This is a genomic window from Bacillus sp. FSL K6-2865 (assembly GCF_040311405.1).
GTDB classification, from domain to species: Bacteria; Bacillota; Bacilli; order Bacillales; family Bacillaceae; genus Bacillus; species Bacillus velezensis.
On sequence record NZ_CP152036.1, the window covers coordinates 737,491 to 795,161 of the forward strand.

Annotated in this window: 44 protein-coding genes and 2 pseudogenes (2 of these 46 only partly in view); 31 read left to right on the top strand and 15 right to left on the bottom strand. The window is 48.4% G+C overall.

What is annotated here, in order from left to right:
* The 5 genes in view from NYE42_RS03670 to NYE42_RS03690 are tightly spaced (at most 28 nt apart) and all read left to right on the top strand, a layout consistent with a single transcriptional unit that may run on beyond the window.
* Positions 1-32 carry the final stretch of a glucose-1-phosphate cytidylyltransferase gene (locus tag NYE42_RS03670; protein WP_015417001.1) on the top strand. 733 nt of this gene lie to the left of the window's left edge, so the window shows 32 of its 765 coding nt (coding positions 734-765); its start codon lies off the left edge, out of view; its stop codon occupies positions 30-32.
* A gap of 6 nt (positions 33-38) precedes the next feature.
* A complete protein-coding gene (locus NYE42_RS03675) occupies positions 39-1,007 on the top strand; it encodes a GDP-mannose 4,6-dehydratase (protein ID WP_144464609.1) in 969 nt (322 codons plus the stop codon).
* 24 nt (positions 1,008-1,031) lie between these two features.
* Positions 1,032-1,943, top strand: coding sequence for a putative nucleotide-diphospho-sugar transferase (locus tag NYE42_RS03680; RefSeq protein WP_007408949.1), 912 nt, complete (start codon positions 1,032-1,034; stop codon positions 1,941-1,943).
* Positions 1,944-1,971: 28 nt separating this feature from the next.
* Positions 1,972-3,132, top strand: coding sequence for a glycosyltransferase (locus NYE42_RS03685; RefSeq protein WP_020955479.1), 1,161 nt, complete (start codon positions 1,972-1,974; stop codon positions 3,130-3,132).
* Between the two features lie 15 nt (positions 3,133-3,147).
* Positions 3,148-4,086, top strand: a complete 939-nt coding sequence (locus NYE42_RS03690; RefSeq protein WP_032871781.1) for a putative nucleotide-diphospho-sugar transferase — start codon at positions 3,148-3,150, stop codon at positions 4,084-4,086.
* Between the two features lie 29 nt (positions 4,087-4,115).
* Here the strand turns inward: NYE42_RS03690 and NYE42_RS03695 are convergent, their stop codons facing one another.
* Positions 4,116-5,345, bottom strand: a complete 1,230-nt coding sequence (locus NYE42_RS03695) for an MFS transporter (RefSeq protein WP_094032616.1) — start codon at positions 5,343-5,345, stop codon at positions 4,116-4,118.
* A gap of 117 nt (positions 5,346-5,462) precedes the next feature.
* Complete coding sequence (locus NYE42_RS03700) at positions 5,463-6,848, bottom strand: amino acid permease (RefSeq protein WP_042634952.1); 1,386 nt, start codon at positions 6,846-6,848, stop codon at positions 5,463-5,465.
* 245 nt (positions 6,849-7,093) lie between these two features.
* On the opposite strand from NYE42_RS03700, the gene NYE42_RS03705 reads away from it, so the two are divergent.
* From NYE42_RS03705 to NYE42_RS03715, 3 genes are all read left to right on the top strand, one after another.
* Complete coding sequence (locus NYE42_RS03705) at positions 7,094-8,551, top strand: aldehyde dehydrogenase family protein (protein WP_007408954.1); 1,458 nt, start codon at positions 7,094-7,096, stop codon at positions 8,549-8,551.
* A gap of 15 nt (positions 8,552-8,566) precedes the next feature.
* The gene (locus tag NYE42_RS03710; RefSeq protein ID WP_003155664.1) at positions 8,567-9,421 is read left to right on the top strand and encodes a methyl-accepting chemotaxis protein; all 855 of its coding nucleotides are present in this window, start codon (positions 8,567-8,569) and stop codon (positions 9,419-9,421) included.
* Between the two features lie 128 nt (positions 9,422-9,549).
* Complete coding sequence (locus NYE42_RS03715) at positions 9,550-10,449, top strand: SDR family oxidoreductase (protein WP_007609985.1); 900 nt, start codon at positions 9,550-9,552, stop codon at positions 10,447-10,449.
* 46 nt (positions 10,450-10,495) lie between these two features.
* Here the strand turns inward: NYE42_RS03715 and NYE42_RS03720 are convergent, their stop codons facing one another.
* Complete coding sequence (locus NYE42_RS03720) at positions 10,496-11,563, bottom strand: glycosyltransferase family 2 protein (protein ID WP_007609987.1); 1,068 nt, start codon at positions 11,561-11,563, stop codon at positions 10,496-10,498.
* A gap of 158 nt (positions 11,564-11,721) precedes the next feature.
* Between NYE42_RS03720 and NYE42_RS03725 the strand changes: the two genes are divergently transcribed.
* From NYE42_RS03725 to NYE42_RS03735, 3 genes are all read left to right on the top strand, one after another.
* Positions 11,722-13,611 (top strand): ABC-F family ATP-binding cassette domain-containing protein, encoded by a 1,890-nt coding sequence (locus tag NYE42_RS03725; protein WP_335404220.1) that lies wholly within the window; start codon positions 11,722-11,724, stop codon positions 13,609-13,611.
* 191 nt (positions 13,612-13,802) lie between these two features.
* Positions 13,803-14,225, top strand: a complete 423-nt coding sequence (locus tag NYE42_RS03730) for a MerR family transcriptional regulator (RefSeq protein WP_039252362.1) — start codon at positions 13,803-13,805, stop codon at positions 14,223-14,225.
* A 63-nt stretch (positions 14,226-14,288) separates the two neighbouring features.
* Positions 14,289-15,473 (top strand): MFS transporter, encoded by a 1,185-nt coding sequence (locus tag NYE42_RS03735; RefSeq protein ID WP_144464601.1) that lies wholly within the window; start codon positions 14,289-14,291, stop codon positions 15,471-15,473.
* Positions 15,474-15,516: 43 nt separating this feature from the next.
* Here NYE42_RS03735 and NYE42_RS03740 read toward each other — a convergent pair whose 3' ends face one another.
* Positions 15,517-17,073 (bottom strand): ABC-F family ATP-binding cassette domain-containing protein, encoded by a 1,557-nt coding sequence (locus NYE42_RS03740; RefSeq protein ID WP_012117051.1) that lies wholly within the window; start codon positions 17,071-17,073, stop codon positions 15,517-15,519.
* 171 nt (positions 17,074-17,244) lie between these two features.
* On the opposite strand from NYE42_RS03740, the gene NYE42_RS03745 reads away from it, so the two are divergent.
* On the top strand, positions 17,245-18,375 hold the full coding sequence (locus NYE42_RS03745) for a DEAD/DEAH box helicase (protein ID WP_352426765.1): 1,131 nt from the start codon (positions 17,245-17,247) through the stop codon (positions 18,373-18,375).
* 73 nt (positions 18,376-18,448) lie between these two features.
* A complete protein-coding gene (locus NYE42_RS03750) occupies positions 18,449-18,895 on the top strand; it encodes a GNAT family N-acetyltransferase (protein ID WP_152187260.1) in 447 nt (148 codons plus the stop codon).
* A 52-nt stretch (positions 18,896-18,947) separates the two neighbouring features.
* Here NYE42_RS03750 and NYE42_RS03755 read toward each other — a convergent pair whose 3' ends face one another.
* Both NYE42_RS03755 and NYE42_RS03760 read right to left on the bottom strand, forming a co-directional pair.
* The gene (locus tag NYE42_RS03755) at positions 18,948-19,967 is read right to left on the bottom strand and encodes an NADP-dependent oxidoreductase (protein WP_094032622.1); all 1,020 of its coding nucleotides are present in this window, start codon (positions 19,965-19,967) and stop codon (positions 18,948-18,950) included.
* A gap of 127 nt (positions 19,968-20,094) precedes the next feature.
* Positions 20,095-20,445: a DUF3212 family protein gene (locus NYE42_RS03760; RefSeq protein WP_094032623.1), complete on the bottom strand. Its 351-nt coding sequence runs from the start codon at positions 20,443-20,445 to the stop codon at positions 20,095-20,097.
* Positions 20,446-20,635: 190 nt separating this feature from the next.
* On the opposite strand from NYE42_RS03760, the gene NYE42_RS03765 reads away from it, so the two are divergent.
* The 5 genes and pseudogenes from NYE42_RS03765 to NYE42_RS03785 form a co-directional block, all read left to right on the top strand.
* Positions 20,636-20,983 (top strand): general stress protein, encoded by a 348-nt coding sequence (locus tag NYE42_RS03765; protein WP_003155650.1) that lies wholly within the window; start codon positions 20,636-20,638, stop codon positions 20,981-20,983.
* A 164-nt stretch (positions 20,984-21,147) separates the two neighbouring features.
* Positions 21,148-22,413, top strand: coding sequence for a pectate lyase (locus NYE42_RS03770; protein ID WP_352426766.1), 1,266 nt, complete (start codon positions 21,148-21,150; stop codon positions 22,411-22,413).
* 124 nt (positions 22,414-22,537) lie between these two features.
* Positions 22,538-23,974: an anion permease gene (locus tag NYE42_RS03775; RefSeq protein ID WP_144664921.1), complete on the top strand. Its 1,437-nt coding sequence runs from the start codon at positions 22,538-22,540 to the stop codon at positions 23,972-23,974.
* A 108-nt stretch (positions 23,975-24,082) separates the two neighbouring features.
* Entirely contained in the window at positions 24,083-24,781 is a 699-nt protein-coding gene (locus NYE42_RS03780) for a hypothetical protein (protein WP_352426767.1), read from the top strand.
* Between the two features lie 114 nt (positions 24,782-24,895).
* Positions 24,896-25,276: pseudogene (locus tag NYE42_RS03785) on the top strand (NTTRR-F1 domain); the annotation flags it as partial.
* On the opposite strand, the gene NYE42_RS03790 reads toward NYE42_RS03785, so the two are convergent.
* The gene (locus NYE42_RS03790) at positions 25,234-30,762 is read right to left on the bottom strand and encodes a DUF4573 domain-containing protein (protein ID WP_352427005.1); all 5,529 of its coding nucleotides are present in this window, start codon (positions 30,760-30,762) and stop codon (positions 25,234-25,236) included. The pseudogene NYE42_RS03785 and the gene NYE42_RS03790 overlap by 43 nt on opposite strands.
* 543 nt (positions 30,763-31,305) lie before the next feature.
* Between NYE42_RS03790 and NYE42_RS03795 the strand changes: the two genes are divergently transcribed.
* On the top strand, positions 31,306-33,099 hold the full coding sequence (locus NYE42_RS03795) for an exosporium glycoprotein BclB-related protein (protein WP_352426768.1): 1,794 nt from the start codon (positions 31,306-31,308) through the stop codon (positions 33,097-33,099).
* A gap of 154 nt (positions 33,100-33,253) precedes the next feature.
* On the opposite strand, the gene NYE42_RS03800 is transcribed toward NYE42_RS03795, so the two are convergent.
* Complete coding sequence (locus tag NYE42_RS03800) at positions 33,254-34,333, bottom strand: response regulator (RefSeq protein ID WP_257645095.1); 1,080 nt, start codon at positions 34,331-34,333, stop codon at positions 33,254-33,256.
* Positions 34,334-34,405: 72 nt separating this feature from the next.
* Positions 34,406-36,289: pseudogene (locus tag NYE42_RS03805) on the bottom strand (sensor histidine kinase); the annotation flags it as partial.
* Between the two features lie 234 nt (positions 36,290-36,523).
* Between NYE42_RS03805 and NYE42_RS03810 the strand changes: the two are divergent.
* From NYE42_RS03810 to nosA, 9 genes are all read left to right on the top strand, one after another.
* Positions 36,524-37,600 carry a response regulator gene (locus tag NYE42_RS03810; protein ID WP_047935440.1) on the top strand — a complete coding sequence of 359 codons (1,077 nt, stop codon included), beginning with the start codon at positions 36,524-36,526 and terminating at the stop codon, positions 37,598-37,600.
* Between the two features lie 180 nt (positions 37,601-37,780).
* Positions 37,781-43,690: a SpaA isopeptide-forming pilin-related protein gene (locus NYE42_RS03815; protein ID WP_352426769.1), complete on the top strand. Its 5,910-nt coding sequence runs from the start codon at positions 37,781-37,783 to the stop codon at positions 43,688-43,690.
* Between the two features lie 107 nt (positions 43,691-43,797).
* Complete coding sequence (locus NYE42_RS03820; RefSeq protein ID WP_122503781.1) at positions 43,798-44,451, top strand: class A sortase; 654 nt, start codon at positions 43,798-43,800, stop codon at positions 44,449-44,451.
* A 240-nt stretch (positions 44,452-44,691) separates the two neighbouring features.
* Positions 44,692-46,296, top strand: a complete 1,605-nt coding sequence (locus NYE42_RS03825) for a sensor histidine kinase (protein ID WP_352426770.1) — start codon at positions 44,692-44,694, stop codon at positions 46,294-46,296.
* A complete protein-coding gene (locus tag NYE42_RS03830; protein ID WP_020955493.1) occupies positions 46,293-46,973 on the top strand; it encodes a response regulator in 681 nt (226 codons plus the stop codon). Before NYE42_RS03825 ends, NYE42_RS03830 begins: the two co-directional genes overlap by 4 nt.
* A 12-nt stretch (positions 46,974-46,985) precedes the next feature.
* Positions 46,986-47,948, top strand: coding sequence for a tripartite tricarboxylate transporter substrate-binding protein (locus NYE42_RS03835; protein WP_352426771.1), 963 nt, complete (start codon positions 46,986-46,988; stop codon positions 47,946-47,948).
* Positions 47,949-48,140: 192 nt separating this feature from the next.
* Positions 48,141-49,439, top strand: a complete 1,299-nt coding sequence (locus NYE42_RS03840) for a citrate:proton symporter (protein WP_352426772.1) — start codon at positions 48,141-48,143, stop codon at positions 49,437-49,439.
* Between the two features lie 51 nt (positions 49,440-49,490).
* On the top strand, positions 49,491-50,285 hold the full coding sequence (locus NYE42_RS03845; RefSeq protein WP_007408486.1) for an MBL fold metallo-hydrolase: 795 nt from the start codon (positions 49,491-49,493) through the stop codon (positions 50,283-50,285).
* Between the two features lie 123 nt (positions 50,286-50,408).
* Positions 50,409-51,500: a nitric oxide synthase gene (nosA, locus tag NYE42_RS03850; protein WP_060562226.1), complete on the top strand. Its 1,092-nt coding sequence runs from the start codon at positions 50,409-50,411 to the stop codon at positions 51,498-51,500.
* Here the strand turns inward: nosA and NYE42_RS03855 are convergent.
* Positions 51,494-51,766 carry an acylphosphatase gene (locus tag NYE42_RS03855; RefSeq protein WP_015239384.1) on the bottom strand — a complete coding sequence of 91 codons (273 nt, stop codon included), beginning with the start codon at positions 51,764-51,766 and terminating at the stop codon, positions 51,494-51,496. The two genes, nosA and NYE42_RS03855, sit on opposite strands and share 7 nt — an antisense overlap.
* Before the next feature lie 67 nt (positions 51,767-51,833).
* On the opposite strand from NYE42_RS03855, the gene NYE42_RS03860 reads away from it, so the two are divergent.
* Positions 51,834-52,493: an MOSC domain-containing protein gene (locus NYE42_RS03860; RefSeq protein ID WP_015239385.1), complete on the top strand. Its 660-nt coding sequence runs from the start codon at positions 51,834-51,836 to the stop codon at positions 52,491-52,493.
* A 40-nt stretch (positions 52,494-52,533) separates the two neighbouring features.
* Here the strand turns inward: NYE42_RS03860 and NYE42_RS03865 are convergent, their stop codons facing one another.
* From NYE42_RS03865 to map, 4 genes are all read right to left on the bottom strand, one after another.
* Entirely contained in the window at positions 52,534-52,668 is a 135-nt protein-coding gene (locus tag NYE42_RS03865) for a YflJ family protein (protein ID WP_003155609.1), read from the bottom strand.
* A 178-nt stretch (positions 52,669-52,846) separates the two neighbouring features.
* A complete protein-coding gene (locus NYE42_RS03870) occupies positions 52,847-53,002 on the bottom strand; it encodes a hypothetical protein (RefSeq protein WP_003155608.1) in 156 nt (51 codons plus the stop codon).
* An 82-nt stretch (positions 53,003-53,084) separates the two neighbouring features.
* A complete protein-coding gene (locus NYE42_RS03875; protein ID WP_003155607.1) occupies positions 53,085-53,396 on the bottom strand; it encodes a DUF3243 domain-containing protein in 312 nt (103 codons plus the stop codon).
* 56 nt (positions 53,397-53,452) lie between these two features.
* Entirely contained in the window at positions 53,453-54,202 is a 750-nt protein-coding gene (gene map / locus NYE42_RS03880) for a type I methionyl aminopeptidase (protein WP_007408490.1), read from the bottom strand.
* Between the two features lie 164 nt (positions 54,203-54,366).
* Here map and nagE point away from each other — a divergent pair, with 164 nt between their 5' ends.
* Together nagE and NYE42_RS03890 are read left to right on the top strand one after the other, a co-directional pair.
* Entirely contained in the window at positions 54,367-55,749 is a 1,383-nt protein-coding gene (gene nagE, locus NYE42_RS03885; RefSeq protein WP_352426773.1) for an N-acetylglucosamine-specific PTS transporter subunit IIBC, read from the top strand.
* 126 nt (positions 55,750-55,875) lie between these two features.
* On the top strand, positions 55,876-56,319 hold the full coding sequence (locus tag NYE42_RS03890; RefSeq protein ID WP_152187266.1) for a YfmQ family protein: 444 nt from the start codon (positions 55,876-55,878) through the stop codon (positions 56,317-56,319).
* 39 nt (positions 56,320-56,358) lie between these two features.
* On the opposite strand, the gene NYE42_RS03895 is transcribed toward NYE42_RS03890, so the two are convergent.
* Positions 56,359-57,671 carry the 3' portion of an LTA synthase family protein gene (locus NYE42_RS03895; protein ID WP_062623279.1) on the bottom strand. It continues 625 nt past the right edge of the window, so 1,313 of the gene's 1,938 nt are visible here — the last part of the coding sequence; its start codon lies off the right edge, out of view; the stop codon is at positions 56,359-56,361.

Consider the following 57,671-nt stretch of genomic DNA (forward strand, 5'->3'; position numbering starts at 1 on the left):
ACCGGGGACAACATGTATGGAAGGTATGGTGATCAAGTTTGAGTTTCTGGAAAAATAAAAATGTGTTTGTGACGGGATGTACAGGTCTTTTAGGAAGCTGCTTGGTGAAGGAACTGATCGATCAGGGGGCCAATGTGACGGGACTTGTCCGTGACACTGTGCCCAAGTCGAACCTGTATCAGGGAGAACAAGTGAAGCAAATGAATATCGTGCAGGGTGCGCTTGAAGATCTGGATGTGATTGAGCGGGCGCTGGGCGAATATGAAATTGACACGGTCTTTCATTTAGCCGCTCAGGCGATCGTCGGCGTCGCAAACCGCAATCCGATTTCCACATTTGAAGCCAATATTCTCGGCACATGGAACATCCTTGAAGCGTGCCGCAGGCATCCGCTCATCAAGCGGGTGATCGTCGCGTCCAGTGATAAAGCGTACGGCGACCAGCCGACACTGCCGTACGATGAAAACATGCCTCTTCAGGGCAAACATCCGTATGACGTATCAAAAAGCTGTGCCGATTTGTTAAGCCACACATATTTTAATACGTACGGACTTCCGGTCTGTATTACGCGCTGCGGCAACTTGTACGGCGGCGGAGATTTGAACTTTAACCGGATTATTCCGCAGACGATTCAGCTCGTGCTGAACGGTGAAGCGCCGGAAATCCGCAGCGACGGCACATTTATCCGTGATTATTTTTACATCGAGGATGCGGTCGAGGCATACCTTTTGCTGGCGGAAAAGATGGAGGAGCTCAATCTTGCGGGAGAAGCGTTCAACTTCAGCAATGAGATTCAGCTGACGGTGCTGGAGCTTGTAGAAAAAATTCTTAAGGCCATGGACAGTGACCTCAAGCCGAAAGTGCTCAACCAGGGAAGCCATGAAATCAAGCACCAATATTTATCGGCGGAAAAGGCGAGGATGCTTCTGAATTGGACACCCGCACATACCATTGATGAAGGATTGGAAAAAACGATCGAATGGTATAAAGCCTTTTTTCAAAAGTAACAGAAACAGAGGTGAGAGAAAGACGTGACAAGCGCATATTGCACAGTTTTATCAAAAGGAAGGCTGTATCAGGCTATCGCTTTGTTCGGCTCATTGAAAGCGGTTCAGGCGGACGCCCCCATTTTTACTTTGTGTATGGACCAAGACACCTATGACGTGCTTCAGGCAATGCGGCAGGATAATGTCACCTTGATTCAGGTGTCCGCACTGGAAAATGAGGAGCTCCTTGAACTGAAGCGGACGAGGGATCAGAGCGAATACTGCTGGACGGTGAAGCCGGTATTTCTCGAATTCGTGCTGGACGGACATCCGGAATTAGAGCGTGTCACGTACATTGATGCCGATTTGTTTTTCTTCGCTGATCCGCGCGCGATTTTTGACAATCAGCCGGATTGTTCGGTGCTTCTGTCACGGGGCGATATCGTCATTCCCTCATTTGGAAAACAGGAAATCGACATGCTGCAGCGTCTTTTAGGCCGGTATAATTCCGGTTTTCTCAGCTTCAAAACCGACAGTGCCGGTACAGATTGTCTCAGATGGTGGAAAGAACGCTGCCTGGAAGAATGCAAAAATGCGCCGGGCGAAGGAAAATTCGGAGATCAAGGCTACTTGGATTACATGTCCGGCCTGTTCCCGAATGTGTGTGACATCACCACGCCCGGCGTGAATATCGGCCATTGGAATTACGGCCGCCACACGTTTTCATGGAAGGACGGGCGTCTTGTGCTCGAAGACGGAAGTCCGCTGATTTTCTATCATTTCAGCGGATACCGGATCGTTACAGCCGGCGACATTCGGCAGATTCATGAGACGGACCGGACCGACCTGCCGTTTGTCCATCAGCTTTATCAGGACATTCTGAAGCGGGTGATCGGGACGGTCAGCGCCGTCTGCCCGGAGTTCAGCGGCTTTGCATCTGAGGATGATAACAAATAAATGATCATATACAGGAAGTGAACGAAAAGTGAAGGCAAGCGTCATTGTTCCCGCATATAATTCCAAGGAGCGGCTTTATAACAGCCTGCTGTCCCTGAATGAACAGGAATGCACAGAGCCGTTCGAAGTGATTGTGGCTGACAACGGTTCGGAAGACGGAACCTTATCCATGCTTGAATCATTCAGCGCGAATTTTCCGCTGATTTTTGTGAGAATTAAAGAAAACAGAGGGATCGCTTACGGACGGAATCAGGCGGTCCGCAATGCCAGAGGCGATATTTTGATCTTCCATGACAGCGACATGCTTGCCGAAAAGGATTTGGTGGCGAAGCATATCAAGGCTCATGAGAACCGGGACGATTTAGTCGTATGCGGTATGTTCTGGAAGCGGATTTACAGCTTTTATTATGACCGTTTTGAAAAAGAGCATAAAGAGAAACTCGCCGAACTGTATGAAGAGCTGCCGGGCGATAAAGAGCCGCTCCTTGATGAAAGTGACATCAGAGACGGAAGTTTTCTTGACCAATGCTTTGATTTAGATACCGACTTTATCCGTGTGCTGAAAAGCATTTTGGAAAAATACGGAGATGATTTGAAAGGCTACCGTCTGCCGTGGCGTTTTTTCATTACGAACAATTCGTCAGTCAAGAGACAGCACGTGGCAGATCTCGGGCTGTTTGATGAAGGCATTGTCAGATACGGCTTTGAAGATTATGATCTCGGCATCAGGCTTCATCAGTCGGGAATGAGATTTCAGCTGCGGCGCGATATCATGAGCGTCCATCAGGAGCATCCGAGCAACTGCGCTTCCGTTGATGATATCAGGGCGAATATCGCGTACATGTGCGACAAGTACAATGACATTCGTTCGCTTGACGTGCACCTCGCGTTTAACGGCCCGTTTGACGCGGAGTTAACCAACAGCATGATGGCAGACATCGAAGTGCTGCTTGATTATGAGAAATATGAAAGCCTGCTGCACATTTTTCTCGAGCTGCTGCACGCGGTTAAAGACCGCAACCTCGACCCGGACTGGAAGACGAAAAGCCCGCGGATCACGGCGAACAGCTTCAATCTGCCGGAGGTCGGAAAGCTTTTGGCAAAAGCGGAAAAAAAGCTGGGCGTCACGCACTTTGCAAGGGCGTTCAAAGCGCTGGCTGCTGATTTACTGCATGTGGATCTTAAATAAATTGGATGTGATATGGTGAGTAAATATCATTTTTCAACCATTGTTTCCAGAACGCATATCTTTAAACTGATGCCGATGATTCATTCTCTCCATGAGCATTGCCGGGATTTTCATCTGTATGTGCTGTGTGTCGACCAGAAAGCGTACGAACTGCTTCAGCAGGTGCCGTGGGAACATGTCACGGCGGTTCAGCTCCATGAAATGGAGGACCCGGAGCTGCTTGAAGCAAAGGGCGGACGGACGTTTCATGAATATTGCTGGACGCTGAAACCGGCATTTCTGTTCCATGTGATGACGGAGTATGATGGAGCCGAATATTTTGCCCACTTGGACACCGATCTCTTTTTCTTCTCAGATGCGGGCGAGTTGTTTGCGGAAAAGCCGGATGCTTCCCTTTTTCTGACGGATCACCGCAATTCAGAACGGTTTGCGTCTTATTACAAGCTGACGGGGCAGTACAACACCGGGTTTGTCGGCGCGCGGAATACCGGGGAAGCGTATCGGGCGGTCTGGCAGTGGAGACAGGATTGCATCTCCTATTGTACGGTGGAGATGAATGAAGAAAAAAAGACATACGGTGACCAAAGGTATGTTGAAAAGTGGCCCGCGCAGTTTGAAGACGTTCATGTCACGGAGTCGATCGGCGCGAATGCGGCGCTGTGGAATATTGAGCAATATGACGTCAGCCTGCGCGGCGGGGCTGTATATGTCAATGACACCCCGCTGATTTTTTATCATTTTTCAGGCTTTACGCTCGTCACGGAGAACGAATTCAATCTGTGCTGGTACTATCACATTGATGACGAGGCGACAGTCAATATGATTTACGTGCCGTACATCAAAAACGTAAAAAAATGGATTGATGAAATTCAAAAAGCGTTTCCTGATTTCAGAGACGGGTTTATTCCGAAGTATGCGGTTCCTGACACTCATTTTTATACGGTTGAAACATAAAATCCCTGCCTTTTCGGCAGGGATTGTTTTTATGAATGCCATTCTTTTAATGTTTTGTCGCTCGGCAGGACAAAGGCGAGCAGACCTAAAACGGGCAGAAAGGCGACGGCTGTCATGGTCGGCGTCAATCCCGCTGAATCAATAAGAGCTCCGAGCGCAACGGCTCCGATCGCGCCCATTCCGAAGGCGAGCCCGACCGTAAGCCCTGACATCGTTCCGATTTTGCCTGGAACAAGCTCCTGCGCGTAGACAACAGTCACGGAGAAGCTGGACATCAGAACAACACCGATCAGCGCCAGTACGCCATAGGCGATGACAGGCCCCGCAAACGGAAGGAAAATCGTCAAGGGAGCCGATGCTATCATCGAAACGAAGATGACGTTCCGCTTTCCGAAACGGTCTGCAAGCGGCCCGCCGAGAAACGTTCCGACAGCTCCGAAAAATAAAAAGACGAAGATGTAGCTCTGTGCCTGCTGAATGCTGACATGATAGGCATTCATCGCATAGAACGTATAAAAGTTGCCGATCGCGCTCACATACCAGGAGCGCGCGAAAATTAAGAAGATAATCATGATAAGGGCGAGAATAATCGGTTTTGTAATCACGGTCTGCACAGCGGAGGCCGGTGATTTTTTACTTACGGCGCGCAAATGAATAAGGCGGCCTTTATACCATTTGGCGATATAGATGAGAAACAGCACAGCGATTGCGGCGACAAGTGTAAACCAGACAGAGCCGAATTGACCGAGCGGAACGAGAATCAGCGCGGTAATCAAGGGCGCCATCGCCTGGCCGGTATTCCCTCCGACTTGGTAAATCGATTGCGCCAAGCCGCGCTTTTCGCCGGCGGCCATGTAGGCGACACGCGATCCTTCAGGATGAAAGACGGCGGAGCCAAGGCCGATAAAAAAGACACAGCATAAAATCGTCAGAAAAGACGGGGCGAACGCGAGACCTAAAATGCCGAGCATGCTTGCGGTGAGTCCGAGCGGCAAGGCATACGGCATCGGGCGTTTATCCGTATACCAGCCGATGACGGGCTGCATCACGGAAGACACCATATTCAGCGTAAAGGCGATAATTCCGAGCTGCGTAAATGTAAGATTCATGGAACGTTCCAATATCGGAAACATCGCCGGAATCACCGCTTGCAGTGAATCGTTCAGCAGATGACAGATCCCGATAATGAACAAAATAGAATACATGGTTGTTTCGGGACGATGGACAGGTTTTTCTTTAAGCGGGGCGGCAATTGCCAAAGTGATTCTCCTCCTTTTTATGTAAACGAAGCATACACCATATTATTCATAAGGTGAATGAATTATCAAGTGCAAAAAAGGCTCTTCTTTCTCAAACAGAAAAAAGAGCCTCCCTTTTTATTTATTTAACAAACTGTGTTTTCTCGAATACATCATATAAACGACGATCCCGGCGGCGATCCAGATGACAAAGGCGAGCCATGTCACGCCCGGCAGGCTGCTTGCGAGATACAGGCATAAGCATGCGCTGATGATCGGCACAAAAGGCACGAAAGGAACACGGAAGGAAGATTTGATCTCCGGATGTTTCTTTCTTAAAACGATGACGGCGATCGCAATGACCGTAAAGGCCGCCAAGGTTCCCATGTTGACGAGATGAGCCAGGGTTCCCAGATCAATAAAACCCGCGATCCCGGCGGCAACGATCCCCGTCACCCATGTGTTTTGAAACGGTGTTTTAAAACGCGGGTGAACCTTGGAAAACATGCGGGGCAAAAGGCCGTCTCTGCTCATCGCAAATGTCAGGCGCACCTGAGCGTAAAGCAGAGCGAGCATGACCGTTGTAATCCCGATAATCGCGCCGACGGAAATAATGCCTGCTATCTTGTTCTGGCCGACAAATTGGAGCGCGAAAGATACCGGATCCCCGACATTCAGCTTGGTGTACGAAAGCATTCCCGTCAGGACGAGCGATACCGTAATGTAAAGGACGGTGCAGATGGCAAGCGCGCCGATGATTCCGAACGGCATTGATTTCTGCGGGTTTTTCACTTCTTCCGACGCGTTTGACACGGCATCAAATCCGAGATACGCGAAGAAAACGGTCGCGGCGCTCGTGATGACGCCTTTCATTCCGAACGGCATAAACGGCGACCAGTTTTCCGGTTTCACGTAGCCGAAACCGACGATGATAAACAGCAGAATGATCGCAATTTTCATCAATACAATGACATTGTTAAAGCGGGTGCTTTCTTTCACGCCTCTTGAAACAATCGCGGTAATGACCAAAATAATGATAACGGCCGGCAGGTTGAACACGGCACCCGTTTTGCTGCCGGGTGCGGCGGTCAGCGCCTCCGGAAGATGCAGCCCGAAGCCCGCAAGAAGCGACTGGAAATAGGATGACCAGCCGGTTGCGACGGCGGCGAGCGCGATGACATATTCAAGCATTAAGTCCCATCCGATTAAAAACGCGAGACACTCCCCGAGAGTGACATATGAATACGTATATACGCTGCCTGAAATCGGAATGGATGAAGAAAATTCCGCATAACAAAACGCGGCGAGCGCGCAGGCAAGGCCCGCGAGCACAAACGACAGAATCAAAGCCGGTCCTGCGCCTGTCGCGGCCACAGTCCCGGTAATCACAAAAATCCCCGTGCCGACAACACAGCCGATTCCGAGCAAAACCAAGTCAAAAGCGCTTAACGAGCGGGACAGGCTGGTCTGTTTGCTCTGGGCCTTTAAGTCGGCCAGCGGCTTTTTCCGAAATAGTAAAGACATATGGGTCCTCCTGAAAATTCATAATATTCTTATCATTATATACACTGACGTTTGTATTATATTGTCGAAATTTCTCGCAGTCAATTAAAGAATTTTCCACTTTAAAAGGACAAAGCTAAAAAGCGTCGATGCACGGAAGGAACGGGAATTTTATTGTGAAATAGTTCAATTTTCTCACCTTAAGACCGATACAAAAGATGACTCATCAACTAATTTCAAGTTTCGGTGAAAGGGAGATGTTTTACATGTTTCAATATGAAGAACTAAATAAGCAGTTTATCGGCGGCCGATGGAGGGATGGGAGCAGCCGGAACGTATTGGAAAACAGAAATCCTTATACTCAAAAAGTCATCACCTCATTCCAAAAAGCGACGTCTGATGACGTGGATGCGGCATATCGCGCCGCGGCTCTTGCGAAACAAGAATGGGACAAAGTAAACCCTTTTAAAAAGCGGGCCATTTTGGAAAAAGCCGTTTCTTTCATTGAAGAGCACGAAGAAGCGATTATTTACTTAATCATGGAGGAGCTTGGCGGAACACGGCTGAAGGCTGAGTTTGAAATCGGACTTGTCAAAAATATGATAAAAGAAGCCGCAACATTTCCGGTGCGGATGGAAGGGAAAATTCTCCCGTCCACGATTGACGGAAAAGAAAACAGGCTGTACAGAATACCCGCAGGAGTCGTGGGGGTGATCAGCCCGTTTAATTTCCCGTTTTTCCTTTCGATGAAATCTGTTGCGCCGGCACTCGGCGCGGGGAACGGCGTCGTGCTGAAGCCTCATGAAGAAACACCGATCTGCGGCGGAACGCTTATCGCGAAAATTTTTGAAGCGGCCGGCGTACCGGACGGGCTGCTGAATGTTATCGTGACGGATATCGGGGAGATCGGCGACAGCTTTGTTGAGCATCCCGTCCCGCGGATAATCTCATTTACAGGCTCAACCGGAGTGGGCAGCTATATCGGACAGCTTGCGGTCAAACACTTTAAAAAACCGCTGTTGGAGCTTGGCGGAAACAGCGCGCTGATCGTGCTAGAGGATGCTGATCTTGAATACGCCGTCAATGCGGCCGTATTCAGCCGGTTTACGCATCAAGGCCAGATCTGTATGTCGGCGAACCGCGTGCTCGTTCACACATCTGTATATGACAAATTTACAGAGCTTTACGAAGCGAAAGTGTCATCGCTGAAAGTCGGCGATCCGATGGACCCTGATACGGTTATCGGCCCTTTAATCAATGAGAGACAGGCGGAAGGTCTGAGACGGTCTGTCGAAAAAGCGATAGAAGAGGGAGCGGTTCCGGTGCTGTCCGGCCGATTCAGCGGAACGGTCGCTGAGCCCGTCATTTTAAAAGATGTGAAGCCTGAGATGAGCATTGCGAAGGAGGAGCTGTTCGGACCGGCCGTCTGCATCATGCCGTTTGAAACGGAGGATGAAGCGGTAAGCATCGCAAACGCGACACCGTTCGGTTTAAGCGGAGCCGTGCATACGGCAAACGTTGAGCGCGGCGTTGAGTTTGCTAAGCGGATCGAAACCGGCATGATTCACGTCAACGATACGACCATTAATGATGAACCGAACGTCGCGTTCGGCGGCGAGAAGCAATCAGGTCTCGGCAGGCTGAACGGCGAATGGAGCCTAGAAGAATTCACCACGCTGAAATGGATTTCGGTTCAGCATGAAAAACGGCAATTCCCATATTAAGAAGGAGTGAAAGAAATGAGTATACAGACGGAGCAGCAAACGCACAGCCTGCTTGACGCATTTGTCAAAGTTGCGCCTTTTTTAAACAGCCTGATCCAAGATGACATCACCATCGGAATTTATGATACAGAAAAATTAATCGTGAATATTCCGGCTAAAACGTTTTCTCTTAACGTAAAGCCGGGAGACCCGCTGCAAAAAGGGGACATCATTACAGACGCGATCCGCATGAATCAGAAGAAGACAAGCATGGTGCCGAAAGAGCTCTTCGGATTTCCGCTGATCGCCAGAGCGATTCCGCTTCACGATGAAAACGGAAAAGTCATCGGCGGCGTCGGTCTCGGCACGAGCCTTGAAAAATCAGCCAAGCTTCACGATGTCGCTGAAAGCCTGTCCGCCGTCGTGGAACAGACCGCTTCGGCCATCGCGGATATCTCAGAATCCATCAGCGGTTTCTCAGCACAGATGACCGGGATTTCCGCTCAGGCGAAACAAGTCAGTGAAAGCGCGGGAGAAATCGCCGACATTTCCGTCACTGTCAAGGGCATCTCGGATCAAAGCAATCTGCTCGGTTTGAATGCGGCCATTGAAGCCGCGAGAGCAGGAGAATCCGGCAAGGGCTTTTCCGTGGTGGCGGACGAGATCCGCAAGCTTGCCACTCATTCAAAAGACAACGTCGGCCAAATTGACCAGATTACGAAAAAAATCCACAGCCTGCTGAAAGGGCTGGAGGACTCAATTGAATCCATCAACCAGAACACGGACGGCCAAGCGGCGGCGGTTGAACAAATTTCTGCCACCATGCAGGAAATTTCGGGAAGCGCCCAGCATTTAGCGAAAATGGCTGAAAACGTACTCGGAGAGTCATAAAAAAGGGAGCTTACGGGCTCCTTTTTTGTTTTCCCTTTATCAATCTGAAACTGCACTTACACGTTTGATCCGTCATGCTAAAGGGGTACACATACGAATACATCACCAATGATAAAGGAGAGTCTTGTATGTCTGATGCAAATCTGCACAACCCGCTGACGAAATATGATCATGATGAATTTCCAAAACAATATCAAGAACCGCCCGGTTTACAAAAAGAGATGAAGCCTGTGCCGGACTGCGGTGAAACGAGCTATAAAGGAGCCGGCAAGCTGAAGGGAAGAAAAGCCCTCGTCACCGGCGGCGATTCAGGTATCGGCCGGGCCGCCGCGATTGCTTATGCCCGGGAAGGGGCGGATGTGGCGATTAACTATCTGCCTGAGGAACAGCCGGATGCTGAAGAAGTGAAAGCGTTAATTGAAAAAGAGGGAAGAAAAGCCGTTCTGCTGCCGGGAGATTTAAGCGATGAAGCGTTTTGCGGAGAATTGGCGGAAAAAGCGTATCAAGAGCTTGGCGGTCTTGACACGCTCGCTCTTGTCGCCGGCAAACAGCAGGCAGTGGATGATATCAGCGATCTTACTACAGAACAAATCTATCAAACATTTGAAGTCAACGTATTCTCGCTGTATTGGCTCGTCAAAGCCGCGCTTCCGTATCTGCCGGAAGGCGCGTCTATTATCACGACAACGTCCGTAGAAGGTTATAATCCAAGCCCGATGCTGTTGGATTATGCCGCGACGAAACATGCCATTATCGGTTTTACCGTCGGCTTAGGAAAACAGCTGGCGAATAAAGGAATCAGAGTCAACTCGGTAGCGCCGGGGCCGATCTGGACGCCTCTGCAGATTTCGGGAGGACAGCCCGGTGAAAACATTCCGAAATTCGGCAAGGAAACACCGGCCGTTCCATTAAAGCGCGCCGGACAGCCGGCGGAGCTAGCAGGGATTTATGTCTTTTTGGCCTCAGAAGAATCGAGCTATGTGACATCCCAGATTTACAGTGTAAGCGGAGGAATTCCGACAGCGTAATCAATAAGGAGCTGCCCTTCATACGGGGCAGCTCTTTTTTTCGATGTTATGTGCCGAGCACGTTTTGATTATACAGGACACTCGGATGTGACGGATGATAGGAGGCGGCTTTGTCGTTATGAATCTTCGCTTTTTCTCTGTCGCCGAGCTGCCAGTGGCAGACGCAGAGCTGCAGATGGGGATACCAGGTGGAATATTCGAGCTGGGTAAAGCCTGCATCACTGCTTTTGGCGGATAGGGCGAGCTCATACCAAAACACGCCCTGCCGGTATTGCCGTTTCTCCGCAAAATAGTCGCCGAGCCTGCAGCAGAACTCCGGCCGCGGACAATCGATCAGAAATGATTTTAAGAGAGACGTCATGGCGGCCTCTTCATGGCCGACCGCCCTGTAGCAATCGGATAGATATTGGCACGTTCTGATCTCGTCTTCGATCCAGCACTGTTTTGTGGAAAGAAAATGGTGATAATACGTGATGGCGCGCTGATACTGGCCGTGATCCTTTAATTCATTCGCGAAGTAAAACAAATCGCGCGGTGTCATCGTTTCACTGTTTTCCGCCATTTTCTCATAAATCTTCAAGTTGCGGTCTGAGGGAGGCGAGTGCTTTTTCTCGGATTTCCGGTGTGTGACGGCAATATCGGTTTCTATGATGTTTCCGTATACTTCAAGATACTCATGCACGGCTCCGATCCAGCGGAACCCTTTTTCACGCTTGACGAGTCGGTTGCGGCGGTATCTGAAGCTGACCTCTCCCCGTGCATCAAAGCCGACGTGATAATACATGGATACCGCGTCCACCTCTTTTGAAAGCGACGCCTTCAGTTCAATCAGCTTTTCACGGTCCTTTTCCGTCAATATATCGTCGGCGTCCAGCCACAGAATATAATCCATTTCCGCTTTCGAAAACACAAAGTTACGGGCGGCCGCAAAGTGATCGATCCATTCAAAATCATAAATCTTATCCGTATAACGGGCCGCGATTTCTTTCGTCCGGTCGGTCGAGCCCGTATCAGCAATCACAATTTCATCCGCAATGTCTTTGACGGAATCAAGACAGCCCGCAAGCACTTCCTCTTCATTTTTCACGATAACGCACAAACTGACGCTGATCATGTCATCACCTCTTCACCTCCAGTGTATAAAAGGAGAGGCGGAAACATTCTTCGGACAAAATGATCTCTTCCAAGAAATTTGTCTGTCCTTTTACTAGTTTTATTCCAGCGCCTGATTTAAAATGAACACATGAACTTACGTGAGGATTGATAGGGACCATGAGCATCATAAAAGCGGAAAACCTTTATAAAACATACGGAGATAAGACATTATTCGACCATATCTCCTTTCATATTGAAGAGAATGAAAGAATCGGTTTAATCGGCCCGAACGGAACGGGGAAGTCTACGCTTCTGAAAACCATTGCCGGCCTTGAATCAACGGAGGAAGGCGAGATTACGGCCTCAGGAAACGTGCATATTGAGTTTTTGCATCAGGACCCTGATCTTCCGGCCGGACAAACCGTTCTTGAACATATTTATTCCGGCGGATCAGCCGTCATGAGAACGATGAGAGAATACGAAAAAGCGCTTCAGGCGCTGAATGAAGAACCGGAAAATGACCAGCGCCAGAAACAGCTGCTTGATGCGCAGGCCCGAATGGATGCGAATGATGCGTGGGAGGCGAATACGTTAGCCAAAACGGTTTTAACCAAACTTGGCGTCACCGATCTGATGAAGGATGTCAGCGAGCTGTCCGGCGGCCAGAGAAAGCGCGTCGCGATTGCGAAAAACGTCATCCAGCCGGCTGACCTGCTCATTTTGGATGAACCGACAAACCACTTGGACAATGAAACGATTGAATGGCTGGAAGGCTACTTATCGCAATATCCGGGCGCCGTTATGCTTGTCACGCACGACAGATATTTTCTGAACAGGGTGACGAACAGAATTTACGAGCTTGAGAGAGGCAGCCTTTATACGTATAAAGGAAACTATGAAGTATTCCTGGAAAAACGGGCCGAACGGGAAGCGCTGGCGGAGCAGAAAGAAACAAAACGTCAAAACCTCCTGCGCCGCGAATTGGCGTGGCTCAGAAGAGGGGCGAAAGCGCGCTCGACGAAACAAAAAGCGAGAGTGGACAGAGCGGAGGCGCTCAAAGAGCAAAAAGGGCCGGCAGTCTCCGGATCACTCGATTTCGCGATCGGCTCCCACCGTCTCGGAAAACAAGTGATCGAAGCCGATAACGTCGCCATTACCTATAACGGCCAAGCGCTGATCAGTCAGTTTAATGAGCTTGTCATCCCGGGGGAACGAATCGGCATCATCGGGCCGAACGGAATCGGGAAAACGACACTTTTAAACAGCCTCGCCGGCAGAATTCAGCCTGACAGCGGCAATATCACCATCGGGCAGACGGTCCGGATCGGCTACTACACCCAGGACCACAGCGAAATGAACGGTGATATGAAAGTCATTGAATATATAAAAGAGACGGCTGAAATCGTCAAAACGGCGGAAGGCGATGTCATCACCGCGGAACAAATGCTTGAGCGTTTTCTGTTCCCGCGTCCGATGCAGCAGACATATATCAGAAAGCTGTCGGGCGGGGAAAAGCGCCGTCTGTACTTGCTGAATGTACTGATGCAGGAACCGAATGTGCTGTTTTTAGATGAGCCGACCAATGATCTGGACACGGAAACATTAAGCGTGCTCGAAGATTATATCGAACAGTTCCCCGGCGTCGTCATCACCGTATCCCATGACCGCTATTTCCTTGACCGCGTCATTGACCGCCTGATCGTATTTGAAGGACAAGGCGTCATTTCCCGTTTCCAAGGTTCGTACAGTGAATACATGGAATACGCAAAAGCGAAGAAGACGGCGGTAAAACAGCCGGCCGAAGAGAAAAAGGCGGAGGAAGAGCCGAAGAAAAAGCGCAAAAAGCTTTCATATAAGGATCAGATCGAATGGGACGGCATCGAAGACAAAATCGCCGGCCTTGAAGAAAAGCATCTGCGTCTGGAAGCGGAAATCGCTGAAGCGGGAAGTGATTTCGGAAAGATTCAAGAACTGATGGCCGAACAGGCAAAAACGGCTGAAGAGCTTGAAGCGGCGATGGAGCGCTGGACCGAATTGTCACTGATGATTGAAGAACTTGAGAATTAAGAAAAGCCGGTACGGCCCCCGAGAAAGATGGCGGGTCATACCGGCTTTTTTTATCTTACACAGATGTCTCCCGGCGCTTTAAAGACAAACGTGTTGTCCAAACCAAGTTTATCAGGCATAAAAAGTTAACGTTTACGTTAAGGTTCAAATAGTGTATAATAGAAACAGATACGACAAGAGGGGGATTCACCTTGGAATGGATGAAGATTGATCAAGTTGCCAAGCGAAGCGGATTGACAAAACGAACCATTCGTTTTTACGAGGAGATTGGTTTGATTCCTGCTCCTAAACGGACAGAAGGCGGCGTCCGGCTTTACTCTGAAGATGATATGGAGGAGCTCGAAAAAGTCACCAGCACAAAAGAAGTGCTCGGTTTTTCCCTTCAGGAGCTTCAGCAGTTTATGGAGATGAGCCGTCAGCTGGAATTAAACAAAGAGGGGTACTTGTTGTCACTGGATCTGAAGGAACGGAAAGAAAAGCTGGAAGAGATTCAGCACGCTTTGAACCACCAGCTTGAGATGATTGATGAGAAGATCAGCACATTTCAGCATTTTAAAACGCGCCTTAACGGAATGAAAGAAAAAGCTGACCGCGCCATTCAATCAATCGAATGATTTTGCTGTAAACGCTATGGATATAGCGTTTCTTTTAATGGATGAAACAGGAGGTCTGGTCAAATGGATACATCATCACAACAGAAAACAGGCTTATTCAGCCAGCCGAAAGCCGTTTGGGCGGTTGCGTTTGCCTGTGTTATTTCCTTTATGGGAATCGGTCTTGTCGATCCGATTCTTCCGGCGATCGCCGCACAATTACATGCTTCACCTAGTGAAGTATCTCTGTTATTTACAAGTTATTTGCTCGTTACCGGTTTTATGATGTTTTTCTCCGGCGCGATTTCCAGCCGGATCGGCGCAAAATGGACGCTGCTTCTCGGACTTATTTTTATCATCGTGTTTGCCGCTCTCGGCGGAAGCTCAAGTTCAATCGCTCAGCTTGTCGGCTATCGCGGCGGCTGGGGGCTTGGGAATGCTCTCTTTATTTCAACCGCGCTTGCCGTCATTGTCGGGGTATCAGTCGGCGGCAGCGCCAAAGCCATTATTCTGTATGAGGCTGCGCTCGGTTTGGGGATTTCCGTCGGGCCGCTTGCCGGCGGAGAGCTTGGCAGCATCTCATGGCGCGCTCCGTTCTTCGGAGTATCTGTCCTTATGTTCATAGCGCTTTGCGCGATTTCACTCATGCTGCCGAAGCTGCCGAAACCGGCGAAACGCGTCGGTGTGTTTGATGCGATGAAGGCGCTCAAATATAAAGGCCTTTTGACAATGGCAGTATCTGCATTCTTATACAACTTTGGATTTTTTATTTTGCTTGCTTATTCTCCGTTCGTGCTGGATTTAGATGAACACGGCCTTGGATATGTCTTCTTCGGCTGGGGGTTATTGCTGGCAATTACGTCAGTCTTTACGGCGCCGCTCGTGCACAAAGCGCTGAGAACAGTGGGTTCGCTCGTCGTTCTCTTTATCGCCTTTGCGGTCATTCTCATCGTCATGGGGATCTGGACTGACCATCAGACGTTGATCATTACATGTATCGTTGTCGCCGGTGCTGTTCTCGGTATGGTGAATACGATCATGACAACCGCTGTGATGGGTTCTGCGCCGGTTGAACGTTCAATCGCGTCTTCAGCCTACAGCTCAGTCCGTTTTATCGGCGGTGCGCTCGCTCCGTGGATTGCGGGGATGCTGTCAGAACACTTCACCGCAAGCACTCCATATACAGTAGGCGGGATCGTCGTTTTTGTCGGCATGCTTGTCCTTCTCATGGGACGCAAACATCTCGCCGGAATAAAAGCCGGACATTAAGAAAAAAAGGAACTTCCGCACAGGCGGGAGTTCCTTTTTGTGTTTACAGCACTTTCGTCGTCCAAGATTCACAATTCCATGTTTCCGTCGCGATATCCATGTAGAACTCGGGTTCGTGGGAAATCAGCAGAATGGAGCCTTTGTATTCTTTCAGCGCGCGTTTCAGCTCTTCTTTCGCATCGACATCCAGGTGGTTTGTCGGTTCGTCAAGCACGAGCAGGTTTGTTTCTGAATTGATCAGCTTGCACAGTCTGACCTTCGCTTTTTCTCCTCCGCTGAGAACGGAGACGCGGCTTTCAATGTGTTTGGTCGTCAGGCCGCATTTGGCGAGGGCGGCGCGGATTTCGTACTGGGTAAAGGAAGGAAATTCGCTCCACACTTCTTCGATGCACGTATTGTTATTGGTTTCTTTCACTTCCTGCTCGAAATAGCCCGTGTATTGATGCTCGCCCCGTTCCACCGTGCCTTCCAGCGGCTGGATTTCACCGAGCAGGCTCTTTAACAGCGTCGTCTTCCCGATGCCGTTTGCGCCGTACAGGGCGACTTTCTGTCCGCGCTCCATTCTGAGATTGAGCGGGCGTGACAGCGGAGTATCGTAGCCGATGACTAAGTCCTTCGTTTCAAAAATGAGCTTGCCTGACGTTCTCGCAGGCTTGAAATGGAATTCCGGTTTCGGTTTTTCGGCCGCCAGTTCGATCATATCCATCTTATCAAGCTTTTTCTGGCGGGACATCGCCATATTTCTCGTGCTGACCCGCGCTTTGTTGCGGGCGACGAAATCTTTCAGCTCAGCCACTTCCTGCTGCTGTTTTTTATAGGCGGCTTCGAGCTGCTGCTTTTTCACTTCGTAGACTTCCATAAACTGATGGTAGTCGCCGACATAACGAGTCAGCTCCTGATTTTCCACATGATAAATCAAATTGATCACGCTGTTTAAAAACGGAATGTCGTGAGAAATTAAGATGAACGCATTTTCATATTCCTGCAAATAGCGTTTCAGCCATTCAATATGCTGCTCATCAAGGTAGTTGGTCGGTTCGTCCAACAGAAGAATTTCCGGTTTTTCTAAAAGCAGTTTGGCGAGCAGCACTTTCGTCCGCTGTCCGCCGCTTAAATCAGTGACGTCGCGGTCAAGTCCGACATCCTGCAGGCCGAGGCCGCGGGCGATTTCTTCAACTTTGCTGTCAATCACATAGAAATCATTGTTTGTCAGGGCATCTTGAATGACACCGACATCTTCAAGCAGCTGCTCAAGCTCATCAGGGTCCGCTTCGCCCATTTTGTTGTAAATCTCATTCATTTCCTCTTCCATCGCAAATAAGTAATGGAACGCATCTTTCAGCACGTCGCGGATCGTTTTTCCTTTTTCAAGCACGGTATGCTGATCGAGGTAGCCGACACGCACGTTTTTCGCCCATTCAACCTTACCCTCATCAGGCTCAAGTTTTCCGGTAATAATATTCATAAACGTTGATTTACCTTCGCCGTTTGCTCCGATTAAGCCGACGTGCTCCCCTTTTAAAAGACGGAACGATACATTGTTAAAAAGCGCACGGTCACCAAAGCCGTGGCTTAAATCTTTTACGGATAAAATACTCATCATTACACCTCTATCGTTATCAGACACGCTTTATTTATCATGTGTCTTTCTCATTTATGATTATAAAGGAGGAGACCGTTTGTTAAAAGGCTTGGAAGGAAAAAGAAAATTGCGTTTGGCGCTTGCATTTGAGATACTATGGAGTAGATTTTAAGAATTGAGGAGAACGACATGACCCAAACATGGCCATTTTTACAGCAGACACAACCATTTATCGCCGAAAACTGGGAGGCGTCAGGTTTTCAGGAGCCGACCGTCATTCAGGAAAAAGCCGCTCAGGTGATTATGGAAGGGAAAGACGTCATCGCCGAATCCCCGACGGGAACGGGAAAAACATTGGCGTACACGCTTCCGGTTCTGGAGCGGATCAACCCGGAACAGAAACATCCGCAAGTGATCATTTTAGCGCCGTCCCGCGAGCTGGTGATGCAGATTTTCCAAGTGATTCAGGAATGGAAAAAAGGCTCTGATCTTCGCGCTTTGTCTTTGATCGGCGGAGCAAACGTGAAAAAGCAGGTGGAAAAGCTCAAAAATAAACCGCATATCATTGCGGGCACACCGGGCAGGGTGCTCGAATTGATTCAGGCGAAAAAGCTGAAAATGCATGAAGTCAAGACGATCGTTCTTGATGAAGCGGATCAGCTCGTGACACAGGAACACCGCGAAACGATGAAAAAAATCATTAAAACGACGCTGAAAGACCGACAGCTTTTAAGCTTTTCCGCTACGCTGCAGCCGGAAACAGAACAGGTGCTGAATACCATCGCACACGAACCGGCCGTTTTGAAAGTGGAGCGGAATACGGCGGAAAAAGCGCGCGTCACGCATCAATATCTCGTCTGCGATCAGCGGGATAAAGTGAAGCTATTGCAAAAGCTGTCACGGCTGAACGGCATGCAGGCGCTCGTGTTCGTCAGAGATATCGGAAATTTAAGCGTCTATGCGGAAAAACTCGCCTATCACCATGTGGATCTCGGCATCCTGCACGGAGAAGCGAAAAAAATGGAGCGGGCAAAGATATTATCAGCGTTTGAACGGGGAGAATTTCCGCTGCTTCTGGCGACTGACATTGCGGCGCGCGGACTCGATATCGATGATCTTCCGTACGTCATTCACGCGGACATCCCGAATGAAGACGGGTACATTCACAGATCAGGCCGGACGGGGCGGGCCGGTAAAGAAGGAACCGTACTCAGCCTTGTCACGCCGATGGAAGAATCCAAATTGAAAAAAATGGCCAAATCACTCGGAATTGAGCTGAAAGAGGCCGTTTATTCAGGCGGAAAATTATCTGAGAAATAAGAAACGGAGGGCGGAAAGCCCTTCGTTTTTTTTGTTGTAAAATAATAGAAAAGGTTCAGGCGGGGGCGGGAAGATGGTGTCAATAGACAGATTTCAAATATTGAAGGTACGTGAGCTGAAAATACTTGAACACTGGTTTAAGAACGATATTATCAGACGGAGAATGGATGCGATGCTGCCATTAGACGCGTGGTATGCACGATTGAGTAAAGATGAAGACGATACTGTCCTTATGGCATATAACGGGCAGCTTCCGGGAGGCATGGTCTCTATAGAGTTTGTGGAGGAGCGGGCGTATATCGGATTGATCGTCAATCCTTTGTACCAGCTTCAAGGGTACGGAAAACAGATCTTGCAAAAACTGCTGACTGACCCTGGGTTTACCAGCGTGCGGGAATGGGCGGCAAGCATCGAAAAAGACAATCAAATCAGTTTAGCCTGCTTTCAAGCAGCAGGATTCACTTTGGAAGATACGGATCCTGATGAAGACGGCTTTCTTACTTTGATTCTTCGCGGCTGATCCGAAAAAAAGAAAAGGAGGGGACAAAGCCCTCCTTTTTTTTATCATCATGTTAACTTAGATCACTGACTTTGATGATCTGTTTGCCTTTGTTTTCTCCTTTAAACAGGCCGAGGAACGCGTCAGGAATATGGCTGAATCCTTCCGTAATCGTTTCTTCATAATGAAGCTTTCCGTCCTTAAGCCATTCGGCCAATTGTTTCGCACCTTCGGAAAAGCGGTCAGCATAATCACTGACGATGAATCCCTGCATCAGCGCTTTTGTTTTGATCAGCTTCGGCTGGACGCGGGGGCCCATGTTTTCTTCTTCACTTTCGGTATTGTACGATGAGATCGCTCCGCATACCGGAATGCGGGCGAATTCATTCAGCAGGTTTATCACCGCATCTGAAATCGGTCCGCCGACATTGTCAAAATAGACATCGACGCCGTCAGGACATGCCTGTTCCAGCGCTTTTTGAATATCATCCGCCGTTTTGTAATTAATGGCTTCATCAAATTGAAGCTCCTCTTTCAAATACGCGATTTTTTCATCAGATCCGGCGATGCCGACAACCCGCGCGCCTTTGATTTTGGCAATCTGTCCGACTGTTGAGCCGACGGCGCCCGCCGCGCCTGAAACGACGACGGTTTCGCCTTTTTTCGGACGGCCGATATCGAGCAGCCCGAAGTAAGCGGTCAGTCCGGTCATCCCTAAAATGCCGAGATACGCCTGGGCGGGTGCGATATCCGTATCCAACTTGCGGAGGGCGGACTCATTGACGGCTGAATATTCCTGCCATGCGAGATTTCCGATCACAACATCTCCTTTTTTCAGCTTATCGCCGTCTGTCAGAACCTCGGCAATCACTCCGCCTGTTATGGCTTCATCTAAAGCGAACGGCTCTACATATGATTTTGTATCCTGCATCCGTCCGCGCATGTACGGATCAACGGACACATAACTTGTTTTCACAAGCACTTCGCCGTCTTTCGGTTCGGGCACGGCAATCGTTTCAAAGCGGAAATCGTCATGGGCGGGAACGCCTTTGGGGCGTCTTGCCAATTGAATTTGCTGCTGATTATTCGGCATACTGAATCCTCCTTCAAGATAAGTGGTTGTTCCAAATGTAACACGAACCATTTCCCGATTACAAAATCAAACCGTCAGCGGCCATAAAAAAAGAAGGGCCAGGGCCCTTCTTTCCTTATATGCATATTTAATAGAATAACCGGTACACATCGGTGTTTTTCTCATGTTCCAAATATTCATAGGCATTCGTTTTTGAAGAATGAAGCATGTCAGCGGTAATCACGGGCTGAAGCGCGGTCAGGTAAGAACCCAGCTTATTTTCAATTTCTGTCGGCAGAACGGATTCGATATCACCGATATTGATAATCATAGAGAAAACGAAATCGATATTAATATGAAAAGTATCTTCAGCAAAGGCCGTAAGCTCTTTTATTCCATCCGGGCAGCGGGTTTGCCGGCGGAATACCTGCTTCACTAAATCACTGACAACCCAAGCGTTAAATCGCTGTTCCGGTGAAAAGTAATGGATAGGAACCACCTCCCTGCTTGATCGGCTCATGAAGATTTTTATTTTTCTGATAGAAGTAGCTTTCCCTACTGTAACATGTCCCGCCAGAAAATATCCACCGACAATCTGCCCGATTTTTCACGGAACTCTCCTTCTTTTGTTTGATCCTTGATTGAGCGGGTAAACATCCAATATACAAAACAAAAGGGAGGACTTATCAATGAAACCGGTAGTAAGAGAATATACAAATGATCAAAAACTGATGCAGGACGTAAAAGAGCTTCAGCAGCTGGGTGTCGCAAAAGAAGATGTATATGTGCTTTCTCATGATGACGACAGAACGGACCGCCTGGCCGATAATACTGATGTCAATACCATCGGAGCGAAAGAAACGGGCATTAAACACGCAGTCGGCAATATGTTTAATAAAAAAGGCGACGAGCTCCGCAACAAAATTCACGAAATCGGCTTTTCAGAAGAGGAAGCATCACAATTTGAAAAGCGCTTAGATGAAGGAAAAGTTCTTCTGTTTGTCACGGATAACGAAAAAGTGAAATCATGGGCGTAAGCTGAACAGATCCCAAGGGGTTTTCGGTCCCCTTGGGATTTTTTTGCGGTTTCCGCAATAAAACCGAAAGGCGCATTCTGTACATTTTCGGTGCTGTTTCTCAACTGATTTGATACAATTCAATTGTAATAAATTGGAACAAAGAATCAGGAGGAGCACAATTCATGAAAAAATTGTTATTTATGCTGGCGGTTTGTTTGTGTATGATCCCTGCGGACGTCTATGCCGCTGATCTGGGACGGCAGACGTTAGGAACAAATGACGGCTGGGGAGCCGCTTCCGGCGGGACAACCGGCGGCGCGAAAGCCTCTTCATCGAATGTATACACCGTATCAAACAGACAGCAGCTCGTTTCTGCATTAGGGGGAAGCGCCAACAGCACGCCGAAGATTATTTACATACAAGGCACAATCAATATGAATACGGACGACCGCAATAAAACGCTCGGCTTTCATGATTATAAAGATCCGGCATATGATCCGAACGCCTATCTGAAGGCGTACGACCCGGACAAATGGGGAAAAAAAGCGCCGTCAGGCACCCAGGAAGACGCCAGACAGCGATCGCAAAAAAACCAGAAGGCACGGGTCGTGGTTGACATTCCTTCAAATACGACGATCATCGGCTCGGGTTCAAATGCCAAAGTGACAGGCGGGAATTTTAATATTAAGAACGGCGTCAACAATGTCATCATCCGCAACATTGAATTTCAAGACGCTTACGACTATTTTCCGCAATGGGACCCGACGGACGGCAGCAGCGGCAACTGGAACTCGGAATATGACAATATCACCATTAACGGCGCGACGCACATCTGGATCGATCATTGCACCTTTAATGACGGATCGAATCCCGACAGCGGTTTTCCCTACTATTACGGGAGAAAATATCAGCACCATGACGGCCAGACGGATATAGCCAACGGGGCGAATTATATTACATTGTCCTATAATAAATATCATGACCATGACAAAGGCTCTGTCATCGGAAACAGCGACAGCAAGACGTCGGATGAAGGAAAACTGAAGGTGACCATTCACCATAACTATTACCAGAACATCGTCCAGCGCGCACCGCGGGTCCGGTACGGGCAGGTTCATATTTATAATAATTTTTACGCAGGCTCTAAAAGTGCCGCATACCCGTTCAGCTATGCGTGGGGCGCGGGCCACGCGTCAAAAATATATGCCCAGAATAATTTCTTTGAAGTGCCGGGACTGGCTGCTGATAAAGTCATCAGCGTCTTCAGCGGCGGAAAAGCACTTCATGAAGACGGCACTCTTTTAAACGGCTCCTCCATTAATGCGTCAGCCGCCAACGGATTAAGTCAGTCCGTCGGCTGGACACCGTCATTGCACGGTTCCATCGGCTCATCATCAAATGTAAAATCAGATGTTATATCTAAAGCCGGGTCGGGCATATTAAAATAATAAACAAGAAACACAAAGGAAAATATTCCTTTGTGTTTTTTAATTAACAAAAACGTTTATTAACTTAGTTAAGTAGTAAAATGGGATAGGGGATGGAAGACAACAAAATAGGAGGAGACCTGTAATGGCTTCAGAAAAAGACGCAAAAAAACAGCAGGCAGTAAAAATCATTCCTTTGCTTATTACTGTTGCTATGGGATTAATCATTTGGTTTATTCCCGCGCCGTCCGGACTTGAACCTAAAGCATGGCATTTGTTCGCTATTTTTGTCGCAACAATTATCGGCTTTATCTCCAAGCCCTTGCCAATGGGCGCAATTGCAATTTTTGCATTGGCAGTCACCGCGTTAACGGGAACGCTATCTATTGAAAATACGTTAAGCGGATTTGGAAACAAGACAATCTGGCTGATTGTCATCGCCTTTTTTATTTCCCGGGGATTCATCAAAACCGGGCTCGGCGCCAGGATTTCTTACGTATTCGTACAACGGTTCGGGAAGAAAACACTCGGCCTTTCTTATTCACTGCTTTTCAGTGATTTAATTTTATCACCTGCCATTCCGAGCAACACGGCACGGGCGGGCGGCATTATTTTTCCTATTATCAGATCATTATCCGAAACTTTCGGATCAACGCCGGCAGACGGAACAGAGCGGAAAATCGGCGCTTTCTTATTAAAAACCGGTTTTCAAGGAAACTTGATTACGTCTGCGATGTTTTTGACGGCAATGGCGGCGAATCCGCTGATCGCCAAGCTGGCCCACGATGTCGCAGGGGTGGACATCACATGGACAAGCTGGGCAATCGCGGCCATTGTACCGGGATTGGCGAGCTTAATCATTACGCCGCTGGTCATTTATAAGCTGTATCCGCCGGAAATTAAAGAAACACCGGATGCGGCTAAAATCGCAACGGAAAAATTGAAAGAAATGGGTCCGTTTAAAAAATCCGAACTCTCCATGGTCATCGTCTTTTTATTGGTGCTTGCGCTGTGGATTTTCGGAGGAAGCTTAAATATTGATGCAACGACGACGGCCCTGATCGGATTATCCGTTTTGCTTTTGTCACAGGTATTAACATGGGAGGACATCAAAAAGGAACAAGGTGCATGGGATACGCTGACTTGGTTCGCGGCGCTTGTGATGCTGGCGAATTTCCTGAATGAGCTCGGCATGGTGTCTTGGTTCAGCAATATGATGAAATCATCTGTTTCCGGTTTTTCATGGATTGTGGCATTTATGATTCTGATTGTCGTGTATTATTACACGCATTACTTCTTTGCGAGCGCAACCGCGCATATCAGCGCCATGTATGCGGCATTTCTCGCCGTCATCGTGGCGGCAGGCGCTCCGCCGCTGTTGGCGGCGCTCAGCCTGGCGTTTTTCAGCAACCTTTTCGGTTCGACGACGCATTACGGCTCAGGAGCGGCTCCGGTCTTTTTCGGAGCGGGTTATATATCGCAAAGCAAATGGTGGTCCATCGGCTTTATCCTGTCAATCGTCCATATTGTGACATGGCTTGTGATCGGCGGATTATGGTGGAAAGTATTAGGGTTATGGTAGAAGAAAAAAAGGCAGACTCAGGTCTGCCTTTTTTTTATTTCTGTAAGGAAGGGGAAGGGCCTGCACATGATGACTCCAGTGCGAATAGAATATGGCCGGGGTGATAATATGAGCAGCGGCCGTAATCAATACATGATATTGAAACAGAAACCTTACAAATATATGAGCAGACATATGAAACGCCGGTATGAACAATTACCATGTGAACATGAAAGACCGGAAACAGGGACAGAAAAACGGTTTCCGTCTTCAGATGAAAATCGATCTGCCTTGTGCGTACCGGGGCTGCGAGGTCCCGAAGGCAAAAGAGGCCCCGCCGGCTCCCGCGGTCCGCAAGGGGAGGCGGGTCCGCCCGGTCCCCCGGGGCCTGAGGGGCCGCCGGGAGCGGTTCCTGCGGTAGCTTTTCAAAATACAGCAGACCAGATGATGATTCCGTTAGAAGGAACACCGATAAACGTGTTAAGCGCAGTGATAGCCGCGCCGACAGATCAATTGGTGAAAACGGATGCCGTCATACAAGTAAATGTGGAATTAGATCCGCTCGCGTCTCATTTCTCATTGGTCTTAGCTCTCGAGCTGCAAAGAAATGGCGTATCGATACAAACACAGAGACAAGAGCGGAACCTCTTTTCTTCAGGCGGGCAAATCATAGGAATTCCTTTTACGTACATCGACGAAATGAAGGCGGATGAAGCAGCCGCGTATCAGCTCTATTTATCCGTCCTTTCTTCGAATTACGTAACACAAGTCGCAGCGGCAAACCGCTCCCTCATTGCGACGGGATTCCCCATTCAAGGATCGGATTAAGGTGATGAAAAGAAATCACCTTTTTTATTTAGATTGTCAAAACACAGCCCGTATTAATATGCTGTCTTAATAAGTAAGACGGTCAACAACGGGAAGGAGAGGGAAAAAGATTGAATGAATAATCCGATTATAAACGGAAGCTTTGAAACCGGCACATTAGCGGGGTGGAGTTCGGCAAATACCCAGATTAACAGTTTGTTTGCACATTCAGGGAGATATTCTGCGCAATTTATTGGAGCTCAGCCATATGCTTACCTCAGTCAAATCGTTCCAATTTCAGCCAAGTCAGTGACTCTATTCGTATCACTCGCAACGCTCGGAAATGAGCCAAGTCCCCAAGTCACTCTCCAGATCATCTATGTCAGCGCAGCAGGTGAACAAATCAGTTCCATTCAAGAAAATATTACACCCGGAAATTTGCCGAACGTTCTCTTTCACACATGGTCTGAAATCTATAAAACAAGTACTGTGCCTTCTGGCGCGGCCTTTGCCGTCATTGTAGTAAGTAAAGTTTCTTCCGGAACGGTTTTAATAGACGATGTTTCATTGGCGCAAACCGGGGGTGAACCTGGCGTAACGGGAATTACAGGTCCCACAGGAGTGACGGGCCCCACAGGAGTGACCGGAGCAAGAGGAGCGACTGGGTCGACTGGAATGACTGGATCAACCGGAGTAACAGGGGCAACTGGAGTAACAGGTCCCACAGGAGTAACCGGCTCAATCGGGTCGACAGGATCAACGGGTGTAACCGGCCCAACCGGAGTGACTGGTCCGACAGGAGTAACAGGGACGACGGGAGTAACTGGAGCTACCGGCTCGACTGGTGTAACTGGAGCAAGAGGAGCAACCGGAACCACTGGCTCAACCGGAGTAACTGGAGCAAGAGGAGCGACCGGAGTAACTGGTGCAACGGGAGCAACCGGAACTACGGGCTCAACCGGAGTAACTGGAGTAAGAGGAGCGACAGGAGTAACTGGTGCAACGGGCCCAACCGGCTTGACCGGTCCAACAGGAGCGACTGGTGTAACTGGTCCAACCGGAGTAAGCGGGTCAACAGGAATAACAGGCGCAACGGGATCAACAGGCCCCACCGGAGTAACGGGTCCAACTGGATCGACAGGAGCGACTGGGGTAACGGGTGTAACCGGGGGAACGGGAACAACCGGACCGACAGGCGCAACCGGCTCAACTGGTGCGACGGGATTAACTGGAGAAACAGGCGCAACCGGGGGAACAGGTCCAACGGGTGTAACAGGAGAAACCGGTGCGACGGGGATAACAGGAGCGACTGGGGTAACGGGTGTAACCGGATCAACCGGCCCAACGGGAGAGGCCGGTCCAACGGGATCAACAGGCTCAACCGGAATAACAGGAGCAACAGGATCGACAGGAGAAACCGGAGTAACGGGATCAACAGGTGCAACTGGAGTGACTGGGGTAACCGGAGTAACTGGATCGACCGGGGATACCGGAGCTACTGGCTCAACCGGAGTGACTGGAGCAAGAGGAGAAACCGGTGCGACGGGAGTAACCGGCCCAGCAGGAGTAACGGGATCGACAGGATCGACTGGGGTCACGGGTGTAACCGGGAGAACGGGAACAACAGGAGCGACCGGAATAACAGGCTCGACCGGTCCAACGGGGGAGACTGGACCAACGGGAGTGACAGGTACAACCGGAATAACAGGGGAAACTGGGGCGACAGGTATAACTGGAGAAACCGGCCCAACCGGCCCAACAGGTGTAACTGGGGAAACAGGTCCAACGGGATCAACTGGTATAACTGGAATAACCGGCTCAACAGGCGCAACTGGTGTAACCGGAGTAACCGGAACGACTGGTGCAACGGGCTCAACAGGATCAACGGGGGTAACTGGAGCAACCGGCTCAACAGGCGCAACTGGTGTAACCGGTTCAACCGGAGCGACTGGCGCAACGGGATCAACTGGAGTAACAGGAGTAACAGGCCCAACCGGTGCAACGGGTGTGACTGGAGCAACGGGAGTAACTGGGGCGACCGGAGAAACCGGAGCAACAGGAATAACAGGCCCAACCGGATCGACCGGAGCAACGGGAGCAAGAGGAGTAACCGGAGTAACGGGAGTAACTGGCCCAACAGGAGTAACTGGGGCAACGGGAGAAACCGGCCCAGCAGGAGTAACGGGATCCACAGGAGTAACAGGTTCAACCGGCGCGACTGGCTCAACTGGCTCAACGGGAGAAACCGGCTCAACCGGAGTAACGGGTCCAACTGGTGTAACGGGCTCAACAGGTGTAACCGGTGCAACGGGAGAAACTGGCCCAACCGGCGCAACAGGGCCAACAGGAGAAACCGGAACCACGGGATCAACAGGCCCAACAGGGGCAACGGGTGTAACTGGAGAAATCGGCCCGACGGGAGAGACCGGTCCAACCGGAGCAACAGGTTCAATCGGAGAAACCGGCCCAACAGGAGTAACGGGATCAACAGGCCCAACAGGGGCAACGGGTGTAACTGGAGAAATCGGCCCAACGGGAGAGATCGGCCCAACCGGAGTAACTGGTTCAACCGGAGCAACAGGTGCAACGGGATCGACCGGCCCAACTGGCTCAACCGGTGCAACAGGATCGACAGGTCCAACCGGCGCAACAGGGCCAACAGGAGAAACCGGAACCACGGGCTCAACGGGATCGACCGGCGCAACAGGCCCAACCGGATCGACCGGAGCAACGGGAACAACAGGAGCGACTGGGGTAACGGGTGTAACCGGATCAACCGGCCCAACGGGAGAGGCCGGTCCAACGGGATCAACAGGCTCAACCGGAATAACAGGAGCAACAGGATCGACAGGAGAAACCGGAGTAACGGGATCAACAGGTGCAACTGGATCAACAGGTGCAACAGGCCCAACTGGCTCAACCGGTGCAACTGGAGCGACTGGCGCAACCGGTACAACCGGAATAACAGGCCCAACGGGATCGACAGGCACAACCGGTTCAACCGGCCCAACAGGAGTAACAGGGCCAACCGGTCCAACGGGTGTGACTGGAGCAACGGGTGTGACTGGGGCGACAGGAGAAACCGGAGCAACGGGATCGACAGGCTCAACCGGCACAACCGGCGTAACGGGAGAAACCGGCTCAACCGGAGCAACGGGTCCAACTGGTGTAACGGGGATAACTGGTGTAACGGGATCAACTGGAGTAACAGGGGCGACTGGAGTAACAGGTGCAACGGGATCACCTGGAGCAACAGGCCCAACTGGTTCAACAGGAGCAACAGGCTCAACCGGTGCAACTGGAGTGACTGGGTCAACGGGGATAACAGGAGCGACTGGCGCAACCGGAGCAACTGGGGTCACGGGCTCAACCGGGATAACAGGTGCAACTGGAGCGACAGGAGCAACCGGGGCGACGGGGATAACCGGCTCAACTGGAGTTACTGGCGCAACCGGAGAAACTGGCTCAACAGGAGTGACTGGGGTAACGGGTCCAACAGGATCAACAGGTTCAACGGGAGAGGCCGGTCCAACGGGATCAACAGGCTCAACCGGAATAACAGGAGCAACAGGATCGACAGGAGAAACCGGAGTAACGGGATCAACAGGTGCAACTGGAGAAACTGGCTCAACAGGAGAAACCGGCTCAACCGGAGCAACGGGAGAAACCGGAGCAACAGGAATAACAGGCCCAACCGGAATCACGGGTCCAACAGGATCAACCGGCCCAACCGGTGTAACAGGAGAAACCGGAGCAACTGGAGTGACTGGAGAAACGGGGATAACAGGAGCAACAGGCTCAACCGGTGCAACAGGAGCGACCGGAATAACGGGATCAACCGGAGCAACAGGCGCAACTGGTGTAACCGGGCTAACTGGAATAACAGGCGCGACGGGCCCAACAGGTGTGACTGGCCCAACAGGGGTTACTGGCTCAACAGGAGAAACCGGAGCAACTGGAGCGACTGGCGCAACCGGTACAACCGGAATAACAGGCCCAACGGGATCGACAGGCACAACCGGTTCAACCGGCCCAACAGGAGTAACAGGGCCAACCGGTCCAACGGGTGTGACTGGGGCGACAGGAGAAACCGGAGCAACAGGAATAACAGGCCCAACCGGAATAACAGGCCCAACCGGAATCACGGGAACAACCGGAGTAACCGGGGCGACAGGAGAAACCGGAGAAACGGGATCGACAGGCCCAACCGGCCCAACCGGTGTAACGGGAGAAACCGGCGCAACCGGAGCAACGGGTCCAACTGGTGTAACGGGGATAACTGGTGTAACGGGGATAACCGGTGTAACGGGGATAACTGGTGTAACGGGGATAACTGGTGTAACGGGGGTAACTGGTGTAACGGGATCAACTGGAGTAACAGGCCCAACCGGCCCAACCGGTGTAACGGGAGAAACCGGCGCAACCGGAGCAACGGGTCCAACTGGTGTAACGGGGATAACTGGTGTAACGGGGATAACCGGTGTAACGGGGATAACTGGTGTAACGGGGGTAACTGGTGTAACGGGATCAACTGGAGTAACAGGTTCAACCGGAGAAACCGGCCCAACTGGTGTAACTGGATCGACAGGCCCAACCGGCTCAACGGGCTCAACGGGAGCAACCGGATCAACAGGTGCAACTGGTGTGACTGGGGCAACGGGGATAACAGGTTCAACCGGAGCAACTGGCTCGACCGGGGATACCGGAGCTACTGGAGAAACCGGCGCAACCGGAGTAACGGGATCAACTGGCCCAACAGGGGCGACTGGAGTAACAGGTGCAACGGGATCACCTGGAGCAACTGGTTCAACAGGAGCAACAGGCTCAACCGGTGCAACTGGAGTGACTGGGTCAACGGGGATAACAGGAGCGACTGGCGCAACCGGAGCAACTGGGGTCACGGGCTCAACCGGGCTAACAGGTGCAACTGGAGCGACAGGAGCAATTGGTTCAACCGGACCGACTGGCTCAACAGGAGAAACCGGCCCAACAGGAGTAACAGGTGCAACCGGTTCAACAGGAGCGACAGGGTCAACGGGGATAACCGGAGCGACTGGGGCGACGGGGATAACCGGCTCAACTGGAGTTACTGGCGCAACCGGAGAAACTGGCTCAACAGGAGTGACTGGGGTAACGGGTCCAACAGGATCAACAGGTTCAACGGGAGTGACTGGTTCAACCGGACCGACTGGTTTAACGGGAGAAACCGGCCCAACCGGAGTAACGGGAACAACCGGTGTAACAGGGTCAACAGGAGAAACCGGAGCGACTGGTGTAACAGGGTCAACAGGAATAACCGGTGTAACTGGAGCAACAGGAGTAACCGGTGCAATGGGAGAAACTGGCCCAACAGGTGTAACAGGTTCAACCGGAGCGACAGGCGCAACAGGGGTAACAGGTTCAACCGGAGCAACTGGTCCAACTGGAGTAACGGGAATAACTGGTGTAACAGGACTAACTGGAGCAACAGGAGCCACAGGAGTAACGGGAGCAACCGGGCTCACCGGAGCCACCGGAGCGACCGGTTCAACTGGAGCGACCGGACCAACCGGTGCAACAGGGCCAACAGGCTCAACCGGATCGACCGGAGTAACCGGAATAACGGGTCCAACCGGCTTGACTGGATCAACGGGAGTAACAGGAGCAACGGGTGCAACTGGAGTAACAGGAGCCACCGGAGCGACCGGACCAACCGGTGCAACAGGGCCAACAGGCTCAACCGGAGTAACCGGAATAACGGGCCCAACCGGCTTGACTGGAGCAACGGGAGTAACGGGAGTAACAGGAGCCACGGGAGTAACTGGAGTAACGGGAGCAACCGGGCTCACCGGCGCCACAGGATCGACCGGCGCAACAGGGCCAACCGGAGCAACTGGCCCAACCGGAGTAACAGGAGCAACCGGGTCAACAGGAGCCACAGGAGCAACGGGCCCAACCGGACCAACCGGCGCCACAGGCAGTACACCAACCTTGCTCTTCACAAGAACCAACGGGCCGCTCACTGTTTATCCGCCGTTAAATACAGAAGTTCCCGTTGCTACGCTGGCAGTCCCAGTTAATGCTTTGCAGAATGTAAAGCTGGATTATGCACTCAGTGTCGCGTTAACAACTGCAGCCAATTCAAACTTTGTTTTTGAAGTGAGATTATATAGGGGAGCAGTGCAAATTCATACAAGAACTCTGTCGCGAACCAGTACTCTCGCAGCTACGGATAGTTTTTCGATTGCTGATACAACAGTGGATACTGCGCCGACCACAGGAACGAACACTTACCAGCTCAGGGTTATTTTCACAACTGCTAATAATTTAACGACAGCAACTGCTCTCAATATCGATTTTAACAGCATAAGTTTCCCGACAACCTCATGAAAATAGCAGTCTGATATTTTAAAGATGAAAGACCTGACTTATGCACAGTTAGGTCTTTTTTCTGTAAATGCTGCATGATGCAACCTTAACGAACATTTGAAAATTTGCCCAATAGAAGTGGGATTTTGCCACACCTTTTTTTCTCGTGGAAATATTATGCAAATAGAGGTGGTGTAATGAGAAAAGGAGATACTTGGTATAACAGATACGACTCTTGGGATTACGACTGCCGGAATTGCAATGATTGTTGCTGTCATTTTCAACATAAAAGAAGAAATCAAAGGCGCAGTTATCAAAATCGGGCCCATTGCTGTGAAGAATTCTGTTGCAAAACTTCTTGCTGTCATGAAAGATGGTGTCCATGCTGTCATCCAAATCATTTTCATGTAAGAGGATTCACCGGAGCAACGGGGCTGACCGGAGCAACGGGGCTGACCGGAGCAACGGGGCTGACCGGAGCAACAGGGCTGACTGGAGCAACGGGGTTCACTGGAGCAACGGGGTTTACTGGAGCAACGGGATTCACTGGAGCAACGGGCTCGACCGGGAATACCGGAGCGACTGGGGTAACCGGCGTCACTGGAGATCCCGGCGCGACTGGAGCAACCGGCGCCACCGGAGCAACGGGAGTAACGGGCTCGACCGGAGCAACCGGTGCGACTGGAATAACCGGTGCCACCGGAGTAACGGGAGCAACGGGAGTAACCGGCGCAACCGGAGTAACAGGCTCGACTGGAATAACCGGCGCCACCGGGATAACGGGAGCCACTGGAGTAACGGGATCAACTGGGATAACGGGAGCCACCGGAGTAACCGGATCAACTGGGATAACGGGAGCCACTGGAGTAACCGGCGCAACTGGAATAACGGGAGCCATCGGAGTAACGGGAACAACCGGGGTAACGGGAGCCACCGGAGTAACAGGCTCGACCGGGGTAACGGGAGTAACCGGGGATACTGGAGCAACAGGAATAACCGGCGCCACCGGGGTAACGGGAGCCACTGGAGTAACGGGATCAACTGGGATAACGGGAGCCACCGGAGTAACCGGATCAACTGGGATAACGGGAGCAACGGGAGTAACCGGCGCAACTGGAATAACGGGAGCCATCGGAGTAACGGGAACAACCGGAGTAACAGGCTCGACCGGGGTAACGGGAGTAACCGGGGATACTGGAGCAACAGGAATAACCGGCGCCACCGGAGTAACGGGATCAACTGGAGTAACCGGAGCGACCGGAGTAACTGGGATAACGGGAGCCACTGGAGTAACGGGATCAACTGGGATAACGGGAGCCACCGGAGTAACAGGCTCGACCGGGGTAACGGGAGCCACTGGAGTAACGGGAGCGACCGGAGTAACAGGTGCAACTGGGGTAACGGGAGTAACCGGAGCAACAGGAGCTACTGGGATAACAGGCTCGACCGGGGCAACAGGAGTAACCGGAGCAGGCGCGATCATTCCCTATGCTTCAGGTCTTCCAACTGCCGTGACGACCATTGCCGGCGGATTAATCGGAACGGTGAGCCTTGTCGGCTTCGGCAATTCTGTGACGGGCGTCAATGTCGGAGGGGGAGGTGCAATTGATCTTACCGGGGCTGGAGGAACTCTGCTGAACTTTGCTTTTTCGGCTCCGAGAAGCGGAACCATTACATCAATTGCCGCCTATTTCAGTACAACCGCAGCATTGTCGCTTGTCGGCTCGACTGTTACGATAACCGCACAATTATACAGTTCCACAGTGCCGAACAATACGTTCACGCCGATCCCCGGAGCATCCGTCACTTTAGCTCCTCCCCTCACCGGCATATTGTCAATCGGCAGCATCAGCAACGGAATCACGACAGGGCTGAACATTGCGGTAACTCCTCAAACCCGGCTGTTAATGGTATTCTCCGCCACTGCGACAGGCCTTTCGCTTATTAATACAGTGGCGGGATATGCAAGCGCGGGAGTTACGATTTCTTAAGTGAAAACGGCCAGACTGGTGCGGATCATCTAAGCTTGGAGAAGATATCACTTTTTCTTCAAGCTTTTTTGTTTTTACGTCTTTTTGGGTAAATAAAGGCTGACGGGAATTCCCCGACAGCCGGCAGAAGTATTTACAAGCCTTCTGAAGTTAATCAGTATCTTAATGAAGACGTTTTTAGTGAGTTCGAATCATCCGTTGTGCCGGCAGTGTGAATCATCATCGAAACAGCGGTGCCCTCATCCGGGGTGCTGGTGATCGTCAATTCACTTCCGCAAAAATGCTTCAGCCGCCGATTGATATTTTTCAGGCCGACACTGCGATTAACATCAGAAGACAAAATATCTTTCTGTATGCCCGGCATGATGCCGGTTCCATTATCCTCCACTTTGATAAAATACGTGTTTTCGCCTTGTTTTTTCGCTGTCAGCTTTATCCGTCCGCCGCCTCTTTTCTTACTGATCCCGTGATGAACGGCGTTTTCCACCAATGGCTGTATCATTAAAGGCGGAAGGGGGAAGTCAATGTCCTGTTCAATATCAAAAAGGATATCAAGCCGTTTGCCGAAGCGTGTTTTTTCTATAGAAAGATATGACGTAATGATAGAAAGTTCGTTTCTGAATGAGCTGATGTCCGAAGTGTTTTGAAAATCAAAACTCATCCTTAAATAGTTTGTAAATGCAGCAGTGGTTTCCCGTGCTTTTTCAATATCCAAATGGCTGAGCGCGATGATCGTATTTAATACGTTGTAAAGAAAATGAGGCTTAATCTGCGACTGAAGAAATGCCATTTCTAAATTTGTGGCTTGGTGAGCCGTATGCTTCATCAAAATTAAATTTTTAATACGCGCGGTGAATTCAGAGTAATGATAAGGCTTTTGTAAGATGTCGTTTGCTCCGGCATGAAACGCCTTGTATTTGTCATGGCTGATAATGGCTGCCGTAACGATAAGAACCGGCAGATCGACCATGCTGAATCTTTCGCGGATGTTTGTGCAGACTTCAAAACCCGTCATGTCGGGCATCATCAAGTCTAATATGACCAAGTCAAGCTTCGAGGAAGAGACAGCTTGAAGCGCCTCTTTTCCGCTTTTTACTGCGATTACGTTATAAGGAACACCTTCCAGCATATCAGTTAAAATTTTTAAACTCTCGATGTTATCGTCGACGATCAGAATCGTCGGAGCATCGATTTTTTCTGAGTAATAAGGCGTGACCAGCGAAATATCCGACATTCTCTGCCCGGGATGTGATTCAGGAAGTTCGGTCTTTGCTTCCGGTAAAGAATCAATTTGAGCGGCGGGTAACGTAAAATGAAAGGCTGATCCTTGCGCCGCCGCTGACTCCGCCCAGATGTCCCCGTTTTGGAGCTTGACGAGCTGTTTCACAATACTTAAACCTAAACCCGTTCCACCTTCTTCCGTCCCTCCCGCTTGCTGAAAAGAATCAAAAATGGTTTCAAGATCAGCCTCAGGAATGCCGCTGCCGGTATCGGCCACCGTGATTTGAATCATTTTGTCATTCAGGCTTTCAGCAGAAAGAATAATGTTCCCCTCGGATGTGTACTTGATTGCGTTTTCAACAAGATTGGTTAAGATTTGCCGGAATCGGTTTTCATCTGCAAGCACCAAAGGGAGGCCGTCCGGCACATGATTAAGAATGGCAAGTTTTTTATGTTTGGATAAAAGCCGGTAGAAGTTCATCTCACTGCATATGACGGCACGCACATCGACGGGAACCGGACGAATCTGCAGCATACCCTGCTTCATTTTTTCCAAGTCAAGAATATCATTTACGAGATCAGAAAGTCTGTAGCCCATACGGATGATCAGCTGCATATTTTCTTTCTCTTCCTCTATCGTCTTCTTTTTTCTGCCGGCTACAAGGGTTTGGCATATATTAATAATGCTGTTCAGCGGCGTCTTGAATTCGTGTGAAGTTTTGGCGATAAATTCATCTTTCAGTTGGTCGATTTTGACTAATTTCCGTGAGAGGACTTCATTGTCCCGGAAAGCTCCGGCGAATTGCTGCGCCATCAGAAGAACCACCGCCAATAAAGCGATGACTGTCGGCAATGAATAGAGCGAATTAAAAGAAAAAGCCGTTTTGCCGCTGTAAGCTGAAATGGTAGTAAGAATCACAAAAGCGCTCATCGAGACGGATGCGAGTGTAAGGTACGTGCTTCCTTTTATTTTTCTTATGGCGGCAATCGTAAAAATATATGTAATATAAAACAGAGTCGTAACGGCAAGCACAGAATGTAAAATGTATGAGAGATGGTCAATGAAACTTCCGGACATAAAATCAGTGATCAAGATAATCCCGGATAAAGCGGTTAAAAAGGTGATCGTCGTTTTTGAAACAATTTCTCTGTATGCATAAAAGAGATAAAGAAAAACCGCCATGCTGACAAGCACGGTTGAGATGATACGCAAGGAATTCAGCAATGAAAATGAAATAGACGGAAAGAGGAGAAAGATAATTCTTTCTTTCCCGATCATAAGAATAATGGCAGAAAAAAGCAGACACATCACGGAAAAGAACAATAAATGTTTATCCTTTGTCCGTTGCAAAAAAAAGCCGAGAAAATATAAACCGGTAATGAAAAAAGCCGTAATCATAATGGAATCATTAAAAAAGGAAATTTGATTCTCGCGTATAATTTGTTCCTGAGTCCCAAACGTTATCGGTTTTGCGATCCCCCAGCCGGGAACTTTTCCGAAATTCGAAAAATGCAGGACAAGTTCATTGTCACCCTTGTGAAGCCTGAAAAAGCTGCTGTACGGTTTGTTCTGCGCCTTAAAATCAGCTTTTTCTGTAGGATTGCCGCTCTGTCCGATTAATTTCCCATTAAGATAAAGGCGGTTTGAACTGTAGATATAAGATGTGCTGATCCCCAAAACCTGATTGTCTTCATTTGATCGGATTGTCAGTTTGTACGTCCCGTAATCCACATCGGCCGTTTTGCCGAACAGCTTCACATTGACGGGGACATCAACGAGTACGGGGTTTTTTCCTTTTGCTGAATGAAGCGCCTGCGGTGACAGCATCTGATTTGGATATAGAATCCATTTCCCGTTCAGCTGGACATTTCCATCCTTTTGAAAATCCCACTTTTCCAGATTGATCACGCCCTGTTCCGCTTGAGGGAGGGATGATCCTGAAAAATGATTCAGGACCATAAAAAGCATAAAGAAAGCAGCGTAGCCGCAAATAATCGAAATCGAAATAAATTTTTCTTTCACATCATTACTCCTTTATCCCATTCAGGGGCATTCTATTATCCTATGTAATGTATAAATATTGTAATCACAAACGTTATGATACAACAAGAGAAAGAAAAAGAATCCAACTATATAGGGCATTAGGCATGGTATAATTGAAATTATTTTCAGATATATCTATATTGACGGGTGGGATGCGGTTTGAAAGCGTTAATTGTGGATGATGAGGAACTGGCATTGCTTCATTTTAATCGTATGCTTGAGCGGACAAACGCATTTCAATCTATTATAACGTTTCAAGATCCGGCGGAAGTTCTGGAGCATTCGGAGCTTTCAGCAGCTGATGCGGTGTTTCTTGACATTGAAATGCCCGGGATAAACGGTATTGAGCTTGCTGAATCGATTCAGGAGGTCAATGAAAATATCCAAGTTGTTTTTATCACCGCTTATAATGAATTCGCGATCAAAGCGTTTGAATTAAATGCTGTCGATTATCTTTTAAAACCGGTTGACCATGCCCGGCTGCTGACAACTGTTGAGCGAATCCGAATGAATAAAAAACTCAGGTCGGCAGACGAGAATACCGGGACGGATTATGTTATACAATGTTTTGGGAACCTGGACTTTTATCAATCGGTAAATGGTGTCAAAACATACATAACAGTCAAGTGGAGAACATCCAAAGCCCGTGAACTGTATGCATTTTTACTTCTTAATCAAGGGCGTACGGTCAGTAAAGACATGCTGATGGAGATGTTTTGGCCTGCTTATGATGTATCAAAAGCAAGCACCCAGCTCTATTCGACAATATATCAAATACGGAAATTAATCGGTCAGCTGCCCTTCAGCCAATCAATAGAAAATACCGATATAGGATACATTCTCCGGCTTTCCGGAGTAAAGGTTGATACAGTTGAATGGGAAAAAACATTAAAAGAGGCTCCTCCGGTCAGCGCAGCTGCACTAACCCGGCACCTGGACATTGTCATGTCATATGAGAACCATTATCTCATGGAGAATGGCTATCTGTGGGCGGAGCCGGAAAAAGCGCGTCTGGCCCATCTGTGGCTCAGCAAAGCGTACGAACTGATTGGTTTTCTCATCCAAGAGAAGAACGATCATCAAGCGATGGATGTTTGCCTGCAGGTTGAGAAAATAGAGCCCGGTGACGATAAAATTATACAATACAAACTGCAGTTATTTAATAAACTGGGAAAGGTAGAAGAGGCGATAAAGGAATACGAACGCTATAAACAATTGAAGGATAAAATCAATTGACGATTGAATGACCGGACCGGCTGATGCCGGTCTTTTTTTGTGCGTTATTTCTGAAATAATCCCATGTACAGAATTTGTATAGGCCGATTTCATACAATGTAGTTTGGTTCGGATAAGGAGAATCCCATGCTTACCGGCTTGTTCGAACGTAAGTCTATATAAAAGGGGAGGAATAAGACATTGGGAGTGAGGAACTTTTCGTTCAGCCCGAAAAAAAGCAAAAGGCTGAGGGCGGCATTAATTTCATGCTTTACGCTGTTTTTCATCTTCAGCCAAGTTGTCAGCTTTACTCCGATCGCAGCCGCTTCCGGATCACAACAAAGCGAGAGCGGGTTCTTTGATTCAGTTGCAGTCAAAGACGGCAGACAGCAGACTGTTGACGGGTCAAAAGGGAGTGAGCCCGCTTTAGCACCGGGAGATAAAGTGACACTGACATACGAATGGTCACTAAAAAACAAGGAAGATGCAAGTGACCGGAATATCACCTTAAAGATTCCGGAAAGTTTTACATTAGATAACGATGCCGAAGGTGAGCTGACATCAGCTGATCGGGTGATCGGTATATATAAAGCTGAAGCAGACAGCAGCACGCTGGAAGTGAAAGTGAACGATGCTGAAGCAGATGCCGGGGATGCCAAAGGCTCCATTACACTGTCGGCGAAGTTTACTCCCGACATAACAGATGAGACGAAAATGGCAAAAGCTCTTTTTCAACTGGATGCCGGCAAGACCCAGCAGGTGTTAATACCTGTGAAGAAAGACGGAACAACGGATTCCGAAACAGAAAAAAACACCTCTTCAACACCTGCTGAACCTCAGGAAAAGACAGAGAAAAAATCAGCATCTGCGGACGGCGGTGATAAAGCAGAACAGAAAACGAAATCAAAACCTTCTGCTAAACGCAGTCAATCAAAAATGGCGGTTTCAAGCAAATCTGCCGCTAAAAGCCTTCAATCAGGCGGAAGCCGGATTACGCAAAATATTTTAACTGATGTGAAATTGACGGATGAAAAAGGAAAACCATATGACAAAAACAACCCTGCGAATACGAACTCTCCGGCAAATATCACCATTCAATGGGCGATTCCGAATGAGCTGGGGAAAACAATAAACGACGGTGATCGATATGAATTTGATCTGCCTAAAGAATTTATCATGCATAATGACATTACGAACCAGCCATTGACCGACGGCGATAGTACGTACGGAACTTTTTCCATTAATACGAGCGGCCATGTCATCATGACGTTTAACGGCGAGGTAAAAGAAGATACTAACGTCAAGGGGTCATTGTATGTAAACACCCAATTCAATCAGAAAGAAATAAAAGGATCAACCACACAAAAGATTAAGTTTCCGGTTAACTCTGATACGCCGGACGTAACGGTTTATTTTAAACCGAATGTCAATAAAACCATTGAGAAATCAGGGTCATTGGATAAAGGTATTAATCCCGGAAAGGTAACGTGGACGGTTGATCTTAATAAAAAGGAAGAAGAAGTTAAAAATGCGAAATTGACTGAAAGCCTTCCGGACGAATTGACTTTCCGCTCTGTGAAAGTGTATGAACTTGATGTGAATATTGACGGCTCGGTGAGTCAGGGAAATGAGATAACTTCAGGTTATACCGTTGGCGAAAACGGTAATGTCACCTTCGCCGGGACGATCGATTCAGCCTACCGGCTCATATATGACACGGAAATTAAAGATGAGGCAAAGCCGGGTAAAGGCGGAAACATCACGCTGACAAACAAGGCGGCATTCAGCGGAGACAATGCGGAGCCAATTTCTGCGGAAGCTTCCGTAACAGCGGGTTACGGAAAAATGATAGAAAAATCTTCGACAGGTTATAAAGGAGAATCCCAAACGTTCAGCTGGGCTGTTATGTACAACTACGGTGAGAAAAAGATTGATCAATCCAAAGCCGGCATCAAGGATACGTTCGGATCAGACGATCTGCATCTTGTTCCCGGTTCATTGAAAGTCCTTCCGATTACATTCAGCCAGAACGGCAGCGAACAAGAGGGCGCCCCATTAAAAGAGGGTGAGGATTATACGCTGACTGATAACGGGAACGGCTTTGAAATAAAATTCAAGCAAACTGTCACAGGAGCATATAAGATCATTTATCAATCTCAAGTCAACGATGGGGTCATTATTGACAGTCCTGTCAAATACACCAATACAGCAATGACAGATACAGGGGAATCAAAGGAAACTCCGGGAACCGCCATTCAGCAGAATCTGATCAAAAATTATTCAAATGCAGACTATGAGAAGAAGACGGTTGATTGGACAATCACAGTTAATAAAAACGGTTACACAATGAAAGACTGGACGCTGGATGATCAATTCACCAGCGGAGGCCTGGCGCTCATTGACGATTCATTTCACATGCAAGACACGACTGATAACAAAACGCTGAAAGAAGGAACAGACTATATATTAACAAAAAAACCCGGAAATCAAGGCTTTACAATAGCATTGATCGGGGATTATGCAGAAACAAACAGTCAGTTTAAGATCACGTATAAGACAAAATTCAACGCTGACTTTTCAAACGAACCCATTAAGAATACGGCTGAGTCGACATGGACGGATAAAAACGGCGGCAAACGCACAAATAAGGAATCGAGCGGCTTCACACCGAACAATCAGACGTCCCATAACGGATTCAAAAACGGCTCATACAACGCCGTTTCAAAAGAAATCACATGGAAAGTCGGCATCAATTATAATGGCGAACCTTCAAAAAATCCTTATATAAAAGATACGATCACAGATGGTCAGCAATTTTTGCATGGATCGGTTGCTGTTAAAACGTATACCATCAGCAAAAACGGCTCCATCACTGAAGGAGAGGCGCTGGATCCTTCAAAATATGAAATAGAAGAGCCGTCAGACGGCAACAAAAATACGTTAATCGTACGTCTCAAAACAGATGACGCTTTACCATACCTGATTGAATTTAAAACGTCATTAAAAGGCCAGGTCATTAAACAGAGTCAATACACAAACAAAGCAGAGTACTTTAATAATGACCATGCAGACCGAACGCTGACGGGTTCAGTTTCCATCGCAAACGGAGGAAACCTGATTTCTAAAGGCGGCAAACAGAACGGAAACTATATCGATTGGAACATCAATGTCAATGCCAGCCAATCGACACTGGATGACGTAAAAGTCAAAGACACCCCGGATGAGAATCAAATAATAGATGAAGATTCTTTTAAAGTATATCAAGCAAAATATAATGAGAGCGGCGTTATGAAAGACAGCAGCGGAAATCTTATTCCGGGTGATGTGAAGCTTGAAAAAGATAAGGACTATAAATTAGATATAAAAACTGACAATGCCACCGGTGAACAATCATTTGTCCTCACCTTTACAGGCAGCTATAAACAAATCGACCGTGCGTATGTCATACAATATCGTTCTCTCATTAATATTTCCGGCAGCAGCGGTCAGGTCAGCAACAAAGTGTCGATATCAGGGACAAATGTTGAGGAGCAGACCCAAGAGAACAACAGCTCAGTGTTTGTCGCCATTTCAAGCGGCGGCGGCTCAGGATCAGGAGAGAAGGGAAGCCTGACGATATCTAAAACAGGATCAGACGGAACATCTCTTTCAGGAGCCGACTTTCAATTATGGTCTAAAGACGGCAAGCAGCTGCTTCGTACGGGCACAACAGACGATGCCGGTAAACTTGCGTTTGGGAATATCCGTTACGGAACCTATGTACTGAAAGAAATAAAAGCTCCGGACGGCTACACCATCAGCGACGCCTATGTAAACGGGGTCTCCGTTACGATTGACGGTAAATCCTCCGCAGCAGGAGCACTCTATAAAGTCATAAATCAAAAAAATAAGGTGACGCTTATCAAAAAAGACGAAAACAATAATCCTTTGGCCGCTGCTGTATTTAAGCTTGAGAAAAAATCAAGCGACGGTACCTATACTCTGATAAAAAATAATATTGAAAGCGATAAAAATGGGAAAGTTGAGATAAACGGTTTGCCCGCCGGATACTATCGGCTGATGGAGACGAAAGCCCCATCAGGGTTTATCGTAAACACAAAAGCTATTCACTTCTCAATCGCAAAGAACGAAAAGAATCAAGTACCTGATGTTGAATTGGGATCAATGGTGAATTATAAAGGAAAAGCCGCTTTAACGAAGAAAGATGCAGACGGCGGGAATCTTGAAGGCGCAGTTTTCAAAATCGTCGACCAGGATGGTAAAACGGTTCAGAAAGATCTGGTTTCAGATAAGGACGGAAAAATAGAAACATCCGGCCTTGCACCCGGTCACTACGCCTTCATCGAAACGAAAGCGCCCGACGGTTATGTGTTAAATACGGAGAAAGTGGAGTTTACCATCTCAGAAACAGCGGAAGGAAAACCGGAGTCAACTGACGCGGGAACGGCCGTCAACTATAAAGGCTCTGTCCGGCTGACGAAGGAAGATGCGGAAGGCCGAAACCTTGAAGGTGCAGTTTTCAAAATCATCGACAGTGATGGTAAAACGGTTAAAGAAGATCTGGTTTCAGATAAGGACGGAAAAGTAAAAACATCCGGCCTTGCACCCGGTCATTACGCCTTCATCGAAACGAAAGCGCCCAACGGTTATGTGTTAAATACGGAGAAAGTGGAGTTTACCATCTCAGAATCGGCGGAAGGAAAGCCGGAGTCAACTGACGCAGGAACGGCCGTCAACTATAAAGGCTCTGTCCGGCTGACGAAGGAAGATGCGGAAGGCAAGAAGCTTGAAGGTGCAGTCTTCAAAATCGTCGACCGTGATGGAAAAACGGTTAAAGAAGATCTGGTTTCAGATAAGGACGGAAAAGTAGAAACGTCCGGTCTTGCACCGGGTCATTACGCCTTCATTGAAACGAAAGCACCCGACGGTTATGTGTTAAATACGGAGAAAAAAGAGTTTACCATCTCAGAAACAGCGGAAGGAAAGCCGGAGTCAACTGACGCAGGAACGGCAGTCAACTATAAAGGCTCTGTCCAGCTGATCAAGAAGGATCAAGACGGAAACGTTTTAGACGGTGCAGAATTTAAAATCATTGACAGTGATGGAAAAACCGTAAGAGACGATCTGATGACAAAAGAAGGCGGCAAAATTGACGCCGGCGGTTTGGCGCCCGGAAACTATCAATTTGTTGAAACAAAAGCGCCGGATGGTTATCTGCTGTCAACAACCCCTGTGCCGTTTACGATTAAGGCTGAGAACAGCGGAAAACCGAATCAGGCTGCCCTGACTGCAGTTAACATCAAGAACAGCGTTGTTCTCACAAAATCGGATCAAGGTGACAAACGGAAAGTCCTGCAAGGTGCAAAGTTTAATCTGACAGATGCAAACGGCAAAGTACTGACAGAGGGTCTGACGACAGATGAGCACGGACAAATTAATGTACGGGGACTGAAAGCGGGCGAATATCAATTTATCGAAACAAAAGCGCCTGAACTTTACAGTTTGGATCAAACGCCAATATCATTCAAGATCACAAATACCGACATAAAACCAGTCGAAATCAGTGCGGAGAATACACTGACGCCTGGTGATGTCACACTGACAAAAGTGGATCATGACGATAAAAATAAGGTGCTGGAAGGTGCTGAATTCAAGATCACGGATTCTGCCGGACATCCGGTAAACACCGGCGGCAGCAAAGAACGGCCGGCGGTATGGAAGACGGATCAAAAGGGCCGGTTTACGGTGAAAGGATTAGCGCCCGGGCAGTATCGATTTATCGAAACAAAAGCGCCTGACGGCTATCAGCTGAACGAAAAACCAATTGAATTCACAATTGAAAAAGGACAGTCAAAAGCCGTTGAGGTCGTCGTTTCTAATAAGAAATTAAAAAATCCCGCACCTGGGAAAGACACACCGAATCATCAAACGAATCAAGGCGGGCATCACCCTGATACCAATGGTAAAACCAATCACTCGGATACAGGCAAAAACCTGCCGAAAACCGGTGATACGGACGGTATGATGCCGGTCACGGCCGGTATTCTGCTGCTATTAGCCGGCGGAGCCGCGGCTGTTGTATCAAGAAAGAAGAAAGCAAGGAATAGATAGACGTTATCGCACCTGATCATGTAAGAATCGATCAGGTGCTTTTTTAAAAAGAGAATCATTTCTCACCAAATACTCACCGCATGACGTACAAGAAAGGAATTTTCTTCATGATTAAAAAAATGATCATTGCCGTTCTTATTTTGTCCGGGCTGCTTCTCATTTCCTCACCTCTCATGAAAGGCTGTTTGATCGCGTACCTCAGTAAAAGCCAAATTGAATCGGAATTAACCGCAGAACAAGCGCGGAAAAATAACATGAAAAAAGCGGACTATGATTTTGAATCCATTCATCCGCCCGGTTTCAGGGAAACAGTTCAGTCAAGTTTTAATCGCAAACCAAAACCGATAATCGGACGGATAACCATCAGCAGCATCGATTTAGACCTTCCGATTTTAAAAGGCACAACCAATGAAAACCTGCTGATCGGCGCGGCAACTATGCGTCCGGATCAGAAAATGGGCGAGGGAAACTACCCGTTGGCAGGCCACCATCTGAAGCAGGAGAACCTATTGTTCGGCCCTCTTTTACACATAAAAAAAGGCGCGCAAATCGTGATGACCGACTTTAGAAAAGACTATATTTATTCTGTAACATCAAAAACCATGATTTCAGAAATAGAAGCAAACGCAATTCAGGAGACAAAAGATAAAGAGATTACATTAATCACATGCGACAAGGCGGTAAGAACCGAAGGACGCCTGGCCGTCAAAGGAAAATTGATTGATATTTCAGGTCATTCAAATGTATCTCGGCCATCATAGAGAAACACTTTGTCAACTGAATATACGTCCGTTGTGAAACATCCCGAGACTGGCTTCTGTCAGTCTTTTTTTGCGCAGCGATTATAAAAAGTTATCCTTCTTATCTCTCTTGAGGGAAATTATACCAGAATGCACTTTTTAAAAGAAATGACAAGAGAAAAAGATCACGAAAATTCTCAAAAATGAGAAATAAAGATTTAAAAAATGGTATGATTTTAGGAGGAAAGGACGGCTGGTGCTGTGTTGGAAGCGAAGCGGTTTTATGTCTCTCTGCAAATGAAAATCGCCGGATTAATTGCGGCTTTATTAATACTTGTCATCGGAACGCTCACAGTTATATTTGCCTTTCAGCAATTAAAGGAAGGCCAGAAGCAGGCTGAACAGCTGGCGGTGCAAATGGCAAAAACCATTTCATATATGCCTCCCGTAAAAGAGGCGTTCCGGCTTGCGGATCAAGAGGCTTTTACAAAGTTAGACGTCATTGAACAAATGAAAGAACAGGCAGGCGCGCACGCCGTCTACATCACTGATCAAAAAGGGCATGTTGCATTTCATTCGGCCCGAAGCAGTATTCCGAAAGAAAATCAAAATTTGCAAAATAAAACCGTCATGTTCGGCGGGTCACCGGTTTCCGACGGAATGAAGGCTGTCCGGGGGAGCGCCCCGGTTATTTTGGAGGAAAAAAATCATAACGAAGTCGTCGGAACGGTGACAGTCGAGTTTTTACAAGATGAGATAGAAAAAGATATGAAAGCGCATCTGCGGCATTTAGGCTATTTTGCATGTTTGGTGTTTCTTATCGGCATCGGGGGAGCGGCGGCGCTCGCAAAAAGCATCCGTAAAGATACACTCGGCCTTGAACCGCATGAAATTGCAGCACTGTACAGGGAGCGCAATGCGATGCTCCTTGCGATTAAAGAAGGGATTATCGCCGTAAACAAAGAAGGCGCGGTAACCATGATGAATTTATCTGCGGCTGATATGCTGAATCTTCCGGAACCGATGATCGGAAGGCATATAAAAGAAATCATGCCGGGCGCAAATCTCATGCCGGTGTTGGCAGGGGGAGAATTACCGCCGAACGTGGAGGTGCGTGCCGGAGATAAAGTATTTATCTTAAACGTGAAAGAAATGAAGCAGACCGGACAAGTATACGGAGCGGTGATCAGCTTCCGGGAGAAAACAGAGCTCAAGAAACTGATTAACAAGCTGACTGAAATGAAAAAATACTCAGAGGATCTTCGGGCGCAAACGCATGAATTCTCGAATAAGCTTTACGCGATCCTCGGTCTGTTAGAGCTGGGAGAATATAATGAAGCCATTGAACTGATAAAAGAAGAGTACGCCATCCAGAATGAACAGCATGAAATCCTCTTTCAAAACATTCATTCACAGCGGGTTCAGGCCATACTATTAGGAAAAATGGGAAAGGCGTCTGAGAAGAAAGTGAAGCTTTCAATAGATGAAAACAGCTTTTTAGAATCGCTGCCGGAGCATGTGGGTTCATCCCAGCTCATTACGATCATCGGAAATCTTATTGATAACGCTTTCGAAGCCGTCGCCGAAAAAGAGAAAAAAGAGGTCGCCTTTTTTATGACCGATATCGGCAGGGATATCGTCATCGAAGTGGCGGACTCAGGAGACGGCGTGCCTCAGGAAAAAACAGAAACGATATTTGAAAAGGGCTACTCTTCAAAGGGGACGAGGAGAGGATACGGCTTAGCCAATCTGAAAGAAGCCGTCAGTGAATTGCAGGGATCGATAGAGATTTCGCAGCAAAAGAGCGGCGGTGCCGTATTTACGGTGTTTATACCGAAAGAAACGCCAAAGGGGGAATCGGTGTGATTAACATCGCGATTGCAGAGGACGACTTTCGAATAGCGCAAATTCACGAAAAATTTATCGAACATCTTGATGGATTCAATGTCATCGGTAAAGCAATCAATGCCAAAGACACCATATCGCTGCTTGAGAAACGGCAGCCTGATCTGCTGCTTTTGGATATTTATATGCCGGATGAGCTGGGAACAGATCTGCTTCCCCTTATCCGCGGCCGTTTTCCTTCTGTTGATATCATCATTATTACGGCTTCTGCCGAAACAAGACTGCTGCAGGAAGCGCTCAGATCAGGCGTTTTCCACTATGTCATAAAGCCGGTGTCGGCACATAAATTTACAGAAGTGCTTTTGCAGTACCGTGAAAAAAGAGAATGGCTGCGCTCACAGCCGGAGCTGAGCCAGTCCGTTATCGACATGTTTTTCGGAAGCGGTCAGAAAGAACAAAAACAGCTCAATGATCTGCCGACCGGGATTAATTCGATTACACTTCAAAAAATCAAAAACGCGCTCAGGGCAGCCCAAAAAGGGATGACGGCCGAAGAACTGGGCGAAAAAATGGGCGCCTCCAGAACAACGGCGCGGCGCTACGCCGAGTTTCTCGTTTCTCAGGAAGAAGCGCTCGCTGAATTAGAGTACGGCATTATCGGCAGGCCGGAACGGAAATATTATTTAGCACATGAATAAGGGATGGGAGAAATGAAGCGGTTGGGAGTGCATCTTGTCATGCTGGCGGCGCTGGTTTCTTTTGACGGACGGCAGATGGCGGGCATCCGTTCAGCCGAAGGGCCGGTTGAAATTGTCGTCCCGGCAGCGCCTCAAGGGGGCTGGGACGTAACGGCAAAAGCTTTGCAATCGGTAATAGAGCGGAAGCAAATATTAGGCCGGCCCGTAAAGATCGTCTATAAACCCGGCGGAGGCGGAGACAGCGGCTGGAAATATGTAAACGAACGAAAAACGGATGTCATCAGTATGAATTCAAGCCTGCTGTTAAGCAATGAAATTTTGGGACAAAGCCGGCTGAAGGCAGCTGATTTTACGCCTTTGGCCATTATCGCAAAAGAGTGGCAGACCGTCGCTCTTCCGAAGGATTCAAAGATAAAAAGCGGAAAGCGGCTGCTCGGCGATATTAAAGCACATCCGGGCGGCATAAAAATCGGATTTGCGCCCGGCCTCGGAAATGATGACCAGCTCTCCTTTGCGAGAGCGGCGGAAATGGCCGGAATTTCTCCGTTTGATATCCGCTTTTTTCAATACGGGAGCAGCAATGAAGTCATTGAAGCTCTTATCAGCCACGAGATAGACGCCGCCTCAATGACCATTTCAGAAGCGAGAGACGCCTATTGGAAAGGGAAAATCACATTGGCGGCCGTTACGTCGGACAAAAGGCTCTCCGGCTTCAGCGATGTGCCGACATGGAAAGAGCAGGGGGTGCCGTTTGTCTTTGCGCACTGGAGAGGCATCATGGGGCCGAAAGACATGACCGAAGGCGAGATCGCCTATTGGGATCAGGCTTTGAAACAGATTACCTCATCCGCGGAGTGGAAGCAAATGTTGAAAAAACGGGATTGGGAGAGCTTTTATAAAAACAGCAGCGGCGCAAAACGCTTTTTAGAAGAGCAGACCGAGTTTTATAAAGAGATGATGAGCAGCGAAAAATAAGCCTTCCGCATATTTGCGGGAGGCTTTTTATTTATAAATGAACAAAATGAACGAAAAGGTTATAAAAAATTAAAAATCTTTAAAATCCAAAATATTTACTTCAATATCCAATTCTCATAAGATAGCAAAAAGGCGGATAAAGGGGATCGGGCCTTTAAAATGTAAGCGTATTCATAATAAGGGGGACATACTGTGTTAGCAATCTTAGGCTTTCTTATGATGCTTGTTTTTATGGTGCTGATTATGACAAAACGGCTTTCAGTGTTAACGGCGCTCGTATTAACGCCGATCGTGTTTGCGCTGTTTGCCGGGTTTTCTTTTAACCGGGTCGGCGAGATGATGATTTCCGGGATTGAACAGGTGGCGCCGATTGCAGTCATGATTATGTTTGCGATTCTTTATTTCGGCATTATGATTGATACCGGTTTATTTGATCCGATGGTGTCGCGTATTTTAAAGCTGGTTAAAGGCGACCCGCTCAAAATTGTAGTCGGAACAGCCGTTTTGACCATGCTTGTCGCACTGGACGGAGACGGCTCGACGACGTATATGATTACGACAAGCGCAATGCTGCCTTTGTATATCATGCTCGGAATCCGTCCGATTATTTTAGCGGGAATCGCCGGTGTCGGCATGGGTATCATGAACACGATACCATGGGGCGGCGCGACGCCGCGTGCGGCGAGTGCGCTCGGCGTTGACCCGGCAGAGCTGACGGGGCCGATGTTGCCTGTCATTGCCAGCGGCATGGTATGTATGATTGTGGTCGCTTATGTACTCGGAAGGATGGAAAGGAAACGGCTCGGGGTGATCGAATTAAAGCAGCCGTCCCATACAAATGAAACGGCTGCGGCTGCGGAAGATGAATGGAGGCGGCCGAAACTATGGTGGTTCAATTTAGTGTTAACGCTTTCTTTAGTGGGATTTTTAGTGTCAGGAAAAGTGAATTTAACCGTGCTGTTCATCATTGCGTTTTGTATCGCGCTGATTGTCAACTATCCGAAGCTTAACGATCAAAGGGAGCGTATTTCAGCCCATTCGAGCAATGTGCTTGCGATCGGTTCGATGATTTTTGCCGCAGGCGTGTTTACCGGAATTTTAACGGGGACGAAGATGGTTGATGAGATGGCCATTTCCCTCGTATCGCTTATTCCGGGACAGATGGGGGGATTTATTCCGGCGATTGTTGCCTTAACGAGCGGTATCTTTACGTTTCTGATGCCCAATGACGCCTATTTTTACGGCGTGCTGCCCATTTTGTCCGAGACCGCCGTGGCGTACGGTGTAGATAAGGTGGAAATCGCCCGCGCTTCGATCATCGGCCAGCCGATTCATATGTTAAGCCCGCTCGTGCCGTCGACGCATTTATTAGTCGGGCTTGCCGGGGTCACCATTGATGAACACCAGAAGTTTGCGATGAAATGGGCGGTTCTTGCCGTTATCGTCATGACGGCCTTTGCGCTCATCATCGGCGCAATCACGATTTTTTAACATAAAACACCCGGTTCGTCGCACACTAAAGGCATCAGAGGAGGTGCCATGATGAGTGATCCGTTTATGCCGCTTTTTTCAGTGAGAAGCGGGGCCGGTTTTAAAGCGGCGGACGGCGTTTACGGACTGACCGTGCAGATTGCGAATGTTTACTTTATCGAAAATCCCTCAGCTCCGCGGGAAATCATTCTGGTTGACGCGGGAATGCCGCAATCGGCGGAGATGATAACAGAAGAAATGAAACGCCGGTTTAAAGAGGGGTATCAGCTGAAGGCGGTCATTTTGACACACGGTCATTTTGATCATGTCGGTGCGATTGAAGAGCTGCTTGAGCTTTGGGATGTGCCGGTTTACATTCATGAAAAGGAGCTCCCGTACGTCACGGGGAAAGCGGATTATCCGCCTGCCAGGCCCGATGCGAAAAAGGGGCTTGTCGCAAAGCTGTCACCGCTGTTTCCGCGCCATACGATCCGCATTCCGTCCGTTCAGGCACTGCCTTCAGACGGTACCGTTCCGTTTCTTGAAGAATGGAAATGGGTGCATACGCCCGGTCACACCCCCGGCCATATTTCATTATTCCGGGATAAAGACCGCGTTCTGCTTGCCGGTGATGCCGTGATCACTGTTGAACAGGAATCGCTTGCGGACGTTGTCATTCAAAAGCAAGAGCTTCACGGGCCGCCCGCTTATTTTACAGCGGATACCCAGACGGCGGCCGCATCCGTTCAGAAACTGGCCGAACTGGAGCCGGAAGCGCTTTTGACAGGTCACGGAATTCCGATGACGGGAAAAAACTACCGTGAGGATTTGCTTACACTGGCTGAAAAACTGCATTCCGTTTTGTAAAACACCTGCGAACATCACAGGTGTTTTTTCTTTGCAGTTTCCAGTATGATACAAAAAAACCATTGTGTTCACTCCTAAAAACGATACAATGGGAAACAGATGTAAATTGAAGGAGAGAGTTTTTTGAAACATACGGAAATACTTTGGGATGAGGCGAAGGATTTTATTGATGTCTGCTATCAGGAACTCGGAATGGAATCGCAAATCAACGCGCGTCTACACGCGATAAAAGATGAGATAGATCGGACGGGAAGTTACGTCCATACGGCGGAAGAGCTTGAACACGGGGCGAAAATGGCGTGGCGCAACAGCAACCGCTGTATCGGGCGTCTGTTCTGGCAATCGCTGAACGTCATTGACCGGCGCGGTGTGAAAACGAAAGAAGAGGTGCGCGACGCATTATTTGAACATATTGAAATCGCCACGAACGGCGGAAAAATTAAACCGACGATTACGATTTTCCCTCCTGAGAAGAATGGGGAAAAACAAGTGGAGATCTGGAATCACCAGCTCATCCGCTATGCGGGATATGAGACTGAAAAAGGAAGAGTCGGTGATCCGGCATCATATGAGCTGACGGCTGTCTGCGAAAAACTCGGCTGGCGCGGGAAGCGGACCGATTTTGATATTCTGCCGCTGCTTTTCCGGATGAAAGGGGACGGGCAGCCGGTCTGGTATGACCTGCCTCAGACGCTCGTGAAAGAAGTGCCGATCACCCATCCGGATATTGAAGAGTTTGCCGATTTAAATCTCAGATGGTACGGGGTTCCGATTATCGCCGATATGAGGCTTGAAATCGGCGGGCTGTCGTACAACGCGGCGCCTTTTAACGGATGGTATATGGGAACCGAAATCGGCGCAAGGAACCTTGCTGACGAAAAACGGTATGATATGCTCAAAAAAGCCGCTGCGGTCATGGGGATTTCCGCCAGCCTGAATACCGACCTGTGGAAAGATCAGGTGCTGGTGGAACTGAATAAGGCAGTGCTCTATTCATACAAAAAACACGGTGTCAGCATTGTCGATCACCATACGGCGGCGAATCAATTTAAACGCTTTGAAGAACAGGAACAAGACGCGGGCAGAAAGCTGACGGGCGACTGGACCTGGCTGATTCCGCCGATCTCGCCGGCTTCCACCCACATTTTCCATAAATCATATGACAATACGATTGTGAAGCCGAATTATTATTATCAGGACAAGCCTTATCAGTAACTGATGGTAAAAGTGCGGTACCCTTTCAGACGGTGTGATTCTTCGATGGTTACGCCTGTGACATTTGAGAAGGGGCTGCCTTTTCTGACTGCTTCGGCAAATTGTTTTAACGACTCTTCAGGACCTTCGGCAAGGATTTCCACCCGGCCGTCATCACGGTTTTTTACCCAGCCGGCTACCTTATGTCTGTCGGCTTCCATCTGGACGAAGTAGCGAAAACCTACGCCCTGAACCCGACCGTCTGCAATCATATGATATTGAAGCATGGAAAAACCACCTTTTTCTTACTATGATAAAGGAAAGATATGAGATTTCGCAAAGGATGTGAACGAGGTGACGCAAGACTATTCTGTCTTATCTATCAATCTCGGAAAGCCCGCAATTCATGAATTTGCCGGCAGACAAATCAATTCCGGCATCATAAAGCGGCCCGCAGATTCTCCCGTCATGCTGTATAAAACCCATTTTGACGGGGACGGGCAAGCCGACTTGAAGCATCACGGAGGCCCCGATAAAGCGGTGTGCGTGTATCCCGCCGAGCATTATTCATATTGGGAAACAACGCTCGCGAGAAAACTTCCCGCCGCCGCGTTCGGGGAGAATGTAACGGTCAAAGGACTGGCCGAACAAGACGTGTGGATCGGAGACGTCTTTCAGCTGGGGGAAGCCGTCGTTCAAGTAAGCCAGCCGCGCCAGCCCTGCGTCAAACTCGCGCTCAAATATGGCATCAAAGATATGGTGCTCCGTGTACAGCAGACGGGATTTACCGGCTTTTATTTCAGGGTGCTTGAAGAAGGATATGTCGATCCGCGTCCCGTCCTCAAGCGTCTGTCGAGAGGAAAAGAAAGCATTTCCGTCTGGTATGCGAATGAAGTGAAATATCGTGATTCCGGCAATCTGTCAGCGATTGAAGAAATACTGCGGGAAGAAGCGCTGTCAGAAAGCTGGAGGGAGTCCTTCCTTAAAAAAAGAGACAGGCTCACTAATGTATAGAAAAAAAGCCGTGCTGCACTGACAGCACGGCTGATTTACGTTATGCTTGTTTTTTTGTTTCCAGCAGATTGGCAAGGAAGTACTTTTTGAAGCTTTGAAGCTTTCTTCCTTCATAGTGGGTAATTCCTTTTTTCTTTAACTCTTCTACATACCAGCCTTTACTGCCATAATGCATGTCAGAAAACTCCTTTCTCCGTTCTCCCGCTGGGGAGGTTTCTTCAGCTTTTGCCAAACTTTTGGCATTGTAACATCTATAAAAAGACGCTGAAAAGGGATAATGCAAAAACTGAGACTTTCGATTCAGAGATGTAAAGCTTTCTTACATATATATGTAAAGGGCGGTCTTTTCATGCTTAATGGCCGGTTAATTTTAACAGCACCGTTCCGAGTGTCATGATTCCGAAAACGACGCCGAAATAAATCAGCATCCCCTTCTTTTTCTTCACTCCGTAAACGGTGAGAATGATGCTTTCAATAAAGAAAATAAACCCGAAGATAATAAACCACATGTTGAAAAATGGCTCCTTTCACAGACATATGTCCAGTGTAGCACAACTCTTATAACGGAGCATAAAAAAGCCGGGCACTGTATCAGTGTCCGGCAAGTTTGACGAGAAGCTGGGCCAAATGCTGTTTTTCATTGTCATCCGCAATGTCCCACAGTTCTTGTAAGAGTTTTTCTTCCGCATTGCGGGGCTCCTCGTGTTTGGCGAGATAGTCCCCGAGGATGGCGGCGCTTTTGATGATTTTGCTGTCATCCAGACCCAGTTTTTTTCCGGCGGAAATTTTCTGATGAAGGTACGCCTTAAATTCCTCGAAATCCTCTAAAATCTGCTGTTTCGTTACGCCGTGCATGGCGTGTATTTCGTTTTCGATTTTGATTTTTTCTTTATCTTTTTTCATGCGTCTCCCTCCTTCGGGTTAGTTGTTGTATACCTGTTTGGAAGGGAGATGAAACATTACAATGCAGTTAAAATAATCGGTTTGTCTTTTGTGATCACGATGGTGTGTTCCACTTGGGCGACAAGGCTTTTATCCGGCGTTTTAAACGTCCAGCCGTCTCCCGCTTCAACAATCGTTTCCGCTTTCGTGGAAATAAACGGCTCAAGCGCGATCACGGTTCCGTTTTTAAACAGCGCGTTATCAAACGGATCGTAGTAATTCATGATGTGGTTCGGCGCTTCATGGAGGTTTCTGCCGATTCCGTGGCCCGTCAGCGTTTTAATAACGGTAAATCCGTTGGAGCGGGCTTCATGGTAGACGGCTCTGCCGATCTGGTTTTGGCGTTTGCCGGCTTTTGCCTGATCCAATCCTTTCTGAAATGCGGATGCTGCGCAGTTACAAAGCTTTTGCAGACGTTCATCGCCTTCTCCGAGCACAAATGAAATTCCCGTATCGGAATAAAAACCGCCGAACTCCGCCGAAATATCGATATTTACAAGATCCCCGGCTTTTAAGATTTTAGAGGCGCTCGGAATGCCGTGAGCGACTTCGTCATTTACGCTGATGCATGTCACGCCCGGGAAATCGTATTCCTTCTCCGGAGCGGAAGCGGCTCCGTGCTCGTCAAGCACAGCCTTTCCGATCAGGTCAAGATCTTTCGTGCTCATGCCGGGCTCGGCTTTTTTCTTCATTTCTTCACGCGCCAGCGCGACGATTCTGCCGATTTTTTTAAGGCCTTCTAATTCTTGATCGTTCGTTACAATCATTGTCATTCCCGCTTTCTATTTTTAATCATCTGATTCAAGCTTACCACAACTGGTTTATAAATAGAAAACCAACAAGCCTTATGTGAATAAATGAAGGAAAATTGGTATAGATCACTAGATAACTTATGTGGTATATTTAAGAAAAAAGAAGGGGGATGGGTAAAATGCTTCAATTTTTGCAAAAACTCGGAAAATCATTTATGCTTCCGATTGCCGTTCTGCCCGCCGTTGGTATTATTTTGGCCATCGGCAGAGAGGACTTATTAAATATTCCGTTCATTTACGCGGCGGGGACCGCGGTATTTGATCATCTGCCGCTGATTTTCGCGATCGGAATTGCGATCGGGATTTCGAAAGACAGCAACGGGGCCGCCGCTCTGTCGGGAGCAATTTCTTATATCATGCTGGACGCGGCTGTAAAATCAATCAATTCGACAAATAATATGGCCGTTTTCGGAGGGATTATCGCCGGGTTAATTGCGGGATACACGTATAATCGCTTTAAGGATACGAAGCTGCCCGAATATCTCGGGTTTTTCAGCGGGCGCAGGCTCGTTCCGATTGTAACGGCGCTGATTACCATTATTTTGGCGGGGATCTTCGGATTTGTGTGGCCGCCGATTCAGTCGGTGATTACGTCTTTCGGGGAATGGATGATCGGGCTTGGCGGAATCGGCGCCGGGATTTACGGGATTTTTAACCGGCTTTTGATTCCATTCGGTCTTCATCATGTGCTGAATAATATTTTTTGGTTCCAGTTTGGCGATTTTCACGGAAAAACGGGAGATCTGGCCCGCTTCTTTGCGAAGGATCCGACGGCGGGAACTTATATGACGGGATTCTTCCCGATTATGATGTTCGGGCTTCCGGCCGCATGTCTGGCAATGATTGCCACGGCTAAGCCAAGTAAGCGCAAAGCGACGGCCGGAATGATGATCGGTCTCGCGCTGACGGCATTTATTACCGGAATTACAGAGCCGATTGAATTTGCATTTATGTTTTTATCACCGCTTTTGTACGGGGTTCATGCTATATTAACCGGGTTCTCTTTATTTATCGTGAATGTTCTCGGAATCAGGTCAGGTTTTTCATTCTCGGCGGGGGCGATCGATTATCTCCTCAGCTACGGCATTGCCGAAAAACCGCTATTGCTGCTCGTTGTCGGGCTTTGTTATGCGGTGATCTATTTTGTCGTCTTCTATATGCTCATCAAAACGTTAAACTTGAAAACGCCGGGACGGGAAGATGATGAGGAAGAGGAAGAAGTGCTTAGTGAAGATACGGCCGGTTCCGTCGAAGAACATGCCATGCTCAAGGGGCTCGGCGGCAGGCAAAACCTCGAAACGATTGATCACTGTGCGACCCGCCTCAGGCTGACCGTGCAGGATACGTCTCTCATTAATGAGGCGGTGCTTAAAAAAGCGGGAGCAAAAGGGGTTATCAAAACGGGGAATAAAACGGCGCAGGTCATTATCGGGCCGAACGTCGAATTTGTCGCGGAAGAGCTGAGAGAAGCCGTCCGCCGTGACGACCGGAAGCAGACTTGAAAAATCCGGATCACCTAGGTGATCCGGATTTTTTTTGAACATATATCAAGTTTCACATAACGTACAAAAAACAACGTTTTCTTCTATGTTAAGATTCATGTAGAACAAGTATGGAGATGATGTAAGGTGACATGGATTGCAGTTGTTTCAATTGTCGTCATAAGCCTGATTAAGATTGTGCTGACATGCCTTCCTACCGGAGCGGTGGAATGGATCCTCCGCAAGTTTGAAACCCATTCAAAGCTCAGTGACGCGTCCGCTGCCGTTTCCCTCGGCGGAAAACGTCTGGAAGGCGAAGACAAACGCCGGGTGATTGATGATTTTAACGAGGCCGTGTTTATCGAACGGCATTATATATACCCAGGGGATGAAGAGCGTTATCTTCATCCGCAAAACGGAGCCGATCCGCTTGTCATTAAGACGAGAAAAGGAAAAAAAGATGTGACGGTGTTTGTATACAGCTACGGAGATCATGTAGATGTCGTCAAACAGCAGAAAAAGAAAGTCGTCGCTTATTCAGTTCTTTCCGACAGCCTGCAAAAGCGCTCTATGGCCGCCGCCGGGAGCTGAACATAAAAAGCCAGATCATTGATATGATCTGGCTTTTGTTTATTCTTTTTGATCGTCTGCTGAGGAATCTTCACGCTTCGTATAATCGAATTGTGAAGGGTCCACTTTCTTAAAGCCTTTCGGCTGATAGAAACGAAGCAGATCGCCGTTGATGATCTTATCAGACATTTCAAGCTCAGTCTTGACGAGAGAGTCTTCTTTTTTGTCGACTTCTGAATCATCTAAAAGTCTTCCGGTTTTTGTATCGTAATACTTGCCGGACACTTTCGTATAGTTCGGCGAGATGAAGTCTCCGTTACGGAACGGAATGACTTCTCTGTGTTCTTTCGATAAGATATCTGAACCTGACATGAGATAATCTTTCGTATCGACGCCGAGCAGATGAAGAACGGTCGGCGCGACATCGACTTCACCGGCAAATTTGTGATTGCGGCCGCCTTTCACGCCGGGAGCGTGGATAAAGAGCGGCACCCGCTGAAGCTGGGCATTGTCGTATTCAGTGATCTCATCTTTGCCGAGCACTTTCGCCATCGCTTTATTATGGTTTTCGGAGATGCCGTAGTGGTCTCCGTACATCACGATAATCGACTTATCGTACAGGCCGTCTTTTTTCAGGTCATGAAAGAACTGTTCAATTGATTCATCCAGATAGTTCGCGGACTGGAAGTAGTTATTGACGACTGAATCGCCAAAGTCTCCCGCCGGGAAGTCCGTGTCTTCTTTATCCATTCCGAACGGGAAGTGGTTGGACAGCGTAATGAACTTCGTATAGAACGGCTGCGGCAGGCTCTTTAAGAGCGGCATGGATTCTTTGAAATACGGTTTGTCTTTCATGCCGTAGTTTTTCGTGTTTTCTTCGCTCATGTCATAATAAGCGGAATCGAAAAACTTATCGATGCCTTCCGCTTTGTACATTTCGTTACGGTTCCAGAAAGTCTGCGTATTTCCGTGGAAAGCGGCAGACGTGTACTTTTTGCCTTTTAAGATCGCAGGAACGGACTGCAGCGTGTTTTGCGCTTTATTGACGAAAACCGAACCTTGCGAAAGCGGGTACAGAGAGTTCTCCATCATAAATTCCGCATCAGATGTTTTACCTTGTCCCGTTTGGTGGAAAAAGTTATCAAAGTAGAATGTTTGATTATCGTGCGCCAGTTTGTTTAAAAACGGCGTCACTTCCTTGCCGTTAATTTTGTAATCAATGATAAAGGACTGCAGAGACTCTAATGAGACATAGATGACGTTTTTTCCTTCGGCTTTTCCGAAGTAGACGTTATTCGGCACGTCATAGTTGGCCTTCATATAGTTTTCCACATCCGTTACATCGCTTGAATCGGCAAGCGCGCGCTGGCTGT

Excerpts from the sequence above, each read along its gene's own strand:
- NYE42_RS03700 (WP_042634952.1), bottom strand. The coding sequence starts at position 6,848 with ATGTCTTTACTATTTCGGAAAAAGCCGCTGGCCGACTTAAAGGCCCAG.
- NYE42_RS03705 (WP_007408954.1), top strand. The coding sequence starts at position 7,094 with ATGTTTCAATATGAAGAACTAAATAAGCAGTTTATCGGCGGCCGATGG.
- NYE42_RS03710 (WP_003155664.1), top strand. The coding sequence starts at position 8,567 with ATGAGTATACAGACGGAGCAGCAAACGCACAGCCTGCTTGACGCATTT.
- NYE42_RS03715 (WP_007609985.1), top strand. The coding sequence starts at position 9,550 with ATGTCTGATGCAAATCTGCACAACCCGCTGACGAAATATGATCATGAT.
- NYE42_RS03720 (WP_007609987.1), bottom strand. The coding sequence starts at position 11,563 with ATGATCAGCGTCAGTTTGTGCGTTATCGTGAAAAATGAAGAGGAAGTG.
- NYE42_RS03725 (WP_335404220.1), top strand. The coding sequence starts at position 11,722 with ATGAGCATCATAAAAGCGGAAAACCTTTATAAAACATACGGAGATAAG.
- NYE42_RS03735 (WP_144464601.1), top strand. The coding sequence starts at position 14,289 with ATGGATACATCATCACAACAGAAAACAGGCTTATTCAGCCAGCCGAAA.
- NYE42_RS03740 (WP_012117051.1), bottom strand. The coding sequence starts at position 17,073 with ATGAGTATTTTATCCGTAAAAGATTTAAGCCACGGCTTTGGTGACCGT.
- NYE42_RS03745 (WP_352426765.1), top strand. The coding sequence starts at position 17,245 with ATGACCCAAACATGGCCATTTTTACAGCAGACACAACCATTTATCGCC.
- NYE42_RS03750 (WP_152187260.1), top strand. The coding sequence starts at position 18,449 with ATGGTGTCAATAGACAGATTTCAAATATTGAAGGTACGTGAGCTGAAA.
- NYE42_RS03755 (WP_094032622.1), bottom strand. The coding sequence starts at position 19,967 with ATGCCGAATAATCAGCAGCAAATTCAATTGGCAAGACGCCCCAAAGGC.
- NYE42_RS03765 (WP_003155650.1), top strand. The coding sequence starts at position 20,636 with ATGAAACCGGTAGTAAGAGAATATACAAATGATCAAAAACTGATGCAG.
- NYE42_RS03770 (WP_352426766.1), top strand. The coding sequence starts at position 21,148 with ATGAAAAAATTGTTATTTATGCTGGCGGTTTGTTTGTGTATGATCCCT.
- NYE42_RS03775 (WP_144664921.1), top strand. The coding sequence starts at position 22,538 with ATGGCTTCAGAAAAAGACGCAAAAAAACAGCAGGCAGTAAAAATCATT.
- NYE42_RS03780 (WP_352426767.1), top strand. The coding sequence starts at position 24,083 with ATGAGCAGCGGCCGTAATCAATACATGATATTGAAACAGAAACCTTAC.
- NYE42_RS03795 (WP_352426768.1), top strand. The coding sequence starts at position 31,306 with ATGAGAAAAGGAGATACTTGGTATAACAGATACGACTCTTGGGATTAC.
- NYE42_RS03800 (WP_257645095.1), bottom strand. The coding sequence starts at position 34,333 with ATGTCGGATATTTCGCTGGTCACGCCTTATTACTCAGAAAAAATCGAT.
- NYE42_RS03820 (WP_122503781.1), top strand. The coding sequence starts at position 43,798 with ATGATTAAAAAAATGATCATTGCCGTTCTTATTTTGTCCGGGCTGCTT.
- NYE42_RS03835 (WP_352426771.1), top strand. The coding sequence starts at position 46,986 with ATGAAGCGGTTGGGAGTGCATCTTGTCATGCTGGCGGCGCTGGTTTCT.
- NYE42_RS03845 (WP_007408486.1), top strand. The coding sequence starts at position 49,491 with ATGAGTGATCCGTTTATGCCGCTTTTTTCAGTGAGAAGCGGGGCCGGT.
- NYE42_RS03855 (WP_015239384.1), bottom strand. The coding sequence starts at position 51,766 with ATGCTTCAATATCATATGATTGCAGACGGTCGGGTTCAGGGCGTAGGT.
- NYE42_RS03865 (WP_003155609.1), bottom strand. The coding sequence starts at position 52,668 with ATGCATTATGGCAGTAAAGGCTGGTATGTAGAAGAGTTAAAGAAAAAA.
- NYE42_RS03870 (WP_003155608.1), bottom strand. The coding sequence starts at position 53,002 with ATGTGGTTTATTATCTTCGGGTTTATTTTCTTTATTGAAAGCATCATT.
- NYE42_RS03875 (WP_003155607.1), bottom strand. The coding sequence starts at position 53,396 with ATGAAAAAAGATAAAGAAAAAATCAAAATCGAAAACGAAATACACGCC.
- map (WP_007408490.1), bottom strand. The coding sequence starts at position 54,202 with ATGATTGTAACGAACGATCAAGAATTAGAAGGCCTTAAAAAAATCGGC.
- nagE (WP_352426773.1), top strand. The coding sequence starts at position 54,367 with ATGCTTCAATTTTTGCAAAAACTCGGAAAATCATTTATGCTTCCGATT.